The organism is Pectobacterium betavasculorum, assembly GCF_000749845.1.
Taxonomy (GTDB): domain Bacteria; phylum Pseudomonadota; class Gammaproteobacteria; order Enterobacterales; family Enterobacteriaceae; genus Pectobacterium; species Pectobacterium betavasculorum.
This window is the reverse complement of record NZ_JQHM01000004.1, coordinates 57672-115342: the sequence shown is the minus strand read 5'-3', so window position 1 is coordinate 115342 and position 57671 is coordinate 57672. Positions and strand designations below refer to the sequence as shown.

The window sequence follows — 57671 nt, the reverse complement described above, 5'->3', positions numbered from 1 at the left end:
AACAGGATTGACGCAAAGGCAATAATACTCAGCACAATTCTGACGGATTCACTGTCAGCCACTGGTGCGTACAGGAATAAACGCATTACCGCACCGAAAACAGCAATCTTACCGGCCGTTGCCAGAAACGTAGACACTGGCGCAGGCGCGCCCTGATACACATCAGGCGTCCACAGTTGGAACGGAACCAGAGACAGTTTGAAGCCCAGACCGACAATCATCATCCCTAGACCTGCCAGCAACAGCGGCTCATGGATTTGGAGATCGCTCAGGCTCTTACCGAGGCTGGCAAAGCTCATATCGCCCGATTCAGCATAAATCAGCGCCATCCCAAACAGCAGGAAGGAAGACGCCGCTGCCGACAGCAGCATGTATTTAATACTGGCTTCCAGCGAACGTTTCAGGCGGAAGGCATAGCCGACCAGACCAAACAACGGCAGAGAAAGCAATTCAATCCCGATGAACAGCGAAGCCAGATGGTTCGCACTCGACAGCAGGATCCCGCCTAACGCAGCGATAAGAACCAATAGATAGAACTCATCACGGTTGTCTGGGTAGCCTTGCAGCCACGGGTAGGCAAACGTGCTGGTTGCCAGACTGGCAAGCAGAATCAGTCCGGTATAGAACATCGAGAAGCCATCAACACGCAGCAGCGGCGTCACGTCCGTTGGGCCAACCTGACCGACAAAGTACAGTGACAGCAACGCAATATTCAGGCCGATAACCGTCATGGTTGCGTTGACAAAATGGTTGCGTCGCCACGCAATGCACAGCATCACAACCACTACCGTCAATCCGACGATCAACAGCGGCGATAGCGCAATTAGTTGTTGAAGAGTTATTGTCATGGCGAATTACGGCCTTGTTGTTGAAATAATTGAATCTGGAGCAGACGACATAAACCACTGCTGGATATTTGACATCGCGGCACTGGAGGTATCCAGAATCGGTTGCGGGTAAACCCCTAACAACACCAGTAATACCACCAACAGCATCACGATAGACAATTCGCGGATCGACATACTCTTCAATGGTTCATCAGATTTAGGCGTACCGTAATAAGCACGCTGGATCATGATCAGTGAGTAGACCGACGCAAATACCAGACCGAAGGTTGAGATCACCGTAATCATCGGCACAACCTGATAGCTGCCGAACAGAATCATGAATTCGCCGACAAAGTTGCCCGTACCCGGCATCCCCAAGGTCGCCACAGCAAAGAACAGAGACAGCGCAGGCAGGTATTTCAGGCGCGCCCACAGCCCACCCATTTCACGCATGTCACGGGTATGCAGACGTTCGTACAGTTGACCGCACAGAATAAACAGACCCGCAGCAGACAGACCGTGCGCAATCATCTGAATCACTGCGCCCTGATAAGCCAGTTGACTGCCAGAATAGATGGCAATCATCACGAAGCCCATGTGCGACACCGAGGTGTAAGCAATCAGGCGTTTGATATCCGTCTGTTTGAACGCCAGCCAGGCACCGTAGAAGATACCAATCACACCCAACCACATAGCGATCGGTGCAAAGGCATGAGAGGCATTCGGGAATAGCGGCAGACTGAAACGCAGCAGACCATAAGCCGCCGTTTTCAGCAAGATACCCGCGAGGTCAACAGAACCTGCTGTCGGAGCCTGACTGTGTGCATCAGGCAACCAACCGTGCAACGGCACGACCGGCATTTTTACAGCAAACGCGATGAAGAAGCCCAGCATCAGCAAATATTCAACGCCGTATGACATCGGCGTCTTCAGCAGTTCTTCATAGTTGAACGTCCAAACGCCGGTGGCATTGTGATGCACAAAGACCAGCGCCAGAATCGCGATCAACATGATCAGCCCGCTCGACTGGGTATAGATGAAGAACTTGGTCGCCGCCGTAATCCTGGTTTTACCGTCGGAGCCTTTGTGCCCCCACAGCGCAATCAGGAAGTACATCGGTACCAGCATCATTTCCCAGAAGAAGAAGAACAGGAACATGTCGATGGCAAGGAACACGCCGATAACGCCGCCCAGAATCCACAGCAGGTTCAGGTGGAAGAAGCCCTGATAGCGCTGAATTTCATTCCAGGAACAGAGGATTGCCAACACGCCCAGCAAACCAGTCAGCACTACCATCAGCAGCGACAAACCGTCCAGCGCAAGATGGATACCGATGCCGAAGCGCGGGATCCATGGCACATAAAACTCGGATTGCCATTGTGGTACGCCTGTCGGAGCCGTTAGTGAGTAACCGCCTTGCAACCACAGTTGCAGAGACAGTGCGAGTGTCAGCCCCATTGCAATCAACGCTATCCAGCGTGGCACTTTCGTACCAAAACGCTCTAACTGCCAGCACAGCAGACCGCCGATAAAGGGGAGAAGAATTAGCCAAGGTAGTAGCATGGCGTTTTGTGTCCCTAAATTAAAGAAATCTGAAAACTTGCCGTGGCGGGCATCCCTGTCTGCGGAATGCCCTACCTTTTATACGTTACCGGATACTGCCTTACACCAGCAGTAACAAGGCCAGCACCAGTACGGCACCAAAGCCCATAGAAGCAACGTACCAGCGCAACTGACCATTCGCACTGAGTGCCAGCCCACGGTTACCCCAGCGGGTAATCGTAGCCGGAAGGGTCATCAATGCATTTAACGGATCACGCTGCAACAGCTTCGCGATAGCCAGATACGGTTTAACAAAGACATGGTCGTACAACCAGTCGAAGCCCCACGCGTGGAACCACCAGGTCGAGAAGAAACGACCAGGGGCACTCTTCGCGATGCTATTCACCGCCTGACGTTTACCCAGCCACAGCACAGCGGCAAACAGAATACCGGCAATCGCCACCACGCCAGAGGTAATTTCCAGCGTCATCAACTGGCTGTGTTCAAGCTCAGTCGTCGCCGGTAATACACCGTGCAACGGCGGAACAATCATCGCACCGATGAAGGTGGACAAAATCATCAGCACAACCAGCGGTAAGTGGTGAGAAATGCCTTTTCCTGCATGCGCCTTAATTTTCTCTTCACCGTGGAACACGATGAAAATCATACGGAACGTATACAGCGAGGTCATGAAGGCACCAGCCAATCCAGCCACCATCAGATTGATGTGACCATTTGCCCATGCGCCAGCCAGAATCTCGTCTTTACTGAAGAAACCTGCGGTAACCAGCGGCAATGCAGATAGCGCAGCCCCCCCGACCAGGAAGCAGACATAAACCAGTGGAATGGTTTTACGCAGGCCGCCCATCTTGAAGATGTTCTGCTCGTGGTGGCAGGCCAAAATCACCGAACCAGAAGAGAGGAACAGCAACGCTTTAAAGAATGCGTGCGTCATCAGGTGGAAAATCGCGGCATCCCATGCCTGAACGCCCAGCGCCAGGAACATGTAACCAATCTGGCTCATCGTGGAATAGGCCAGCACGCGTTTGATGTCGGTTTGCACCAGAGCAGCAAAACCCGCCAGCACCAGCGTCACAGCACCGACAATACCCACCAGATGCAGAACATCCGGCGCCATCAGGAACAGGCCATTGGTACGCGCAATCAGGTAAACACCTGCGGTAACCATCGTGGCGGCGTGGATCAGAGCAGATACCGGCGTTGGACCGGCCATCGCATCTGCCAGCCAGGTTTGCAACGGTAGCTGTGCTGATTTACCAACCGCACCACCCAGCAACATCAGCGTAGCCCAGGTGATTTCCGGTGAGCCCTCAGCCAGTTTCTGCGGTGCCAATACCATCAGCTCACGGAAGTTGAGCGTGCCCAATTCTTTGTAAAGAATGAACAGAGCAAAGGCCAGAAAGACGTCACCAACGCGCGTAACGATGAAGGCCTTCATTGCTGCCGCGCCGTTCTTCGGATTGGTGTAGTAGAAACCGATCAGCAGATAACTGCACAGCCCTACCCCTTCCCAACCGAGGTACATCAGCAACAGGTTATCAGCCAGTACCAGAACGACCATACTCGCGATAAACAGGTTGGTGTAAGCGAAGAAGCGAGAATATCCCTCTTCCCCACGCATATACCAAGAGGCAAACAGGTGAATAAAGAAACCGACACCAATCACCACGGACAGCATCGTCACAGAAAGACCGTCGAGCATCAGCGTTACGCTAATGTCGAAATTACCAACGGTCATCCATGTCCACAAATGCTGATTAAAGAAGGTGACACCGCCGCTGTGCTGCTGGCCCATAAAATCGACCACAACCCAAGCGGTAACCAGCGCAGCCAGACCAATCGAGCCAACACCGACGGTCGCTGACGTATTTTCTGACCAGCGACCACGAGAAAATGCCAGCAACAGAAAGCCAAGCAGCGGGAAGAGTATTGTTAAATAGAGTAAGTTCATCCGCGCATCTCACTGACTGTATCAATATTCAGGGTCTGACGACGACGATACATCTGTAACAACAATGCCAGACCAATACTGGCCTCGGCTGCTGCCAGTGTAATCGCCAGAATGTACATCACCTGACCATCTGGCTGCTGCCAGTAGCTACCCGCGACCACAAAAGCCAACGCGGCAGCGTTGATCATAATTTCCAGACTGATCAACATAAACAGCAGGTTACGACGAATCAACAGACCAGTCAGCCCCAGAGCAAACAGAATAGCGGCTAAAATCAACCCGTGTTGTAACGGAATCATGCGCGTTCCCCCGTTATTTTTTTCTCAACGTCCTGGTTCGCGCCTTCTTTATTGACAACGTCACCACGTTTATCTTCACGACCAATGTGGAAAGCGACAACCAATCCCGCCAGCAGCAACATTGACGCTAATTCAACGGCCAGAACATAAGGCCCAAACAGGCTGATACCCACCGCTTTCGCCTCAACGGGCGTGCCAGTGATGCCCTGCTCTTTCAGGCTAAGGATGGCGTTGACCACAATCGCCAATAACGCCAGTGAAAGAATACCTGGACCAATCCAGACGCTGGGTTTCAGCCAATTACGCTCTTGTTCTTCTACGGAATTACCGAGGTTGAGCATCATGACCACGAACACGAACAGCACCATGATGGCACCCGCATACACGATGATGCTCAGCGCGCCGGCAAAATTAGCCCCCAGCGAGAAAAAGACGCCCGCAATCGCCATGAGCGAAGTGACCATATACAACAATGCATGCACAGGATTGGTATGCGTAATGACGCGCAGTGTCGCCAATATCGCAATCAAACCTGTGGTATAAAAAGCGAATTCCATGCTAGCTCCTTAGGGCAACAGGCCTTTGACATCAATAGGTTTGGCTTCGTTTTCAGCTTCGCCTTTATCTTTCCCATCGATTGCCATACCAGCCATCCGGTAGAAATTATATTCCGGATATTTACCCGGCCCCGATATCAGCAGATCTTCTTTCTCGTACACCAGATCCTGACGTTTGTATTCGCCCATCTCGAAATCCGGCGTCAACTGGATAGCCGTTGTCGGACACGCTTCTTCACAGAAGCCACAGAAAATGCAGCGCGAGAAGTTGACGCGGAAGAACTCAGGATACCAGCGGCCATCTTTGGTTTCCGCTTTCTGCAATGAGATACAGCCGACCGGACAAGCCACCGCACACAGGTTGCAAGCAACACAGCGTTCTTCACCATCGGGATCGCGCGTCAGCACGATACGACCACGGTAACGTGGCGGCGGATTCACAGGCTCTTCTGGGTACATCCTGGTTTCGCGCTTCTTAAAAGCATTCGATCCCACCATACAGATACTGCGTATCTGGGTGCCGAAACCAACCACTAACTCTTTCAATGTCATGGTTTATTCACCCCTTCTTAAGCGTTGTACAAAATGACGGCGGCGGTCGCCAGCAGATTCAAAAGCGTTATCGGCAGACAGACTTTCCAACCGAAAGCCATCACCTGGTCATAACGTGGACGGGGTAACGAAGCACGAATCAGGATGAACATCATCATGAAAAAGCCTGTTTTCAGCGCAAACCAGACAAACGGTGGCAAGAACGGACCATGCCAGCCACCGAAGAATAAGGTCACTATGAGCGCAGAAACGGTAACGATCCCGATATATTCGCCCACGAAGAACAGACCGAACTTCATACCGGAATATTCAATGTGGTAACCATCGGCCAGTTCCTGTTCAGCTTCAGGCTGGTCAAACGGGTGACGGTGACATACCGCCACGCCTGCGATGGCAAACGTAATAAAGCCGAAGAACTGCGGAATAACGTTCCACAAATGTTCCTGAGAATCGACAATATCACGCATGTTGAACGAGCCCGCCTGCGCGACAACCCCCATCAGTGACAGGCCGATGAAGACTTCGTAGCTCACGGTCTGCGCGGAAGCACGTACCGCTCCCAGCAGCGAGTATTTGTTGTTACTCGCCCAGCCGGCAAACAGCACCGCGTAAACAGCCAGACCCGCCATCATCAGGAAGAACAGGATACCGATGTTCAGATCGGCGACACCCCAGGTTGGCGTGATCGGCACAATCGCGAAGGCAATCAGCATTGATGTAAACGCGATCATTGGTGCCAACGTGAAGATCACCTTATCGGTAAAGTTCGGCACCCAGTCTTCTTTGAAGAACATTTTGATCATGTCAGCGACAAGCTGTAATGAACCGCCCCAACCTACCCGGTTCGGTCCATAACGTCCCTGGAAGAGGCCGAGCAGTCGACGTTCACCCATACTCATGAATGCGCCACAGGTCACCACAACCAGCAGAATCACGATCGCTTTTCCGACGGTGATCAGAATCTCGATTAATTCCGGTGTTAACCAACTCATTGTGCGGCCTCCCGCAGATTTTCAACGGTTGCACCCGCCAGCACCGGTGCAATACCCGGCAAGCCCAGCGGTAAACCAACCTGTCCCTGACTTAATGCCGCACTTAAGCGCAGTGGCAGACGTAGCGTTTGCCCTGCACAGGTCAACTCCAGTAACGTACCGGCGTTTACGCCTAGCGTCGCCGCATCAGTTGGGTTCACCATCACGTAAGGCTCTGGCATACGCTGCTGAATCACGTCAGAACGCTGTGACATTTCATCACTACCAAACAGGTGATAATACGGCGCAACGCGCCATTGACCCGCTTGTGGGACGAAAGCCGCTGGAATGTTGTCGAAGTACGCCAGCGAACCTTCTCCGGCTTCGATCATACGCACACCCGGATCGCCATGACGCAAATGTCCGCCCACTTCATCCTGGAATTTATTCCAGGCTTGCGGTGAGTTCCAGCCTGGCGCCCAGGCAAACGGAATTTGCTGACGGTTGGCTGTTGGACTGTTGTTCCCTTCCATTGAGAAGGCAAACATGGTGTCTTTATCGACTGGCTGACGCGGTTCATGCACGCTGATATTGGCACGCATCGCCGTACGGCCGCTGGAGCGAATCGGTGAGCGCGACAGCTTCTGCCCACGGATACGGAACGAAGCATCCGGTGCGGCATCTTTAATCGCGGCAAACTGCGGCAGGGCAGCGACACACGCGTCAATCACGTTATCCAGTTGCGTCCAGTCAACCTGACGGCTGTTATAGGTGATATACAGCGAGTGCAGCCAGCGCCAGCTTTCCAACATTACAATTTTGTCGTTGTAGTACGTTGGATCATAAACCTGGAAGAAACGCTGAGCGCGACCTTCCTGATTCACCAGCGTACCGTCGCTTTCAGCAAAGCTAGCGGCAGACAGAATGATGTTGGCCTTGTCCATGATGCGAGTACGCTGATGATCGACCACAATCAGGTTCTCAGCTTTTTCCAGTGCAGCGTCAACGCGAGCGATTGGGGCATGACGGTAGAGATCGTTCTCCAGAACCACCACGCTATCAGCGTCGCCGTTTTCCAACTGCACCAACGCGTCATCCAGCGAACCGCCACCCATGATTGACAACCCGATGCTGTTTGCAGCAGATGCAACAAAGGTAATGCCGACGTCAGATCCGCGACTCTTCAGCGCTTTGGCAACGTTTGCCGCAGCGGAGATCACGTCTTCGCTGCCCGCATTGGTGCCGGAAATGATGAGCGGTTTTCTCGCACCGGCCAGCGCCTGTACGATGATATCAACTTTCTGATCCAGACCCGCAGCCAGATCGGTGACTGCCGGGGCGTTGCTATCTAACCCGTGTGCAATCGCGAAACCAAGACGCGCCTGATCGGCAACGGGGGCACGGTAGTTCCATGCAGCAATGTCGTCCAGACGGGTGTTGTCTACGTTGGTGACAAACAGCGGGTGCTTGGCATGCTGGCCAATGTTCATGATCGCCGCAATCTGCCAGTCAGCCACTTTCTGTGCTGCTGCCATTTCGCGAGCTTTGCCTTTAACGGCCTGACGAACGGCCAGCGCGATACGTGCACCGGTCTGTGTTAAGTCTTCACCCAGAATCAGAACCGCATCGTAGCCTTCGATCTCACGTAGCGCTGGCGTTCTTACACCACTTTCGCGCAGTACTTTCAAGATCAGTTGCAGACGATTTTGTTCTTCCTGCGCGATACCGGTATAGAAGTTTTCTGCCCCCACCAGCTCACGCAACGCAAAGTTGCTTTCAATGCTGGCACGCGGTGAACCGATACCGATGGTTTTCTTCGCTTGACGCAGAACATCTGCTGCACCTTGCAGTGCCTGATCGGCATTCAGTGCGATCCAGTCATCACCACGACGTTGCAATGGTTGGTTTGGACGGTCTTTCTGGTTGACATAGCCGTAACCAAAACGGCCGCGGTCACACAGGAAATAGTGATTTACGCTACCGTTAAAACGGTTTTCGATACGGCGTAGTTCACCATAGCGTTCGCCGGGACTGGTATTACAGCCGATGCTGCACTGTTGGCAGACGCTCGGTGCGAACTGCATATCCCATTTACGGTTATAGCGCTCGGAGTGCGTTTTGTCGGTGAAGACACCGGTAGGACACACTTCAACCAGGTTACCGGAGAACTCGCTTTCCAGCGTGCCATCTTCCGGGCGACCGAAGTAGACGTTGTCGTGTGCGCCATAAACGCCGAGATCTTTGCCATCCGCATAGTCTTTGTAGTAACGCACGCAGCGATAGCATGCGATACAGCGGTTCATCTCATGAGAAATGAACGGCCCGAGATCCTGATTGCGGTGAGTACGCTTGGTGAAGCGGTAGCGACGGAAGTTCTGCCCCGTCATAACCGTCATATCCTGCAAATGACAGTTACCACCTTCCTCACACACCGGACAATCGTGCGGGTGGTTGGTCATTAGAAACTCAACTATCGTCTTACGGAATAGTTTCGCTTCTTCATCTTCAATTGCGATGAACGTTCCTTCGGTTGCTGGTGTCATACAAGACATCACCAGACGACCGCGAGTATCTTCCGCGTTTTGATACTGTTTTACCGCACAGAGGCGGCAGGATCCGACGCTCCCGAGCGCGGGGTGCCAGCAAAAGTAAGGAATATCAAGTCCCAGAGTCAGGCAAGCTTCCAGAAGGTTGTCCGCTCCGTTTACTTCATACTCTTTGCCGTCTACATGAATAGTAGCCATAGTCAGCATGCTTCCATAATGGCCCGTGTTGCCACAGGCGCTAATCAAAAATTCTGTATACCCTCATCTTTCAAACCGCAAATGCGTTGGCTACCTGCGCCTTGAAATCTATTGGGTTTATAAGGGTGGCTTATTTGCGCCACCCTGCGGATACATTCACTGCATCTCGCACGTGTTAGGCACTGGTTTACCAGCGCTCTTTCAACAGGTTAGGCTGAATACCGCCAATCGTTTTGAGGTTGCCTAAATACTGTTTAGAGATACCCGCTTCGAATTCTTCCCGGAAATACTTGATAGCACTTTGCAGCGGCTCGACCGCACCCGGCGCATGCGCACAGAAGGTGTTACCCGGCCCGAGGAAACGGCAAAGCTGTTCCAGCGTTTCGATATCGCCAGGCTGGCCTTCGCCATTTTCCAGCGCGCGCAGAATCTTCACGCTCCACGGCAAACCATCACGACACGGTGTACACCAGCCACAGGATTCACGGGCAAAGAACTCTTCAAGATTACGCGTCAACGAGACCATATTGATTTCGTGATCGACAGCCATCGCCAGCGCGGTACCCATACGGCTACCTGCTTTTGCAATATGCTCAAAATCCATCGGTAGATCGAGATGGCTTTCCGTCAGGAAATCCGTACCCGCACCGCCCGGCTGCCAGGCTTTCAGTTTCAGACCATCACGCATGCCGCCCGCGTAGTCTTCCAGAATCTCACGCGCCGTGGTGCCGAAAGGCAGTTCCCACAGGCCCGGATTCTTGACGCGGCCAGAGAAGCCCATCAGTTTCGTGCCAGCATCTTTACTTTTACCGACAGACAGCCCCTGATACCACGCTGCACCATGCTCGATAATCGCCGGTACGTTACACAACGTTTCGACATTATTGACACAAGTCGGTTTGCCCCAAACACCCGCAGACGCCGGGAACGGCGGCTTGGAGCGTGGGTTGGCACGACGGCCTTCCAGCGAGTTAATCAGTGCAGTTTCCTCACCGCAGATGTAACGCCCAGCACCGGTATGCACGAACAGCTCGAAATCAAATCCGCTGCCCAGAATATTTTTGCCCAGCAAGCCAGCCGCTTTTGCTTCTTCAATTGCGCGACGCAAGTGAACAGCAGCTTCGATGTACTCACCACGCAGGAAGATGTAACCGCGGTAGGCTTTCAGCGCAAAGGCGCTGATTAGCATGCCTTCAACCAGCAGATGAGGCTCTTGCTCCATCAACAGGCGGTCTTTATAAGTACCTGGCTCCATCTCATCTGCGTTACATAGCAGATAGCGGATGTTCATGCTTTCGTCTTTCGGCATCAGGCTCCACTTCAAGCCTGTTGAAAAGCCTGCACCGCCACGTCCTTTCAGACCTGCGTCTTTAACCAGTGAGACCACTTCATCCTGCGCCATGCCCGTTAACGCTTTTTGCGCGGCGACATAACCATTTTTACTGCGATACTCATCCAGCCATACCGGCTGTTTGTCTGCGCGTAAACGCCAGGTCAGAGGATGCTGCTCAGCAGTCAGAACAATGTCTTTACTCATTGATACTGCTCCAATAACGATTCAATACCTTCCGGCGTCACATGGCTGTGGGTATCGTCATCAATCATCATTGACGGCCCCTTGTCACAGTTACCCAGGCAGCAGGTCGGCAACAGCGTGAAACGTCCATCGAACGTTGTCTGTCCCGGCTTGATGCTGAGCTTACGCTCAAGCGCAGCCTGAACGCCCTGATAGCCATTGATGTGGCACACGACGCTGTCGCAATAGCGAATAATATGACGCCCGACCGGCTGGCGATAAATCTGGCTGTAGAACGTTGCCACGCCTTCCACGTCACTGGCAGGGATCCCCAGCAGATCGGCAATCGCGTTGATAGCACCATCCGGCACCCAGCCGCGTGCTTTTTGCACAATTTTCAGTGCTTCGATTGATGCGGCGCGTGCATCTTCGTAGTGATGTTTTTCGTGCTCAATAGCGTCACGTTCGGCGTCACTCAATACAAAAGCATTGTCTTTTGTCAGCGAATCGGCAACAGGTTGTCCCTGGGCGTCAATATGATCGTGATTGTTGTGATCATGCATAGTTAGCGGTCCACATCTGACATTACGAAATCAATACTGCCGAGGTAAACGATCAGGTCGGATACCAGACATCCACGAATTACAGAAGGAATCTGTTGCAGATGCGCATAGCTCGGCGTGCGAATACGGGTGCGGTAGCTCATCGTGCCGCCGTCACTGGTCAGGTAATAGCTGTTAATACCTTTTGTCGCCTCGACCATCTGGAATGATTCATTGGCAGGCATAACCGGTCCCCAGGAAACCTGAAGGAAGTGGTTGATCAGCGTATCAATATGCTGCAACGTGCGCTCTTTTGGCGGCGGCGTCGTCAGCGGGTGATCCGCTTTGAACGGCCCTTCCGGCATGTTCTTGAGGCACTGATCCAGAATGCGCAAGCTCTGACGCAGCTCTTCAACTTTCAGCATAACGCGGCTGTAGCAATCGCTGATTCCGTCGCCTACTGGCACTTCAAAGTCAAAGTTTTCATAGCCGGAATACGGACGCCATTTACGCACGTCGAAACCGATACCTGTGGCACGCAGACCTGCACCCGTTACGCCCCATTCCAATGCTTCTTTCGCATTGTAAGCAGCGACGCCCTGAGTACGGCCTTTCAGAATGGTGTTCTGCAACGCGGATTTGACATACGTGTCCAGACGAGCCGGCATCCAGTCGAGGAATTCACGCAGCAAGCGCTCCCAGCCTCGTGGCAGATCGTGTGCTACACCGCCAATACGGAACCAGGCTGGGTGCATACGGAAACCGGTAATGGCTTCAACCAAATCGTAAATTTTCTGGCGGTCAGTAAACGCAAAGAACACCGGAGTCATTGCCCCGACGTCCTGAATATAGGTACTGATATACAGAAGATGGCTATTAATGCGGAACAGCTCAGACAACATCACGCGAATCGTTTTAACGCGATCCGGCACCTCAATACCCGCCAGTTTTTCCACGGCCAGTACATACGGCATTTCGTTAACGCAGCCGCCAAGGTATTCAATACGGTCGGTATAAGGAATGTAGCTATGCCAAGACTGACGCTCGCCCATTTTCTCCGCGCCGCGATGGTGGTAACCCACATCAGGCACGCAGTCGACGATCTCTTCGCCATCCAATTGCAGGATAATACGGAAGGCACCGTGTGAAGACGGGTGGTTCGGACCGAGGTTGAGGAACATGAAGTCCTCATTTTCAGTGCCACGCTTCATTCCCCACTCTTCCGGTTTGAATGTCAGGGATTCCATTTCCAGATCTTCTTTCTGCTTAGTCAGCTCGAAAGGATCGAATTCAGTCGCACGCGCCGGATAATCTTTACGCAACGGGTGCCCTTCCCACGTCTTCGGCATCATAATGCGCGTCAGATTTGGATGACCATCGAAGGCCATGCCGAACATCTCCCACGTTTCCCGCTCATACCAGTTGGCATTCGGAAACAGTTTGGTCACGGTCGGCAAATGCATATCATTCTCGGCCAACGCGACTTTTAGCATGATGTCGCGGTTACGCTCGATGGAAATTAAGTGGTAAAAAACGGAGTAGTCGGCGGCAGGCAAACCTTCACGGTGGGTACGCAGACGCTCATCCATCCCGTGCAGGTCAAACAGCATGACATAAGGCTTTGGCTGTTTTTTCAGGAATGCAACAACATCAAGTAATTGCTCACGTTTAACCCACACAACGGGAATACCTGTGCGAGTTGCCTGTACAGTAAATGCATCTGGTCCAAAACGGTTACACAGTTCGCCAACGACCGGATCGTTAAGATGATCGCGGGTTTGCCAGCCTGGCTGAGCGAGATCGTGTGTCGTTAAATCTGTCATAAATATGTCACCACATTAAATGTGCTATTTCTGTATCTGATAATGACCGCACACTATTATCGGGGTATTACACGGCCACCGGATTTATCAGCTACAGGTCAAATCTCATCAGGCGAGCGCAGGTTGGTCACAGCGATTCGCTCGCCGCGTTTGCGCTCACGCTCAGATTGCATGTTGGCGCGGTAAACGCCCTGCTCACCTACCACCCATGACAGAGGACGGCGTTCTTTACCGATAGATTCTTTCAGCAGCAGCAGTGCTTGCATGTAGGCTTCAGGGCGCGGAGGGCAGCCCGGAATATACACGTCAACAGGCAGGAATTTATCTACACCCTGAACAACGGAGTAGATGTCGTACATACCGCCGGAATTGGCACACGCGCCCATGGAGATAACCCATTTAGGCTCAAGCATTTGCTCGTACAGACGCTGAATGACGGGAGCCATTTTGGTAAAACAGGTACCCGCAACCACCATAAAGTCAGCCTGACGTGGCGACGCACGCAAAACCTCAGCACCAAAACGCGCAACGTCATGGACGGCGGTAAATGATGTCACCATTTCTACGTAGCAACAGGAAAGGCCGAAGTTATACGGCCACAGGGAATTCTGACGACCCCAGTTCACCGTATCGTGTAATGCATGTTCCAGTTTGCCCATATAGACACTGCGGTGAACATGTTGCTCCAGAGGGTCGGAAACGATCTCCTGACGTTGCAGGGGATAACGGTCATTCTCACCGTCCGGCTCTATGCGGGTGAGCGTATAGTCCATCTTAAAATGCCTCGCTGTTACTGCGGATGAGTGTTGGTAGTGTTGATGATGTCTGATTTAACGACTTGTCTCTTGGAACGTACCGGGGTCCAGTCAAGTGCCCCAACGCGTACCAGATAAATCAAACCAGCCAACAGCACCAAAATGAAAATGGTTGCTTCGATGAAGCCAATCCAGCCGCTTTCTTTGATAGACACAGCCCAAGCGTAGAGATACAGGGCTTCAACGTCGAAGATAACGAAGAACATAGCGACAAGATAAAATTTAGCAGACAGGCGTAGACGCGCTGAACCCACGGAGTCGATCCCGGATTCATAAGGTACGTTTTTGGCCCTGGCTCTAGCTCTCCCGCCCAGCAAAAATCCACCGGTCAGCATGAAGACGCAAAGGCCTATGGCAATGATAAGGAATAGCGCAAACGCCCAATGATGGGCGAGGATTTCAGTAGTTGTTGACATTCTCTTTGCTTACTCATCAAAAGTGGCGGGTAACATCTCTGCTCTGTTATCGGCAGTTAATGCGCCACATCGATTAAAAGGAAGGATTAATAACCATAAAAAAGCACGGAAACGTATCAGGTAACCCTTGCTTGGTATGGTTGAGCCCCTAAATTTGTAACCTTTTTTCAACCTTACTAAAAATAACAGTACATTACTTTACATGCACGCTGTTTTGTTAACATTTTGTGTTCTCACCCGTAGCTAAATCGAATCAGTACTTTCATCGGTTAACCAAAGAACAACCACACAGAAAGCAAGTTTGCTGTGTCACTATACCATTTTCACAGAAAATGCCTGTTCCCCCATGGGGTTATTAGGGGTATTTTTTGATCCAGCACACATTTTTACCAATTTAGTTATTAAAAAAATCAAGATGATGCTGGACAAGAGGAATACCATTCCTCACAACACAAGTTTAAAAAAAATGAACTATCATTTTATAAAGAGAGTCGATTAATCTCGCCACACCTAGCCTATTGATGCGAAATGAAAAACACAAAATGGGGGCAAATTGAGGGAATCAGGTCACTAAAACGCTGTCGACGCTGGTTTAACACGTTAGCCATAAATCATCATCATTCGGGGTGCATCCCTACCCTCCCCGAATGATCGTTAACTACCCATTACGATTAGATAGCATCCTTCAGCGATGGATCGGAAGACAGCTTTCCATTCGCGCTATTTGCTAGCACGCTGACAGGCGTAATGTGAGGGGGCTTCCCTGATTCAATCACATTAAAAATTGCCGTCGCCAATTCATTCTCCTGATTTGGGTTCTGACAGAGGAAATAACGTGTTTCAGGCAATCCCGGCAACCCTTCTTCCTCACCCAGCACTCGTAGTTCTGGACTCATCATTTCAACTGAACGCACGGTAATGCCCATTCCGGCTTTCACCGCAGCTCGCACAGCAGATAGCGTTGAAGCCACATAGGCGATTCTCCAGGGGATACCTGCGGCCGTTAGCTGCTGCGTAGCCAGCGTACGGAAAGGGCTCGGTTCATCCAATACAACCAAAGGGACGGGCTCTTGAGATCTAAACTGATAATCCGCGGCGCAGTACCATAACGTCGGAGAACTACGCAACAACACATGAGGAAACACCACACCGTTCATTGTGGTAATAACCAGATCTATTTTTCCCTGACTCAACATTTCCATCATTTCAGCACTACGTTTTACGCTAACGTTGACGGATAGTTTAGGAAATACGGATGTCACCCGATGTAGGATATAAGGAAGGATGGTGTCTGCGGTATCGTCAGACGCCCCAATGGTCAGCGTACCCTGAATATCGCTGTACATTAATGAAATACAAGCTTCATCATTGAATTGTAGTATTTTTCTGGCATAACCCAGAAACTGGATACCATGTTCGGTCAGCAATTTATTACGCCCGTGCCGGGCAAAAAGCTCCTTTCCGATGAGCTGCTCCAGCCGCTGCATCTGCTGACTGACAGCCGATTGAGTTCGATTGACTGCGGCCGCCGCGGCTGCAAACGTATTTAAATCTGCGACGGCAACAAACGTCCTCAGTAAATCAAGATCGAGATTAAGTACTGGTCGATTTGCACTGGTCATACGATTTTTCACTTATCTATTTTAATTTTAACAAAATATTCCTGGTGTTTTATTACATGTAAAGGTAACGACCGATACATTTAAAGACACTATCGCAGACGCACGATAAGGGCAAAAAAATACTTATATTTCGTTACCCCTATCGCCTTCCATCGGTAAGACATCATGTAATTAAATGGCTCACCAGCCTTAATGTTTAATTCAATAACAACGACACTCTCTTTATTTCACCCTACGAAATAAATACGCCCCACACTTAAATAAGCGGGCTTTCCCTGTCACCCTGTTCTGGCGCTAAAAAAGTGCGGCATGAACAGTCGTCCGCACGCCTACCATATCGCACCATCCAACGAGTACACAACCATATAGTGCAGATGCGTAATCATTTGCAGCAAAAGCGATAATCATTCTTCAAAAGGTACTATAGGAGGAGTACATTAAGCAGGTTATGCTATTCCATTTGGGAATATGCGCTCTCTGCAAAAGGTTCGTACTATTTATGTCTCCGATTGAAAAATCCAAGAAACTGGAGAACGTATGCTATGACATTCGTGGCCCAGTCTTAAAGGAAGCCAAGCGGCTTGAAGAAGAAGGTAATAAAGTTCTTAAACTGAATATTGGCAACCCAGCCCCTTTCGGCTTCGAGGCACCGGACGAAATTCTGGTCGATGTCATCCGTAACCTGCCCACTGCACAGGGCTACTGTGATTCCAAAGGTCTCTATTCCGCCCGTAAAGCCATCGTTCAGCACTATCAGGCGCGCGATATGCGTGATATGACGGTTGAAGACGTCTACATTGGTAACGGTGTTTCTGAACTCATCGTGCAATCCATGCAGGCACTACTCAATCCGGGTGATGAAATGCTGGTTCCCGCGCCGGATTATCCACTCTGGACCGCAGCGGTTTCCCTGTCTAACGGCAATGCCGTTCACTATCTCTGCGATGAGTCCTCCGATTGGTTCCCCGATCTGGATGATATCCGCAAAAAGATCACGTCCAATACTCGCGGTATAGTCATCATCAACCCGAATAATCCGACGGGTGCGGTCTACAGCAAAGAGTTGCTGCTGGATATCGTGGCCATCGCGCGTGAACATAACCTGATCATTTTCGCCGACGAAATTTACGACAAAATTCTTTATGACGATGCGCAGCACCACTCTATTGCTGCGTTAGCGCCGGATCTACTGACCGTCACGTTCAACGGACTTTCCAAGACGTACCGTGTGGCGGGTTTCCGTCAAGGCTGGATGGTCCTGAACGGCCCAAAAAAGCACGCAAAAGGGTACATTGAAGGGCTGGAAATGCTGGCATCCATGCGTTTGTGTGCCAACGTGCCAATGCAACATGCGATTCAGACCGCCTTGGGGGGCTACCAAAGTATCAGCGAATTTATTCAACCCGGTGGACGCCTGTACGAGCAGCGCAATCGCTCCTGGGAATTGATCAATCAGATCCCCGGCGTATCGTGCGTAAAACCACGCGGCGCGCTGTATATGTTCCCGCGCATTGATGCCAAACGCTTTAATATCCACGACGACCAAAAACTGGTGCTGGATCTCCTGTTACAGGAGAAAGTGTTACTGGTTCAGGGAACCGCCTTTAACTGGCCTTACCCGGATCATGTTCGTATCGTCACGTTACCGCGCGTTGATGAGCTGGACATGGCAATTCACAAATTAGGGCGCTTCCTGAGGCATTATCACCAATAACCCCACAATAATCGAGCCTGCCATCGCCGGGTCGTCATGCTCGGCGAAAACCAGACCTTCGTTTGCATAATCTTCGGCAAGTGCTCACAATAGACGCCCACGATATTGATATTTCACCGTGCTGTTGTCTGAGAGATCGCCATGAATCAGAGCCACTTTTTCGCCCACTTATCCCGTCTAAAATTGATCAGTCGCTGGCCGCTGATGCGCAACGTGCGCACAGAAAACGTCTCCGAGCACAGTCTTCAGGTTGCCTTTGTCGCTCACGCACTGGCAGTGATCAAAAACCGCAAATTTGAGGGTAACCTGAACGCTGAACGCATCGCGCTATTGGCGATGTATCATGATGCCAGTGAGGTGCTGACTGGGGACATGCCGACACCTATCAAGTACTACAACGCGCAGATCGCGCACGAGTACAAGAAGATAGAGAAGATTGCACAGCAGAAACTGATCGAGATGCTGCCTGAAGAGTTGCAGCAGGATTATCGGATGCTGCTGGATGACAGCTACACCAGCGAAGAAGAACGCACCATCGTTAAGCAGGCAGACGCACTTTGCGCCTACCTAAAGTGCCTGGAAGAATTATCCGCAGGAAACGCGGAATTCACGCTTGCCAAAGCGCGGTTGGAAAAGACATTACAGCTGCGCCATAGCTCGGAAATGGACTATTTCATTACGGTGTTTGTTCCCAGCTTCAGCCTGTCGCTCGACGAAATCAGTCAAGATTCTCCGTTATAACGAGCATCTGCCATAATGGACTGGAAACATCAGAACGGATACAGCCACGGCACCATCACCACGCTGACAAGCATCACCAGTACGGTAAAGGGGACACCTATGCGCACAAAGTCCCCGAATTTATAGCCGCCCGGCCCCAACACTAATGTATTCACCGGTGACGATACGGGCGTCATAAAGGCGGCAGATGCCGCAACGGCAATGATCATTGCAAAAGGGTAAGGTGACACCCCCATCTGCTTCGCTGCGGCAATCGCAATGGGCGCCATCAACACCGCCGTCGCCGTGTTGGAAATAAACAGGCCAATCACGGCACACAGCACGAATAAGCACACCAGCATCACATGCGGTCCGGCATTTCCGGCAACATCCATTAGCCCTTTAACAATCAGCGCAACACCGCCAGTTTGCTGCAATGCCAGCGCAAACGGCATCATCCCGACGATAAGAATAATGCTCGGCCAGTGAATCGCTCGATAGGCACTTTCCATGTCAATACAGCGGAATTTACCCATCAGCAAACAGGCGATCAGCGCGGCAACTGCATTCGGTATTTCGTCCGTCAGCATCATCGCTACCATCAGCGCCAGGCAAAATAGCGCGTGTGGAGCCTGGCTCACCGCGGGGGCAACGTCATCCACTTCGGCAGGAAGATTAAGCAATAGGAAGTCATTTTTCTGCGTGTGCAACTGCCGGATCATACGCCAGTCGCCCATCACCAACAGAATATCACCGAGTTGGAGCGGCTCATCGGCGAGGATCCCCTCCATCGCTTCGCCTGCGCGGCGGATCCCGACGACGCTCAGACCATAACGACTACGAAAGCCGACGTCGTAAAGCGTTTTCCCTAAGAGCTCGGAATCGGGTATGAGGGAAACTTCTGCCATTCCCACATCACGCGCCTGTTCAGAGAAATACTCACCGCGCAGTACCATCGGTTCAAGCCGCTGCGCGGTGCAAAATTCTCGTAAATCCACCTCAGATGCCGACATATCGATCAGCAAGACATCATTCAAACGGAGTTCGGTATTGCCAGCCACGCTGATCATCACGCGACGAAACTTACGCCAGCGCTCAATCCCGACCACATTCGCTCCAAAACGTTGGCGCAGACGTAGATCATCCAGACGGTGGCCGATAAAGGGCGATCCGGGACGAATAGCCAATCGGCGTGCCCTGCCCGTCAATTGATAATCACGAATCAGATCGCGAAATGTTCTTCTCTTCCACATTTCTTTTGCTGTTGCCGTCTCAGCATCGCCAAGCCAGTAACGCGCAACCATCATATAGGCCACGCCCAACAGCAACACCACCATCCCTATCGGCGTCACGCTGAAGAACCCAAAACCCGCGATGCCCTCACGCATCAGTTCGCTACTCACCACCATATTAGGCGGTGTCGCCACCAGCGTCATCATGCCGCTAATCAACCCAGCAAAACTCAGCGGCATCATCAGCCTTCCGGGGGAAATTTTCATCCGCGCGGAAACACTCAATACCACAGGAATAAAAATCGCGACAACACCAGTGGAACTCATGAAAGCACCCAGTAGCGCAACGGTGACCATCAACAAGATCAGCATCTTTATCTCACTGCTGCCCGCAACGCGAACCAGCCAATCACCGACCTGATAAGCAACACCGGTACGAACCAGCCCTTCACCAATCACAAACAGGGCCGCAATCAATATCACATTAGGATCGCTGAACCCTATCAGCGCTTCAGATAGCGTCAGCGTACCGCTCAGTACAAACGCGATAATGACCAATAGCGCTACGACATCCATGCGTAGTTTATTAGTGGTAAACAACACAATGGCGATCAGCAACAGGGATAAAACCCAGAGAAGTTCGCTATTCAAAACGGTTCCCCTGACGGAAAAATACATGTTGAAAGGTGTGGGTTTCAGCATGCCATAAAAAGGGAAGCCAACGCCCATTCAGCGTGAAGTATGACAGGTATAGTCTGCCATAAAAAAACCTCGCGGATGCGAGGTTTGATCATATTTAGTCACAGTTTTATCATTATGTTATAGACAACCTACTGACGTAAAAGCACCTTAGCGCCGCTTGGTAATTTTTCTATTTCTATCAGCTCCAGCGAATCAAGAATCAGATCAACTTCATCTAACTTCGGCGTATCTGTGGGCGCTTTCACCGCGATGACCTTGCAGCCAGCCGCCAAACCGGATAGCACGCCCGCTGGTGCATCCTCAACGACCACACACTCTTCTGGCTTCAGCCCTAGTTGCTGTGCACCAAGTAAATAGGCATCAGGGTTCGGCTTGCCTTTAGCAACCAGCTCCGCCGTAATAAAGGCACGAGGAGCGGGCAGTTCTCCACGTTGGTGACGTGCGCTGGCAATCGGCACCGTGCCAGATGTCACAATCGCCCAGGGAATATCCAGCGCATCTAAACGTTCCAACAGCGCCTTCGCGCCCGGCATGGCAACAATACCTTGCGTATCAGACGCTTCTGTTTTCTCCAGTGCATCGAACTCTTGTTGAATCGTTTCCTCGCTCTGCCCCTGAAGAAAGTGACGTAAGGACGTGATTGCCTGCTTACCATGAATAAAATCGAGCACGTCCTGTGGTTCAATATCGTGATCTTTTGCCCAGTTACTCCACGCACGTTCTACAGCAGGCAGTGAATCAACCAGCGTACCATCGAGGTCGAACAGAAAACCTTTACACTCCACAGAAGGCCCCTTTTTATTAATCAGGCGTTGATGATCTGTGCGATCTCAACCGCACTCAAGTGATACTGGCGCGGGCAGGACTGCCAGACAGCCAGCATTCTATTGTATTTTTCCCACATTTTAGTCTGCGCGTTAAAACCATGCGTGCCCGCATCAAAGTGAGGATAACGACCTTCAACATGTACCATAAAACGTACAAAGCCAAGGTAGCGCGCTTCCGTTGCGGCATCAAAGCCCAGGAAGGTCAGACGACGCTCATCCAGATCCTGCTTATCTTTCAGATTGGTCCACGACACCTGCAAAGCATGATGCATTTCCATAACGTTAATAATGGTGCGGCAAACTTCTTCAGTCAGCTCACCAAACTCACGGTCCAGTTCGCGCATCTGTAAACCGTAACCACGCTCGATGATCGTTTGTAGCCGACGATAGCGCTCAGCGTTATCTGGATCGAGCATCGTCATCATTTTGTATTGGTTTGAAAGGATCAATCTCTGGGCATTCGTCATTTCCATGTTTCTCTCCTGAACCCTCTTTGTATAAGCCAATGTCGCTAAATAGGTATTAACCGCAGAATCGCATACTGAATCGTGTCACGATAGCGTTAGCCACAGCTTCTTTGATTTGAAATAGGGGAAAGAACAAAATAGCCATTAACCCGCACACAGCCTGACGCCGATCACAAATCATCAAGGAAGGTTTTATCGAGCTGGTTAAATGCACGTTTCAGCACATCTGCCAAGGTTTGGTAAGTCGGCGCTTCTTCCAAAGGAGCTAATGCCTGGCCTGACTCCAATAACTTATGGCGAATTTCATGGAACCACTGCGCTAGGGTCGGCGGCAGAGGAGTAACAGAACGGCGACCGAGCCACCAGAGCCCCTGCAACGGCAGGCTACAGGCAAAAAGCGCGGTAGCAATGGCCGGGCCAAGCTGGCCACCGAGCGCAATCTGCCACGTTAATGTGAACACCGCCAGCGGCGGCATGATGCGAATACCAAACCGCGTTGCTCGCGCTACGCGGTTTTCAGGAAATACGGGTGCCAGTTGCTTTTCTGCTGGCCACGTCTTCATGTAATGCTGCCCACGTTGGAGTAACTGTAGCCAACTTATTCTACTGCCTGGTTTCGTTGCCATAGTCACACCTCAACTTTACAGATAAAAAATAAACTTTTTTCACGAATCAACAACTCAAGTTGATAGGGTTAAAATATATTTTGTGTTTACTCTACGCTATCGGTATCCTAAGCCGGCCTTTTGGCCGCTGTATACCTAAAGTAGTATGACTACACGCAAGGAGTATAATTCCCTTCGCGATATAAGCGCAGCCAACGGCCATAACGCGGTTATCCATCGCTTTAAAGCTGCGGTTTACATTAGGTCGCTGTCACGTTGTTGTAGAGACTAGTTGTAACGATAATTGTTGTAACGATTATCCGATATAACATACGTCATAGTATCGACCCTATTTCACCATTGTGTCTGGTGTATCACACCAAGGTATGATGTTAATCATAAATGCCATCGGTGGCATTCGGTATGCTATGCCCTGTATGACATTTTTTTTAACCATGTATAACAAGTAGGTACTTCCATGTCGAGTAAGTTAGTACTGGTTCTTAACTGCGGTAGTTCATCCCTGAAATTCGCGATCATCGATGCGATTAACGGAGAAGAGTACCTGTCTGGTTTAGCCGAATGTTTCAACCTGCCTGAAGCCCGCATCAAATGGAAAATGGACGGCGGTAAACACGACGCCGAACTGGGTGCCGGTGCAGCTCACAGCGAAGCGCTGAACTTCATCGTTAATACCATTCTGTCTCAGAAGCCAGAGCTGTCTGCTCAGTTGGTTGCTATCGGTCACCGTATCGTTCACGGCGGTGAGAAGTTCACCCAATCCGCGATCATCACTGATGATGTTCTTCAGGGTATCAAAGATTCCGTACCTTTTGCACCCTTGCACAACCCGGCGCACCTGATCGGTATCGACGAAGCACTGAAATCTTTCCCGCACCTGGCTGATAAAAACGTGGCTGTTTTCGACACTGCATTCCACCAGACTATGCCGGAAGAATCCTACCTTTATGCACTGCCGTACAAACTGTATAAAGAAAACCACATCCGTCGCTACGGCTTCCACGGCACCAGCCACTACTTTGTTTCTCGTGAAGCCGCCAAAGTGCTGAACAAGCCAGTAGAAGAGCTGAACGTTATCACTTGCCATCTGGGCAACGGTGGTTCTGTTACTGCAATCCGTAACGGCGAATGCGTTGATACCTCTATGGGTCTGACGCCTCTGGAAGGTCTGGTGATGGGTACGCGCTGCGGCGATATCGACCCAGCTGTGATTTTCCACCTGCACGACGCACTGGGCATGGACATTGACCGCATCAACACCCTGATGACCAAAGAATCTGGTCTGCTGGGTCTGACTGAAGTGACCAGCGACTGCCGCTACGTTGAAGATAACTACGAGACGAAAGCAGATGCTAAACGTGCAATGGACGTTTACTGCCACCGTCTGGCTAAATACATCGGTTCTTACGCTGCACTGATGGAAGGCCGTCTGGATGCCGTCATTTTCACCGGTGGTATCGGTGAAAACGCCGCAATGGTTCGTGAACTGTCGCTGAAAAAACTGGGCCTGCTAGGCTTTGACATCGATCACGAACGTAACCTGGCCGCACGTTTCGGTAAAGGTGGCAACATCGCTAAAGATGGCACCCGTGCGGCGCTGGTTATCCCGACCAATGAAGAATTGGTCATCGCCGAAGACGCTTACCGTCTGACCGCGTAAAACACGTAACGCCCAACACCGTCAGCCAAGGCTGACGGTGTTGTTTTTGACTAACGAGCAACCGTAAAGAGGTTCGGCCGTGTCCCGTATAATCATGTTGATCCCAACTGGCACCAGCGTTGGTCTGACGAGCGTTAGCCTGGGTGTCATCCGCTCCATGGAACAGAAAGGCGTTCGCCTGAGCGTATTTAAACCTATCGCCCAGCCGCGCAGTGGCGACAATACGCCAGATCAAACCACCACCATTATTCGTGCTAATTCCGCCATCAACGCCGCTGAGCCGCTGGCGATGAACCGCGTTGAAGCGCTGCTGAGCTCCAACCAGCAAGACGTACTGATGGAAGAAATCATCGCGCGCTACCACGAAAATACCAAAGATGCTGAAGTTGTTCTGGTTGAAGGTCTGGTTCCGACGCGTAAGCACCAGTTTGCTAACGCACTGAACTACGAAATAGCCAAAACGTTGAACGCAGAAATCGTCTTCGTACTGGCGCTGGGTAACGATTCCCCAGCACAGTTGAAAGACCGCATCGAACTGGCACGTTCCAGCTTCGGCGGTAGCAAAAACAAAAACATCACTGGCGTGATCATCAACAAACTGAATGCACCAGTAGACGACCAGGGCCGTACTCGCCCTGATCTGTCTGAAATTTTTGATGACTCCACGAAAGCCAGCGTTGCCAACATCGATCCTAAGCAGCTGTTCGCTAACAGCCCGCTGCCGGTTCTAGGCTGCATTCCATGGAGCTTCGACCTGATTGCTACCCGTGCCGTCGATATGGCGAAGCACCTGAATGCCCGCATAATCAATGAAGGTGATATTCAGACGCGTCGCGTTAAATCTGTGACTTTCTGCGCACGCAGCATTCCTCATATGCTGGAGCATTTCCGTCCGGGTTCACTGCTGGTAACCTCCGCTGACCGTCCCGATGTTCTGGTTGCCGCCTGTTTGGCTGCGATGAACGGCGTGGAAATCGGTGCCCTGCTGCTGACTGGCGGCTACGAAATGGATCCGAGCATTGCCAAACTGTGCGAACGCGCCTTCCAGACTGGCCTGCCTGTATTTATGGTTGACACCAACACCTGGCAGACTTCGCTCAGCTTGCAAAGCTTCAATCTTGAAGTGCCGGCTGATGACCGTCAGCGTGTCGAGAAAGTGCAGGAATATGTCGCACGCCACATCGACACCCAGTGGATTGATTCACTGAGCGCTGAGTCTGAGCGTTCACGTCGTCTGTCTCCGCCAGCATTCCGCTACCAGTTGACCGAACTGGCGCGCAAAGCGGGCAAACGTATCGTGCTGCCAGAAGGTGATGAACCACGTACTGTTAAAGCAGCATCAATCTGTGCTGAGCGCGGTATTGCGCACTGTGTGCTGATCGGTAACCCGGAAGAGATTCAACGCGTTGCTGCCGCTCAGGGCGTAGAACTGGGCAAAGGTATCGAAATCGTCGACCCGGTTGCCGTACGTGAGCGCTATGTTGCACGTCTGGTTGAACTGCGTAAGAGCAAGGGCATGACCGAAGTGGTTGCGCGCGAACAGCTCGAAGACAACGTGGTTCTGGGTACGCTGATGCTGGAACAAGGTGAAGTTGACGGTCTGGTTTCTGGTGCCGTTCATACCACCGCTAACACCATCCGTCCGCCGCTACAGTTGATCAAGACCGCTCCGGGCAGCTCGCTGGTGTCTTCTGTGTTCTTCATGCTGCTGCCTGAGCAGGTTCTGGTTTACGGCGACTGCGCCATCAACCCAGATCCGACCGCAGAGCAACTGGCTGAAATCGCTATCCAGTCTGCTGACTCCGCTACCGCATTCGGTATCGACCCGCGTGTTGCCATGATCTCCTACTCTACCGGTAACTCCGGTGCAGGTAGCGATGTTGAGAAAGTGCGTGAAGCTACCCGTCTGGCGCAGGAAAAACGTCCTGACCTGATTATCGATGGTCCTCTGCAATACGACGCCGCTATCATGGCAGACGTTGCACAGTCCAAGGCACCAAATTCGCCAGTGGCGGGTAAAGCCACCGTGTTCATTTTCCCTGACCTGAACACCGGCAACACCACGTACAAAGCGGTACAGCGTTCTGCCGACCTGATCTCCATCGGGCCAATGCTGCAAGGCATGCGCAAACCGGTTAACGACCTGTCTCGTGGCGCATTGGTAGACGATATCGTTTACACCGTTGCCCTGACCGCCATTCAGGCTACACAGCTCTAATCTATTCAAAGAGCGTTGATGCCAGCCTTAGGGCTGGCATTTTTATTTGGGACAGAGAAAGAAATAACGCCTCGGTAAGCAAAAGCAGCGGCGAAGCGAGAGGTGATTACTTCTGAGAATCGGCTTCCGATGACTTAACGTTGCTGTCGTTTTCTTCAGGAACATTTTCATCATGAATACTTTCATCATAAACAACAGGCATCACAGAGGCTTCTACTGCCTCGCTCAGCTTACGTGGAATCGGCTTACCATATTCCTGATCGCTATAGCGCGTCAGCCACAGCGACAGGGCTTTCAGTGAATCCGGTGTAAACTCATCGCAGCGTGCGGTGATTTCTTGCGGCGTCAGCCAACTGACCTCATCAACTTCTTCTTCCTGTAGCGCGAACGGCCCGTGGGTGACGCAGCTAAATAACCCGCCCCACACTCGGCAATTTTCGCCTTCGTAATAGAACAAGCCGTGTTCAGCGAACGGCACGCCAGCAATACCAAGCTCCTCTTCAGCCTCACGACGCGCAGATTCCAGCATCTGTTCGCCGCTTTGCACCACGCCGCCTGCCGTTGCATCCAGCCAACCTGGGTAGAAATCTTTGCTGTTCGTCCGACGCTGCACCAGAATTTTACCCATGCCATCATGCACAACAATGTAAGTGGCGCGATGACGAAGACTCTGAGCACGCATCTGCTGACGACTTGACTGAGCAATTACCTCGTTGTTTTCATTGACGATATCAACCCACTCTGTGCCTGCTGCCTGACTTTGTTCCGCCATCCTCTGAAACCCTTTAGTATTGGCACGTTGCTACGCGCGTCTGTTTTAAATGATCGATCTTTGCTGCGAATATTCCCTGCTACCTTGCCATTATTCAAGGTCAAAAACAGGTTTTTTGCTAAATTAGTGCCTAATCACAACCTGTGCAATAGGCTCAGCGCCATATAGCGGCAGAACCTGCAACTCGCCTTGTTCAAGTAAACCGTAGCTCGCGGGGTATCCCCCTTTAGGTAAGCTCACTGAGCCGGGATTAAAAAAATAATATTCACCGCTCTGCTCAGCAACTGGTATATGGGTATGACCATATACCAGCACATCACCCGCGTGTAACGGCGGTAGATTCTCTGGATGATGAAGATGGCCGTGCGTCAGGAAAAGGCGATTCTGTGGCAATAGCACATGTTGCCACGGCGCCGTTATAGGAAAGGTCAAAAGCATCTGATCAACCTCGCTGTCGCAGTTCCCCCGCACGGCAATGATACGTGATGCATAAGCGTTCAATCTGGCAGCCACTTCCACGGGCTGGTATTTTTCCGGCAGCGGGTTGCGCGGGCCATGGTTGAGAAAATCGCCCAGTAAAATAAGCCAGTCAGCGTGACTTTGCTCAAAGATCGCCAGCACGCGCTCCGTCGCACTAAGAGAACCGTGTATATCGGACGCAAACATCAATTTCATCGCTCATCCCCGCAACGTTTATATCAACCATGTTGTATCCACAACATTCTCATCCGTCATTGGACGTAGTCTATCAAAGTTGGCCGGATGCTTCCGGTAAAGATCGTGCAACGAGATGCGCCATCGCTTATTTTTCACCCGCAGAAGTGGTAGGGTAAGAGCCGTTCCTCAATACGCTATTCTGACAGCACATCGCTCTCTGAGGCGATCCACTGCCATACAGTTCCATGATGCTTTTCTGAATTAAAATGGAGACTTGATTCATGATTGACCTGTATTACGCACCAACCCCTAACGGGCACAAAATCACCCTGTTTCTGGAAGAAGCTAGCCTCCCCTATCAACTCCACCGCGTAAACATCAGTAAAGGTGAGCAGTTCAAGCCGGAGTTTTTGGCTATCTCGCCTAATAATAAAATTCCCGCAATCGTTGACACGCAGCCCGCGGAAGGTGACACGCCAATTAGCCTGTTTGAGTCCGGCGCGATCCTGCTCTATCTGGCGGAAAAACACGGCGTACTCTTAAGTTCGTCGCTACGCGAGCGTACAGCCACGCTGCAATGGCTTTTCTGGCAGGTTGCTGATTTCGGATCGATGCTGGGGCAGAATCATCATTTTAACCACTACGCGCCTCAGCCAGTGCCTTACGCCATTGAACGCTATCAGCAGGAGACGCAGCGCCTGTATCGCGTGCTGGATAAACATCTGCAAGACAGCCCTTGGCTAGCGGGAGAAAATTACAGCATCGCCGATATCGCGACCTACCCGTGGGTGGTTTCTTATGCTCGCCAGCGCGTCGACCTTGATGACTACCCAGCGGTGAAGGCATGGTATACGCGTATCAGTGAGCGTCCGGCAACGCAACGGGCTTACCAGCTCGCCGAGCAATAAAATTCTGGCATCATCTCATTCGGCCTTTGGGTATCTTCTGCTATGGTAATCAACATATCGTTGTTAATGATACTGTTACCAACGAGCAGCTTATCTGTTAACGATACCCCCTGACGCTGCGGTTTAGTCGCAGTAACAGAAGCCACCGAGGGCCGAGCAATGCCACATCACTATTCTGACGCCATTATTCGTATAAAAAATCTGCGGCTGCGCACCTTCATCGGTATCAAAGATGAGGAAATCACGAATAAGCAGGATGTGATCATCAACGTTGTGATTCACTACCCAGCAGAACAGGCGCGCAACAGCGAGAATATCGCCGATGCGTTGAACTACCGCACCATCACCAAAAGCATTATTCGCCACGTGGAAGATAACCGCTTCGCTTTGCTGGAAAAATTAACGCAGGATGTGCTCAACATCGCCAGCGATCACGAATGGATCACCTATGCTGAAGTAGAAGTCGATAAACCGTTTGCCCTGCGATACGCCGATTCGGTTTCTATGACCCTGCGTTATCACAAGGCATAAAGATAGGGAGAGGGGTGCGATGCAACTACTCATTACAGGCGGAACCGGCCTTATTGGCCGCCAGCTTATCCAACGATTACAACTGCTTTCCCATCACGTCACGGTACTGACACGCGATCCGGAGCGCGCTCGAGGTGTTCTCGGCAATCAAGTGGAATATTGGTCCACATTGAGTAATATCACCTCACTGAACGGCTTTGACGGCGTCATCAATCTGGCGGGTGAACCTATCGCCGACAAGCGGTGGACGCCACAGCAAAAGCAGCGTCTGGCAAAGAGCCGCTGGAATATCACCGAACAGCTTGCAACGCTGATTAAAGCCAGCAGCGAGCCGCCAGCCGTTTTTATCTCAGGTTCCGCTGTCGGATACTATGGCGATCAAGGCGAAGCACTGATCACCGAAGATGAATCCCCTGTCGATGAATTCACACACCACCTGTGCGCCCGTTGGGAAGCGCTGGCGCGGTCTGCCGAAAGTGATAAAACTCGTGTCTGCCTGCTGCGTACCGGTATTGTTCTTTCGGCACAGGGTGGCGCACTGGCAAAAATGCTGCCGATTTTCCGCCTCGGGCTCGGTGGCCCAATGGGTTCCGGCAAGCAATATATGCCGTGGATTCATATCGATGACATGGTTAACGGCATTATCTATCTGCTGGACCAGCCAATATTGAGCGGCCCTTTCAATATGGTTGCGCCCTACCCGGTTCATAATGAGCAATTTTCCGCCATGCTGGCACACGTATTGGATCGCACCGGCTTTCTACGAGCGCCCGCTTTCGCGATCAAACTACTGATGGGAGAAGCCTCGACGCTAGTGCTAGGTGGACAGCGCGCCATCCCACAGAGATTAGAGGCCGCAGGCTTTGGTTTCCGTTTCTTTGAGCTGGAAGAAGCCCTGCAAGACGTCATCAAGAAACCGGGCTGACCCAGTGCTGAGAGCGGTGATAATGGATAGATCGTAAAGACGCTGCAAGTACGTCCCTGTAAGCTCGAGCCGCGCCATCCTTGGCGCGGACGCTTTACTCTTCTATTCCATTATCACCGTTTTATTTGAGAGAAACGTCTGAGGCTGATAATCATCAGCCCCCAAAACCTACTTCAACGCGCCTGACAGAAATTGCTGCAAACGCGCACTTTTCGGACTACCGAAAAGCTGATCCGGCGGCCCTTCTTCTTCGATCACCCCCTGATGCAGAAAGATAACGTGGCTGGAAACATGGCGGGCAAACTCCATCTCATGCGTTACCACCACCATCGTTTTCCCTTCCTCCGCAAGCTGCTGCATGATGCGCAACACCTCACCGACCAGTTCAGGATCGAGCGCCGACGTCGGCTCATCAAATAGCAGTACTTCTGGTTCCATCGCCAACGCACGCGCAATAGATACGCGCTGCTGCTGACCACCGGAAAGATCCGACGGGTATTTCTGTTGGGCAGATTCCGTGATCCCGACCTTGTTCAGATAGAACACCGCCCTATCACGCGCTTCAGCTTTACTGAGCCCTAACACCTGAATCGGCGCTTCCATCACATTCTCCAGCGCGGTCATGAAGCTCCACAGGTTAAAGTGCTGAAATACCATCGTCAGACGCGTCCGCAGCATCTGAAGCTGCTTTTTATCAAATACCTTCAACTGCCCGTCAGTGTCACGCACCATACGGATTTCCTGATCGCTGACATAAATCGCCCCTTCGCAGGGTTTTTCCAGAAAATTAATGCACCGTAATAAGGTACTTTTCCCAGAACCAGACGACCCGATAATCGAAATAACATCACCCGCTTTCGCCTGCAATGAGATCCCTTTGAGTACCTCATGCTGGCCATAGCGTTTACGCAGTTCCGTCACCATCAGTTTGTTATTCGACATGCTTTTGTCCTGCGTTTAATGAGATGAACGGGTATAAAGATGACGTAACCAGTGCCGTTCCGCCTTCCTGAACAGCCCAATTAACACAAATGAGATCGCCAGATAGATGACAGCAGCAATCCCAAACGCATAAAACGGCTGGTAGGTTGCTGCATTAATATCACGGGCGATTTTCAGAATATCCGGCACCGTCACGGTAAAGGCCAGCGCCGTTGAATGTAGCATCAGAATCACTTCGTTACTGTAGGCTGGCAGTGCAATACGCAACGCGCCGGGCAAAATAATGCAGCGATACTGCTTAAAACGGGAAAAGCCGTAGGCTCTGGCCGCTTCAATTTCCCCATGGGGTACTGAGCGGATTGCTCCCGCGAAAATTTCTGTGGTGTATGCACAAGTATTGAGCGCCAGCGCTAAAATGGCGCAGTTCAGCCCGCTGCGAAAAAATGCGTTTAACAGATCGGTGCCGCGTACAATTTCCAGGCTATATACGCCAGAATAGAACACCAGAAGCTGAACGTAGAGCGGCGTACCGCGGAAAATATAGGTAAATAGCCAAACTGGAAGGCTGAACCGACGTCGCGGCGACACGCGAGCAATCGCCAGCGGTAGCGCCATCAGCCCGCCAATGACCACCGAGGAAATAAGCAGCCAAAGCGTCATCGCCAGCCCAGTCAGGCGGTAACCATCGCTCCACAGTAGCGGTTGCCAATATTGTTGCAGGATCTCACTCATAGTTTACTTTTTTGACTCCCTGCGAATAGTGCCTTTCCAACCACCACAACACGCCGTTAGAAACGGTGGTAAAAATCAGGTACATCGCCCCGGCAACCAGCGCGAAATAAAACGGTTCGTGGGCACCCTTGCCGGCCAACTGCGTCGCCTTAATCACATCATTCAGGCCAAGCAATGACACCAACGCTGTCGCTTTCAGAATCACCTGCCAGTTATTACCAATGCCTGGTAACGCGAAGCGCATCATGGAAGGAAACAAAATACGACGGAACACCTTCATGGGAGAGAAACCGAATGCGACAGCCGCTTCGATTTGTCCACGCGGTACGGCGAGATACGCGCCACGAAAAGTTTCCGTGAAATACGCGCCGTAAATAAAGCCCAGCGTAATAACCCCTGCCGTCAAAGGATCGATATCAATCTGCTCCAGACCGATCGATTCCGTCACGCCATTTAAGACAATTTGCAGGCCATAGAAAATCAGCAGCATCAACACCAAATCGGGAATGCCGCGAATCAACGTGGTATAGCAAGAAAAGCACCCTGCCAGCAGGCGATTAGAAGATAGCTTCGCCGATGCGCCAATCAGGCCGATAGTCAACGCCAAAAGTAGCGAACTGACCGCCAACTCCAGCGTCATGATGGCACCATCCAGAATCAGCTGGGAATAGCCATAGAGCATCGATTATATCCGTTGAAATAGCGGTTAATGGCACGGTGTGTTATCGGTCAGGAGCACGACACGGGAGGAACGTTCCCATGTCGTATTGTCCTGCGGATCCGCTACACAATTTACCGTGATAACGAAATTTTACCATGATAACGAAATGTGAATAGTGGTGACGAAATTAACCGCCATAGACGTCAAAATCGAAGTATTTTTTCGCGAAGGTGTCGTAAGTACCGTCTTTACGCATCGCTTCAAAGGCTTTATCCAGCGCCGCTTTCAGTTCGGTATCCGCTTTACGCAGACCCATACCGGTACCGACACCAAAGAACTTGTCGTCTTTTACTGCCGGACCAGCAAACGCATAGTCTTTGCCCATATCGAGTTTCAGGAAACCTTCACTTCCTGCCACTTCGTCCTGAAATGCCGCATCGATACGACCTGCGCTCAGATCGGCGTAAATCAGATCCTGATTTTGGTAAGCGACAACGTCAACACCTTTTGGCTGCCAGTTCGCGTTGGCAAAAGCCTCCTGCGTTGATGCCTGCAATACGCCGACACGCTTACCGCCAAGAGAAGCCAGCGTTGGCTCGATGCTCGCGCCTTTCTTCGCAATCAGGCGTGCATTGGCAGCATACAGCTTCTCTGTGAAGGCAATTTCCTGCTGGCGTTTTTCGGTAATGGACAAAGAAGAGATGATGGCATCAATTTTTTTAGCTTTAAGAGAGGGAATTAACGCATCAAAGTCGCTTTCCACGAACGTACAGTTAGCTTGGATACGCTTGCACAACTCTTTCGCCAGATCGATATCAAACCCAACCAGCTCACCGCTGGCATTTTTGGATTCAAAGGGAGCATAGGTAGGATCGGTGCCGATTTTAATATTTTTAGGAATCTCCGCCATGGCGCTGCCCGCAGCCAGAATGAGTGCCAGCGGCAAAACTTTGATCAGTTTCTTCATATTGCTACCCTTATCATAAGTGATTGATGTCATGTGTCGTCAATGTCGGGAGATATACCGATTTATTGCTTTAAATATGAACGATATGAGTGCTATTTGTTTTCTACGCCGACTATTACAGTTTTCATAAGCAGTATTCATGCCACAATGAACGTAAAGTCGTTGTAAAAACCCCATGAGTAAAATATGCAGAAAATGATGGTTAACCCTTTGATTAGGAAAATTTTTCTGAGATTTTTTTTGGCGCGTAACAATAAGAATAGATAACATTAGCGCGAATACAAAAACCCAAATGCACTATTTAAGTGCTCTTATGTGCGAAATTAGTGCAATGTGATAAAAAAGCACCAAAAAAGGGCAGTAAAGGTTTACTGCCCCATGAGAAAAAATAGCGTGGCTGGGTCTCTATCCCGCTATGACGCACCCTGCCAGCGAGTAAAGAGCTCTTCCGGCAGGTCGATATCAAACTGATCCAGAATACGATTAACCGTCTGATCGACAATATCTTGCACACTTTCTGGGCGATGATAGAACGCAGGCACCGGCGGCATGATTATCGCGCCCAGCTCAACGGCAGTGGTCATCAGCCGTAAATGTCCTAAATGCAATGGCGTTTCACGCACCCCTAACACCAGGGGACGACGTTCCTTCAACACCACATCGGCGGCACGGGTCAACAGATTGTCGCTGTAGCTGTGCACAATGCCGGAAAGGGTTTTTATCGAACAGGGCAAAATCACCATCCCCGCCGTTTTAAACGATCCAGAAGAGACGCTGGCAGCGATATCGCGCGTGTCATGCACCACATCGGCTAATACCTGTACGTCACGCAGGCTAAAATCCGTTTCTAACGCCAACGTCTGCCGGGCGGCCTGACTCATGATCAGATGCGTTTCAATACCTTCCAGCGTGTGTAACACCTGTAGCAGTCGGATGCCATAAATGACACCGCTGGCACCGGAAATCCCTACAATGAGTCGCTTCATTCATACTGCCTCTGGCTGGCCGCGTCAGTAAAAACGCGGAAAAATCATCTGCGCAAACTTTGCCGTATTGATTGGTGATAAGCAAGGACAAGCACCGAAACGGTGTTTTTATATACAGCCGGATTTTTTATATACGACGTGTTTTATATAGAAAAAAGGGAGGGCACTTTCGCGCCCTCCCCCTTCAATACAACCGGCCTTAACGTATGGCTAGCCGTTAACCTTCGTTGTGCAGTTCCAGATCTTCGACTTCATTCTGGCTACGTAGCGCCTTGGCATCGTCGTTGCGCAGCATTTCCAGATAATCCAGATAGCCTTGATCGACGTCTTTGGTCACGTAAATCCCGTTGAACACCGAGCATTCAAACTGAGCGATATCCGGGTTGTCTTCACGTGCCGCATCGATCAGATCGTCGAGATCCTGGAATATCAGCTCATCAGCACCAATAATCTTACAGATCTCATCCACTTCGCGACCGTGAGCGATCAGTTCATTAACGCTCGGCATATCGATGCCGTACACGTTAGGGAAGCGAATTTCCGGTGCCGCAGAGGCCAGATAAACACGCTTGGCTCCTGCTTCACGCGCCATCTCCACAATCTGCTCTGACGTTGTACCACGCACGATGGAGTCATCCACCAGCAGCACATTCTTGTCACGGAACTCAGCACGGTTGGCGTTCAGCTTACGGCGTACCGATTTCTTACGCGCCTGCTGCCCCGGCATGATAAACGTGCGGCCAACATAGCGGTTTTTCACAAATCCCTGACGATACGGTTTGTTGATAATGCGCGCGATTTCCAGCGCGATATCACAAGAGGTTTCAGGAATCGGGATCACGACATCAATATCAAGATCTTCCCACTGACGCGCAATCTTTTCACCGAGCTTCTGGCCCATGCGGACGCGGGCGCTATAGACCGAAATTTTATCGATGAAAGAGTCCGGGCGAGCGAAGTAGACATATTCAAACAGGCACGGGTTACTCTTAGGATTCTCTGCGCACTGACGGGTAAACAGCTGTCCTTTTTCCGTAATGTAGATCGCTTCTCCCGGCGCCACATCGCGTAAAAACTCAAAGCCCAGCGTATCCAGCGCGACGCTTTCAGACGCCACCATATACTCGCTGCGGCCATCTTCCAGATCGCGCTTACCGATAACCAGAGGACGAATCCCGTTAGGATCGCGGAAAGCCACCATGCCATGGCCGATAATCATGCCAACACAGGCATAGGCACCGCGAATTTGCTGGTGCGTCGCGGCAACGGCCGCAAAAATATTATCGGCCTCCAACGGGTAGTGTTGGAAACGGTCCAGTTCTCTGGCGAAAATATTCAACAGAATTTCAGAATCAGACGTGGTGTTAACGTGACGACGCTCCTGCTCGAACAGCTTTTTACGCAGTTCGTGGGCGTTAGTCAGGTTACCGTTGTGAGCCAGCGTGATGCCGAACGGAGAGTTGACATAAAAAGGCTGTGCTTCCGAGGCGCTGGAACTGCCCGCGGTCGGATAACGCACATGACCAAGCCCCATGTTGCCCTGTAAGCGTTGCATGTGCCGCGCTTCAAACACATCTTTCACCAGGCCATTGGCCTTACGCAGGCGAAAACAATTAAAGGCATCGATGGTCACAATACCCGCAGCATCCTGCCCACGGTGTTGCAACACCGTTAACGCGTCATAAATCGACTGGTTGACCGGTGTAAAACCGGCGATACCGACAATACCGCACATGGTGTCTTTTCCTCATCAGCGCTACCGCAGCGGTAAATGCTGCGGCAAGAAACTTGACGTGCTTTGCAGGTAGTCAAAAAACCACCTGATAATATAACTGAACTGCGGGATTAACTGGGACTGCTTCCAGTCATCACTTTGTGAAAAACCGGTGAACGTATCCAGAAAGAATAGCAGTGCGGAAACGATCAGCACCCCGCGCAGCGCACCAAAACAGATGCCCAGAACGCGATCGGTGCCGGATAATCCGGTACGTTCAACCAGTGAACTAATCACATAGTTGACGATAGCTCCCACAATCAACGTTGCAATAAACAGAATGGCAATCGCAATGCCGTTACGCACCAGCTCATCATCAAAACGGGTGAAGTAGACCGCGAGGTAGGCGTAGTAATGACTGGCAACAAAAAAAGCACATCCCCAGGTTACTAACGACAGCGCTTCGCGAACAAATCCCCGGATCAGGCTAACCAGAGCCGAAAATCCGATGATGCCAATAATGACGTAATCAACCCAAACCATGAACTATCCTAATAATGAACGATGCTACCGATAAGCCGCTACGTCATCCTGTTCGCGGCGCATTCTAACAGAAAAAGAAAACGTTTGCGTAGCGTATTTCCGCCGATTTCATCGATAGATAATCAGGCGAAAAAACTGACAGCGCGTCATGCCTGATTCCATTAACTATCGGCATATCAAAACTTACTACAGGCATCTTAAAATGGGAGCGGGGTCGAGAATCACTGGTGTGAACCTCATCCCCGCCGCCTGTTTTTGCTTACTCATGTGACTGATTGCGGACAACCATCACGTTATTATCACGCTCGCGATCTTAACGAACGGAATGCGCTCGCACCTGTCCGCTGAGTCCACTGAGCTGTTGCAGTTCGCCCAACGAAGACTCCAGCTTCTGCTTCGAAGCATCCGGTCCGACATAAATACGGGTGATCTGTCCTGAAACCGGCGTTGATGGCACGGTATACGCGCGATAACCAGAGAGACGAAGCTTGGCGACAATTTCGTTCACCTTATCCGCATTTTTCAGCGCACCAAGCTGCACAATATAGGCCTGTCCGACAGGCGCTTGCTGCGTCGGCTGAGTTTCAGGCTTCACTTCCGGTTTAGGCTCTGGCTTCGGTTTCACTTCTGGCTTCACCTCAGGTTTTGGCTGAGGCTTTGGCGTCACTGGCGCTGGCGTCTGAAGTGGCGGACGCTCGACCACCACCGGCGGTGCCGTCATGGCTGGCGTATTTGTACCCGAACGAGACGATGATGGTGGCGTGGAAGTTTCGGGAGCCTTGGTTTCAGGTAATTTAGTTTCCGGCGCTTCAGATTCCGCACTGTTCTGCATCGCCGCTTCCGCCCCTTCCGGTGGCTGACTCGGCAACGACGGGTTCAGCGCAGGCAGCGATTCCATCTCATTGCTGTCGCCCGGTTTAGGGATCAGCGGAATCGACGCAAATTCGTCTTCGTAGTGCTTCTTTTTACCATCCAGCAGGCCAGGTAAGACGATCACGCCCAGCGCGACCAGAATAACCGTGCCGACCAGGCGGTTCTGAAATTTACTCGCCATTCGCCTTCTCCTCATCCAGCGCTTCCATCACATGCGCTACCGTATGAAAAGATCCACACACAATGACAATATCCTGTTCCGTCGCGTCGGACATCGCCTGCTGCCAAGCGGTCACAACATCGGGGAACGATTGACTGCGCGTTAGGTGCTCGGCAATCTGCTGCGCCGTTGCACCTCGCGGGCCTTCTAGCGGTGCGCAATACCACTCATCAATTAACGGCGTTAAGTGAGCCAGCGTACCCGCGATATCTTTATCCGACAACATACCGACAACAGCCCGCATTTTTCCGGTTTTCGGTAACCCAGCCAGACGGTTTGCCAGATACGCCGCCGCATGAGGGTTATGTGCAACATCAAGAATCAACCGCGGTGATTCCTGCACCACCTGAAAGCGCCCCGGCAATGCCGTGCGCTGTAAACCTTGACGAATCGCTTCTTCACTCACGTTGAGTGAAGAATAGTGTAGTGCAGCCAGCGCTGTAGCGGCATTCGGCAGTGGGACATTAGGGAGTGGCAGGCGCGACAATTCACGCTGCTTATCCTGCCAGCTCCACGTTTCACGCTGAACCGAAAACTCCCAGTCACGACCACGACGACGCAGCAATGCACCTTTCTCAGCGGCAACATCGGCAATCGTTCCTGGCATATGTGGCTCACCAACGACGGCAGGCCTACCCTGCCGGAATATCCCGGCTTTCTCACGACCGATACTCTCCCGATCGCAACCTAGCCAGTCGGTGTGATCGATCGCAATGCTGGTGACCACAGAGACATCCGCATCCACAATATTGGTCGCATCCAGACGCCCGCCTAATCCTACTTCCAGAATGACGACATCCAGATTCGCTTGCTTGAAGAGTTGCAGTGCCGACAGCGTACCGAATTCAAAATAGGTGAGCGATACAGACCCTCTTCCTGCTTCGATATCGGCAAATGCCTGCGTATGCTGCGCGTCGGACAATTCGTTGCCCTGAATACGCACCCGCTCGGTATAGCGAACAAGATGGGGAGAGCTGTACACGCCAACCCGTAGCCCGGCTGCCAACAGAATAGACTCCAGCGTACAGCAGGTGGTTCCTTTGCCGTTCGTCCCCGCGACGGTGAAAATCGTGGCGGCAGGCTGTAGCAGTTGAAGATGTTCAGCAACCTGCTTAACGCGATCCAGACCTAAATCAATGGCCTGAGCGTGCAGGTGCTCAAGATAATGAAGCCACGTGACCAAAGGTGACGTGGCTTGAGGTGTTTGAAGAGTATCCATGAGTCCCGTTCACTAGCTTACGGTTCATTGCGGGCAGAGCGGGCGCATGACTATTCCGTCGAGAACAACGTGGTCGAATGCCACACGCCCTGCCCATCATGTCAATTATGCGTCATCCTGTGATGATTCAGACGGCGCATCGCTGCGGATTTCCACGTCATCATTGCTCGGTTCTGGATGATTCGTCAGTTTGGCAAGGATGGTGGCCAGCTTGTAGCGCATTTCCGGACGACGAACGATCATATCAATCGCCCCTTTCTCAATCAGGAATTCACTGCGCTGGAAGCCCGGCGGCAATTTTTCACGCACGGTTTGTTCGATAACGCGTGGACCGGCAAAACCAATCAGCGCTTTCGGTTCGGCAATATTCAAGTCACCCAGCATCGCCAGACTTGCAGAAACACCGCCCATGGTCGGGTCAGTCAGCACAGAGATATAAGGCAAGCCGCGCTCACGCATTTTTGCCAGTGCCGCACTGGTTTTCGCCATTTGCATCAGCGACATCAGCGCTTCCTGCATACGCGCACCGCCACTGGCGGAGAAGCACACCAGCGGGCAACCGTCTTCCAATGACTGCTCAACGGCACGTACAAAGCGCGCCCCCACAACGGACGCCATTGAACCGCCCATGAAAGCAAACTCAAACGACGCGCACACAACTGGCATGCCGTAAAGCGTGCCTTTCATGACAACCAGCGCGTCTTTCTCATCGGACTGTTTCTGCGCAGAAACCAGACGATCTTTATATTTTTTGGAATCCCGGAATTTCAGGACATCCTTCGGCTCCAGTTCACTTCCCAGCTCGACAGTGTTTTCTTTATCCAGAAAAGCCTGTAGACGGGCTCGTGCGGACAGACGCATATGGTGATCGCACTTCGGGCAAACCCCCAAATTACGTTCCAGCTCAGCACGATAAAGAACCTGACCGCAGCTATCACATTTTGTCCAGACCCCTTCAGGGATGTTCGCTTTACGGGTCGGTGTGATATTGCTTTTGTTAAGAATTCGTTCAATCCAGCTCATTGATAACCTTTCTGCTTGAACCTGGCAAATGCCAGTCCGCTGTTCATGTTATTCCCTGACAACATTGCCAATGAAAAAATGCCTGAGACGCACCATAATCGCGGTACAAAGGCATCGGCACCAAGGATGTTCCCAAGAACAGACCATAAATGCTGCCCATTAAACCATAACGCTCCGGGACTGTGGATAAAAAACTGGTCAAACCGGATGTTAAAATACGTCACTTATTTCACATTGCCGCGCGTGGCTGCTCTACGGTGGCGGGCAATTTCAATAATACCCGGCAGGATAGAGAGAAAAATAATCGCGACAATCAGTAATTTCAGATTTTCCTGTACCACAGGCAAATCGCCAAACAGGTAGCCCGCATAGGTGAACGACAACACCCACAGTAGCGCACCAATGACATTATAGGCTGCAAAATGCCGATAACTCATGTGCCCCATCCCGGCGACAAACGGGGCAAATGTTCTCACAATCGGGACAAAGCGCGCCAGAATTATCGTCTTGCCACCGTGACGTGCGTAAAACGCATGCGTTTTATCCAGATAGCTGCGGCGGAAAATCTTTGAGTTCGGGTTGCTAAACAGCTTCTCACCAAACAGTCGCCCAATCGTGTAGTTCACTGCATCGCCCGTAATCGCGGCAATAATCATCAGGAACACCATCGTATGCACATTCAGATCGTTCGATGGCAGCGCAGCCAGCGCTCCTGCGACAAACAGCAGCGAATCTCCCGGTAAAAACGGCGTCACCACCAACCCTGTCTCACAGAACAGAATCAGGAACAAAATGGCATAAACCCAGACACCATATTGCGCCACCAGTTCTGCCAGATGAACGTCAATGTGCAGAATAAAATCAATAATAAACTGTATAAATTCCATCACAACTTCTTCTCCCAAAGTGTATAGCGATCGTACACGGTCGATATACGCAAGGCAGCCGCACTATCCGTGTTACCTTGCGTATAGCATGCTAAATAGCATCATCCTTACTACGCGTTACACACTACTTTTGGCCCACTGCCATCCGGCAGCGTGTAACACGCAAAAGGCGTACTCATGGCAGCAAAAACGTCAATCCGCTAAAAAGAGCGGCCCCATCGTGGGTTGTGGCAAAGCAAAACGCGCAGGGTAATCTACCGCCACCAAATACAACCCTTCGGCTCGGGCGGTTGCGCCCGCCAACGTACGATCTTTGGCCGTCAGCAGTTCCGCAATCCACGACTCGGGGCGATTGCCACACCCGACGTCCATTAGGCTACCAACGATGTTGCGCACCATATGGTGGACGAACGCATTGGCCTTAATATCTACCACGATATAGTCACCGTGACGTGTAACCTTTAAATGATTTACATTGCGCCACGGCGTGCGCGATTGGCACTGCACCGCACGAAAAGAGGTGAAATCATTCTCCCCCAGCAGACACTGCCCGGCGCGCTCCATCCGTTCAACATCCAGAGGGTGATAAAAGTGCGTCATGCCATGCGAGAGCACTGCGGGGCGATAGCGGTGATTATAGATAACATAGCGGTAGCGACGTGCCGTTGCGCTGAAGCGCGCATGGAAATCCTCATCCACTGCTTTCACCCAGCGCACGGCGATATCTGGCGGTAAGTTCGCATTCACGCCCATCGTCCAGGCTGCGTCTTTTCTGATCGCATGCGTAGTGAAGTGCACAACCTGCCCAGTACCATGAACCCCAGCATCGGTTCGTCCGGCGCAAAACACCTCTATCGGTTCATCCGCGACTTTACTCAGCGCCTTTTCAAGACAGGCCTGCACGCTAGCAACATCGACCTGACGCTGCCAGCCATAATACAGGCTGCCGTCGTACTCAATACCTAGCGCGATTTTCAGCGGGGCGCGTTCGTTCTCCGCAATGGCGGCGGCTTGAATAGCCTCCGCCTGAGTGGTTTCCGACATTACCCGAGATACTCCTGCACCAGACATTCTGCCGTTTCTACTGCCATCAGTGCGCCGCCGAAACGCGCGTTATCGGCAACTGACCAGAATTGTAGCAGCTCAGGAATGCCATAATCATTACGCAGACAGCCGACGCTCAGTTGCCCATTACCGGAAGCGTCACCCACTTGCGTCGGGTAATCCTGCTCATCGCTGACCTCAATATTTCCGGCATTGAGCAGTTCGTCACGCGCTTCTTCCGCAGACAGCGGGCGCAATGATTCGAGATGAACAATCTGTGCGTGACCATAGAATACGGGGGATTGAATGCAGGTCACCGAAACGGGTAATCCTTCATCCTGCAAAACCTTACGCACCTGATCGACCAGACTGCGCTCTTCGCGCACGCTGCCTGCATCATCGGGCAGTAAAGGCAACAGGTTGAACGCCAGCTGTTTCGGGAACAGCCCTTCTTCAGGTGGAATACCATTCAGCAGACGGGCACTTTGCCCGGCCAGATCGTCTATCGCCGCTTTGCCGTATGCGGAAACTGACAGCATATTAACGACATGCAGGCGCGAAAGCCCAGCCGCATCAGTCAGTGGTTTAATCGCCGTCAGCAGTTGGCTGGTCAGGCTGTCCGCCACCGCAATAATATTGCGGTTACGGTAATCCGCCAGCGTATGCGTATTCACGCCAGGCACCACCAGCGGCACATCCGGCTCCAATGCAAACAGGCCGCTGCTGTCGATGACCAGACAGCCTGCATCCCCCGCGGCTTCTGCGTAGCGGGCGCTGACATCTTGCCCAGCAACAAAAAACGCCAGTTGCGCCTGTGACCAGTCAAAATCAGCCACATCGGTAACCAGACAGGATTTGCCGTTAAAACGTATGGTTTCACCCGCGCTACGTTCGCTGGCCAGTGGATACAGTTCACCCACCGGGAATTCGCGTTCCTGTAATAATTCCAGTAACGCCGTGCCTACTGCGCCCGTTGCGCCCAGCAGAGCAATATTCCAGCCGTCAGACATTTGGTTCTCTCCCAAATTTTGAATGAAACACAAATCATGAATGAAACCGACAGACGATAGTGACATCCTCTGTCAGTTCATGAATAAAAAAGAGTCATGCTTGTGCAGAACGCCGTTAGCGTGCGCTCCGCACTGACGCCGTGAATCCCAGCGCGTTCAGACAACCTGCGCTCTCAGCATCGGCGCAGATAACATGGAGTGACGACCATTCGCGTCGTTCCTGATAATGTTTACGCAGGCGATCAAACTCGCCTTCCTGATGTGCGACATGGCGCAACAGCGCATCGTCTCGGCGCACATCATACACCAGATGCACCAGACGTTTTAGCAGTGCCTCATCCAACGGTGCAGTTAATGCCACCTGGGCATAGTCTGGCTCAGGTAACAGCGACGAAAGCGCAATCTGCTGCGGTGTTCCGATAAACTCGCTCCAGGCTTCAAAAACCTGAGTAGTACCGCGTGCTTTTCCTTCCAACGTATAACCGGCGATATGCGCCGTGCCAACGTCCACTCGCGCCAGCAAAGCGGTCGATAACGCCGGTTCTGGCTCCCACACGTCAAGAATCACACTGAGTTTTTTGCCCTGTTGCAGCGCCTCAAGCAATGCAGCATTATCCACCACCGGGCCACGGCAGGCGTTAATCAGGATACGTCCGTCCGCAAATGCGTTCAGTACGGTGGCATCAATCAAATGATGCGTTCGGTACGGTCCGTCGAGATACAGCGGCGTATGCAGCGTCAGAATGTCGGCATCACGCACCAGCGTTTCCAGCGGCAGAAAATCGCCCGCATCGCCACGATCGGCACGCGGTGGATCGCACAACAGCGTTTTTACGCCCCAGGCTTTCAGTCGCGCATCCAGACGCCTGCCGACATTCCCCACGCCGACAATGCCGACAGTTTTATCACGCAGTTGGAAACCATCACGTTCGGCCAGCATCAGCAAAGAAGAAAACACATACTCCACCACCGCAATAGCATTACAGCCAGGGGCGGCAGAAAACGCGATGCCGTTAGCATTCAACCAGGTATCATCGACATGGTCGGTGCCTGCCGTCGCGCTGCCAACAAATTTTACCGCCGAGCCTGACAACAGATCCGCATCCACCTTCGTGACCGAACGCACCATCAGCGCATCTGCGCCTGCCAGCAGTTCCCGCGGCAAAGGGCGTCCCGGTACAGCCTGAACCTCACCCAAACGGCTGAAAAGCTCGCGAGCATAAGGCATATTTTCATCAACCAGAATCTTCATTGTTTTCTCCGGGATCTGTAGCCAGCCAAAAAAAGCGGGGAGATATTTTGCCACCGAATGGGGCAGAAACCCAAGGCAATTACGCTGCGATATCTTTCCTCCATCAGTTCATATCGATGCTGCATCACCATCGATCCTACGATAGGTAGCAATTTACCGCGGCATAACTCTATCCAGGCCGCGTAAAAGGGGATATCGGATTGACGACCCGACAAGGTTGATAGTCGTCACGTGGCTCTGTTATGTTGTTTGCCATTGCCGCACTTGCCCCATTTTTATCTACCAGACTGGCAACCGGTGCATTTTCCGTCTGGTTCGCTATGAGAAACTCACGTTGAACGCCCTATTTCCCATTATCGCCGTCCTGATTTGGTCAGTTAACATCATTGTCAACAAGCTCTCCGCTACCGTCATCGACCCGGCTGCCATTTCGTTTTACCGCTGGCTACTGGCGTTTCTCGTCATGACGCCGTTCATGCTACCAAACCTTCGCCAGCATGCGGCGGCCATTCGCCAACACGCATGGAAACTGCTGGTGCTGGGTCTGCTCGGCATGGTGTTGTATCAAAGCCTGGCCTACTACGCCGCACATACGATCAGCGCCGTGATGATGGGGATAATGGGATCGCTTGTGCCGCTGCTCACCGTCTTGCTCAGCATTCCTCTGCTGCGCGTCGCGCCCACGCTGGGCGTGCTGCTCGGTAGCCTACTGTCTCTGGCAGGGATTGTCTGGCTGATCAGCGGAGGACACCCTGAACAGATTCTGGCACAGGGTATCGGCCCCGGTGAATTCATGATGTTTTGCGCCGCGTTGTCCTATGCAATATATGGCGTGCTGACCAAACGCTGGAGCATCCCTCTACCCAACTGGGTATCGCTCTACGTGCAAATTGCCTTTGGTGTGGTAGCACTGATTCCCAATTTCTTGCTGACCGATAATGTGCAACTCAACGGCGAAAACCTGCCGCTGGTGGTTTTCGCTGGCATCATGGCCTCAATCATTGCACCTTTTTTGTGGATTCAAGGAGTTATGCGTCTGGGAGCTAGCAAGGCCGCCATCTTTATGAACCTGACGCCGATCTTTACGGCGATGATTGCGATTGGCCTTTTGCACGAACCTTTGCACCATTATCATCTGGTTGGCGGGGGCATCACGCTACTCGGCGTTATCCTCGCTCAACGCTTGCGCATCCCACTCGGGCGCACCGCTTAAGATTCGTGTCGTTTTAGATGACGCATGACTATCGGCCGTCACGGGAGATTGTTATGATTCATCTCAATCATGACGGCAGTGAGGATGACCGATATGCAACCTGTAAGTGGCCCGGGTGCCCCGCTGCCCGGCGAACGTTCGGTTACGCCGACTGCTACATCGTCAACTTCTGCATCCTCCTCTAACGCCGCAGGCTCAGCCAACGGCGATCGACCATTAACGCTGGCGCAGCGCACGACATTGGAAAATCTGGTGCTTAAAGTTGCCGCGCTAACAACGGCAAAGGCAGCAGAGGTCTGGACGACGGTAAAACAGGGATTAGGGCTGGCAGAAAATAATGAACTTCAGTCCCGCCACTATCAACCTGCCGAGCAAATACTCCAGACGCGTTTAACACAGGCGCAAGATAATGGTGAGCGTCAGCCGTTGCTCCAACGCCTGACGGATATGCTCTCTCAGGGAAATAATCGTCAGGCAGTCAGTGATTTCATCCGGCAACAGTTCGGCAGCACCACGCTAAGCACGCTCAGTAAAACACAGCTACAACAGGTGGTCACGCTGCTGCAAAATGGGCAAATCCCACAATCAACACCGTCAGCCGCAGCGGCTCAAGCCGCCAATTCGCCCGAACGCCCGCTCTCACCTATTGAACAACGCGGCTTGAATCAGTTAGTCACTCGGTTAGCGGCCATGACTGGAGAACAGCCTGCAAGAGTGCTGAGCAACCTGATGATGATGCAGAATCTTAACGCCGGCGACGCGATCCCGTTAAAGCATCTGCCTATGCTCACGCAGTTCCTGCAAGCGCAGGTTGAGCTACAACAGGCGCAGACGCTGCTTCGCACCACCTCGATGCCGCAGGGAACACCGACCAATACAGGAACGGCAGGCGCCTCGCCAGAACTGCTAACGGCTAACGCGAATCTGGCATCAGCAACAAATCTATCGTCACAGCCACTGACGACACAGAACATGCTGCTTTCCCCGAACCTTGCGCCGTTGCAGGCTCTGTTACAACAGCCTATGACCGTACAGGAACAGCAGTTATTGATGGATTACACGCAGAACCGCTTCAATATCGGCTTGCAAACCCCGTTGACACCGGTGCAAATTAGCGACCTACTGACGTTGCTATTTACGCAACGCATTCAGCGCTCACAGGAAACTGACTGGGCCGCAACCTCGCAGCTACTGCATCCGCTGTTTAACCCTTTGATTGCCTCACTACCGCTCAGTTGGCAATCCCTATTCCATAAGCCGATGTTTCTGGTGATTGTCAGCACCTGCGTGGCCGCATTTCTGCTCTGGGTTTTGCTATAGCACAAAATGAGCCCGCGTAATGCATGTTAAACCTAACCACTCTACGATACGCACCTTAATCACACCATTCAGCTTTCTCAGTCAAAGGATACCAGATGACACTTGAGCCAAACATTGCCGAACTCGTCAATGATTTTATCCTTGCAGGTCGCCCTTCGGTGAAAAATAAAACAATTGCAGAACGTCGGGAAGCGTATATTGCCAGTACCGTGCTAGCAGGAGATGTCCCTTCAGGCGTCAATTGTGAAGAGATAAATTGGCAATCACTTACGCTGCGGATTTACACGCCACCAACAGTACAACCACATGCTTCTGCCGTGATTTACTATCATGGTGGATGTTTCGTCAGCGGTGGGTTCGCCACTCATGATTGCCAATTACGAAATATCGCCTTTTACAGCGGCTGTAAAGTTATTGCCGTACAATACCGTTTAGCCCCTGAGCATCACTACCCAGCGGCACATGATGATGCCTACCATGCGGCCAAAATGATCCATGAACGTGCCGACCTGTTGGATATCAATCCCGACAGTATCATATTGATGGGCGATAGTGCTGGAGGGCATCTGGCGTTAGTAACTGCCATAAGGTTACGCGATCGCGGTGCATTCAAACCTTGCGGGCAGATCCTGATTTATCCAATGCTGGATGCTACAGCCAGTAGCGATAGTTATCGTACCAATGGCAAAGATTATGTGATTACACGGGAAATATTGGTGGGTGGGTATGAATCCTATTTTGACTCCTTGTCTCCCACTCATTACGAAGCCAGCCCGGCAATGCACAACCCATTATCGAATCTGCCACCAACGCTGATTATTACAGCGGAATGTGATCCATTGCGAGATGAAGGAGAAGCCTTGTTCCGTACGTTAACCGACCAAGGTGTCAATACGCAATGTCGGCGCTATTTGGGAGTCATTCACGGTTTTTTCCAGCTTGGTGGCATCAGTCAGGCGGCAAAAGATGCAATGCAGGATGTGACAACAGCAATCAAAAAAATGGGTAGCGCGAGTTGATCCTCTCCGCACACACAAAACCCCGCGGCTTACGCCTACGGGGTCTACATTTATCCGCGAGATAAAACCGATTATTTATCGAGTTTTCTCATGACCAGTGCGGCGTTAGTGCCACCAAATCCGAAGCCGTTAGACATCACGGTCTTCAGTTCACGGTCGGTGGTTTTGGTAATGATATTCATACCTTCGCCACGTTCATCCAATGTATCCACGTTGATACTTGGCGCAATAAAGCCATGTTCTAACATTAACAGGGTATAAATGGCTTCCTGAACGCCAGCGGCACCCAGAGAGTGACCCGTCATCGCTTTGGTCGCAGAAATCGGCGGAACTTTGTCACCGAAGACTTCGCGAATCGCCCACAGTTCTTTCACATCCCCCACTGGCGTGGAAGTACCGTGCGTGTTGATGTAGTCGATAGGCGTGTCAATGTCCTGCATCGCCATCTTCATGCAACGCACTGCGCCTTCACCTGACGGCGCAACCATATCCGCACCGTCAGACGTCGCGCCATAGCCGACGACTTCTGCGTAAATATGCGCACCACGCGCCAGCGCGTGTTCCAATTCCTCAACCACGACCATACCGCCACCGCCTGCAATCACGAAACCATCACGATCGGCATCATAGGTACGGGAGGCTTTTTCTGGCGTATCATTGTATTTGGTAGACAGCGCGCCCATGGCATCAAATTCACAGGCCAGTTCCCAGCACAGCTCTTCACCGCCGCCAGCAAAAACGATGTCCTGTTTGCCCATCTGAATTTGCTCAACCGCGTTACCGATGCAGTGTGCGGAGGTCGCACAGGCAGAGCTGATGGAGTAGTTCACGCCATGAATTTTGAACGGCGTTGCCAGACACGCAGATACCGCAGAACCCATTGATTTGGTCACCACATAAGGGCCAACAGCTTTCAGACCACGCGGGCTACGCATGGCGTCAGCACCGAACACCTGATAGCGCGCAGAACCACCGGAACCAGCAATCAGGCCAACACGCGGGTTATTCTGATAAACCTCATCAGACAGCCCAGAATCTTGAATTGCCTGCTCCATAGATAAGTAAGCATAAATCGATGCATCACTCATAAAACGCACAACCTTGCGATCGATGAGGCCAGTGGTGTCCAGTTTGACATTCCCCCAGACGTGACTACGCATACCGGAATCTTTCAGCTCTTGAGAGAAAGTAATACCCGAGCGGCCTTCCCGCAATGATGCCAGAACTTCCTGCTGGTTATTACCAATGCTTGATACGATCCCCAGGCCAGTAATCACTGCACGTTTCATTTAATACCTCTTCTTCCACTTATAGAGTTTGGGATTTCGCTTCGCACTTTAGCGTACAGTTGTAAGCTGAACAAGTCCGATCAGCCGAACTATCGCGAAATTATTGCTAAATTTGCACCACGATATTCAGCTCGTTAAAATCTCGCCATCACTTGAATAATGAGCTTTTGCCGTGGCTAACCTTCCCATCCAACACGCATCGTTAAGTTGGAACGCTCAGGGTACACCTGTATCGCAACAGTTTGATGACGTCTATTTTTCGAATCAGGATGGGTTGGCCGAAACCCGTTATGTGTTTTTACAGGGCAATCAATTTCCTGAACGTTTCACCACGCATCCGCGCCCAGCCTGCGTGATAGCGGAAACTGGCTTTGGCACCGGCCTGAATTTTCTTACGCTGTGGCAAGCCTTTGCTCACTTTCGTCAACAGCAACCACAGGCAACACTGCGACATCTGCATTTCATCAGTTTCGAGAAATATCCCCTGCGTCGGTACGATCTGGCTGCCGCACACGCACAGTGGCCGGAGTTGGCAACATTCGCGGATGAGTTGCGCGAGCAGTGGCCGTCGGCACTGCCAGGTTGTCACCGTTTGGTTCTGGCACAAGGCAGCATCACGCTCGATTTATGGTTCGGTGACGTCAACGTCTTATTACCTGAGCTGGATGATACCCAGAATCATCAGGTTGACGCCTGGTTCCTGGACGGCTTCGCACCCTCTAAAAATCCGGAGATGTGGACAGATAATCTGTTTCAGGCGATGGCTCGCCTGTGTCGTAAAGAAGGGACATTTGCCACCTTTACCGCCGCAGGCTTTGTGCGCCGCGGTCTGCAACAGGCGGGTTTTCACGTTAGTAAAGTCAAAGGATTCGGGCAGAAGCGGGAAATGCTGAGCGGCATGCTTCCCGATGCACTTCCCATAACCTCGCCGACACCGTGGTATTCACGCCCCGCGGCCAGCACGACTGACGATATTGCGATTATTGGCGGCGGCATCGCCAGCGTGCTTACTGCACTGGCTCTGCAACGGCGCAGCGCAAACGTCACGCTCTACTGCGCGGAGGCTCAGCCTGCCACTGGCGCATCCGGCAATCGTCAGGGCGCGCTATATCCTCTGTTGAATAATCGACACGATGCCGTGTCCCGCTTTTTCTCGCTTGCCTTTGACTTTGCGCACCGCAACTACACGGCGCTGGCGCACCAAGGTCTGGAATTTGAACACCAGTGGTGTGGCGTCAGCCAGCTCGCCTGGGATGAAAAAAGCGCACGTAAAATCGAACAGATTCTGCAAGGGGAATGGCCGGAAGAGCTGGTCGTAAGTATGGATGCACGGCAACTGGAAAAACAGAGCGGCCTGAACCCCGGCGTGAACGGTATTACCTATCCCGATGGCGGCTGGCTGTGCCCGGCAGAACTAACAGTTGCTGCACTGAAGCTGGCACAACAGAACGGCCTGTCGGTACAGATGAATACCGCCGTTTCCGCGCTGGAAAAAACGGACAGCGGCTGGGCGCTCACCTTAAGCACTGGTCAACAGGCCAACCATGCCGTTGTGGTGCTGGCGAATGGTCACCACATTACCGACTGGCCACAAACCCGCCATTTGCCCGGCTACGCGGTGCGCGGGCAAGTTAGCCACATCCCTACTAACCCTGTACTGGGACAGTTAAAGCAGGTGTTGTGCTACGACGGCTACCTGACGCCAGTCAGTCCACAGCATCAAACACACTGCATCGGGGCGAGCTATCTACGGGGCGAAGCACACTGTGATTATCGGGAAGAAGAACAACAGGATAACCGTCAACGGTTGCTGAATTGTTTACCCAATGCCAACTGGACAAAAACCGTTGATGTCAGCGATGGACAAGCTCGTCAGGGCGTTCGCTGCGCGTTGCGTGACCATCTGCCGCTGCTTGGGGCCGTGCCGAACTATGAGCAAACGCTGGCAGAGTATGAAGATCGGCTGCATCCACAGCACCGCACCGATGCAGTGCCGAGCGCCCCTTATTGGCAGGATCTGTTTATCATCGGTGCGTTAGGCTCACGCGGGCTCTGCTCTGCCCCACTCGCGGCGGAAATTTTGGCTTCGCAAATGTATGGAGAACCGCTGCCGCTGGATCGTGACACGCTAGCTGCGCTAAACCCGAATCGCTTCTGGATAAGAAAACTGCTGAAAGGTAAACCCATCACTCAGGATTAATGGGCAGAAGATGTGCTGGCTTGGCGAAGCCAGCACTGACAGATTAACGATGAGCACACATGAAAATCAGTGCGTACTGTTTTGCGCCTGTTGGAACAGACGTTCCCACATCCCGTTAACCAGTACCTGATCCGGCGGTGACAGTTCACCGTTTTTGATGGCGTTATTAATGCTGTCGCTAACGCGCACATGCAGAGCTTCAAGCGTGTGTTCCCCGTTCTCTTCCGCTTCTGCCACCGACACTGTCAGATGACCACGCAAATAGCCACCAGCAAAAAGCTCGTCGTCGCTGGCATGTTCTACCATGTCATCAATCAGCGCCAGAATGCGCGTTTCAAATTCTGCGATCATTTCTTATCCTCAAATTTTTGCAGTTCCCGCTCATCACAGATCGGCTGGATACGGGAAACTCGCCGCAGTCAGCGGTGGCGTATTGTAAAACGATTGTAACGCACGAATAAAGCTTGCTGGGCGCGCAGGAATCCCTTCTTCCAGATACTGCATCACTTGCGCATGCACACGTCGTTGGAAATCAATACGGTCTGGCTCACCGTCGCCGTTCAAGTTGTCGCAGCTGACGTTAAACGGAAAGCCCGCTGCAACGCAGAACAACCAGTCGAAGGCCTGAGGTTTGATCTCCACCATCTCGAACTGACTTTGCGTCGCAGTATCGCGGCCATCCGGGCAATACCAGTAGCCGAAGTCGACCTGTAAACGCCGCTGTGCGCCGGCAATGCACCAGTGAGAAATTTCGTGCAGCGCGCTGGCGTAAAAACCGTGTGCAAAAACAATGCGATGATACGAAATCTCATTATCTGCTGGCAGGTAAATAGGCTCATCGTCGCCTTTTACCAGACGAGTGTTGTATTCATCGCCAAAGCAATCATTAAAAATATCAATGAGTTGTTGGTAATGGTGAGTGGTTGTCATGTTATCTGTTGTTATCATATGATTGTTATCATAAAAACTGTCCCAGCCAGGCAGTAATCGCCTGCCCATGGCTGTCATAAATCAGCTTGCCGCTCATGATAGCGGAAACCAGCACCAGCATAGGACGAATCAGCTTTTGCCCTTTCGTCATCACCATTTTGGCACCAAGCCGCGCCCCGAGGATCTGCCCGATCAGCATTACCCCCCCCGACCACCCAGACCACTTTCCCGCTGAGCATGAAAAACAACAGCCCACCGAAGTTAGAGGTAAAGTTCAGGATTTTGGCATTCGCCGTCGCTTTTGCCAGATTGAAACCATACAGAGTGACGAAGGCCAAAGCGTAAAATGACCCAGCACCGGGGCCGAAGAAGCCATCATAAAAGCCGACACAGCCACCTGCCACAATCGCAAACGGGAGCGGCGACAGGCGACGCTGCCGATCTTCATCACCGATTTTGGGCGTCAGTAAAAAGTAGAGGCCGATGCCAATAATGAGAAACGGCAACAGTTGGCGTAAAAAATCGGCGTGGATTTGCTGAATCAGCCAGGCACCAAAGGTCGAACCGATAAACGTCAGCGCAATAGCCAGTTTCTGCTCACCCAGATTCACCGCACGGCGACGAATGAAGTACAGGCTAGCGGAAAAGGATCCACCGACAGCCTGAAGCTTATTCGTTGCCAGCGCCTGCGCGGGGGATAAGCCCGCCGCCAGCAAGGCTGGGATCGTCAATAAACCACCGCCCCCCGCAATTGAATCAATAAACCCTGCCAACGCCCCGACAAAAAATAGCACGGCCAGCATTTCTGGCCCAAGCACTAACCAGTCCATCGTTATCTCACGGCAAAATGTCTATCGAGCAATGCCTGACAAGAAGGGGGCAACGGCGGCGGCGTCGTTTTCTCCGGCGCTTCGCTACTCGGCTGCTTCGGCTGGAACCAGCTGGTTAACTCCGCACCGCATCCGTCACCGATTGGCGGTTCGCTCTGTTCCTGACACTCCAGGCTGTCTGCCGGGCAGCGCAAACGTACGTGCATGTGCGCACGATGCGCAAACCAGGGGCGTACTTTACGCAACCAGTCACGATCGTGACCCGCTTCGGCACACAGCTGTTTTTTAATCGCCGGATTGACGAAGATGCGCGTCACTTCGCTATCCAGAGCGGCAGTCTTAATCAAAGTAGTGACTTCCGGTCGCCAAACGCGTTGGTTGACGTTAAGCCCGCTGGCGTTAACCAAATCGATAGGTTGCGGTTTCAGCAACTGTTGCTCGCTCCAGCGCTGTCTGGGTAATTGCAGCCAGATGTCCACATCCAGCCCGGATTGGTGGCTCGCGTGGCCGCTGCTGAAACGTCCACCGACAGGCATTCCCATGTCCCCCACCAGCACATTGCCTGAAGTGGTACGCTTCACCTCGTTGCTCAGGCGCTGAATGAACGCCAGAAGATCGGGATGACCAAAATAACGGCGCTGATCGACGCGCATCACCTGATAATCCAGAGACTGCAACGGTAACGGCTGGGCACCGATAATACAGCCATTGGAAAAACTCCCAATTGACTGCGGCGTACCCGCGACCGGATGCGCGATCTCCTGCCAGGGCGTTTTCGCCCAGGCGATGTTCGACAACAGCGGCGCACTCAGCACCAACGCGAGAACCCCAATTAACCCTTGTTTCATTATTTTTACCAGCGAGGAACCTGACTGTTCACATCCCCACACTGTGCACGTTGGCGCAGCAGGTGATCCATTAACACAATTGCCATCATCGCTTCGGCAATCGGCACTGCACGAATACCCACACACGGATCGTGACGCCCGCGCGTGACCATTTCAGTCGCTTCACCCTGACGATTGATCGTTTTCCCCGGCACCATAATGCTGGAGGTCGGTTTCAACGCCAGATGCGCGACGATGTTCTGGCCGCTGCTGATTCCACCCAAAATGCCGCCAGCATGATTGCTCTGGAAACCTTGCGGTGTGATTTCGTCACGGTTCTCGCTGCCACGTTTAGTGACAACCGCAAAACCATCGCCAATTTCAACGCCTTTCACCGCGTTGATGCTCATCAACGCGTGAGCCAAGTCGGCATCCAGACGGTCAAAGACCGGTTCGCCTAACCCGACAGGCACCGACTCCGCCACGACGCTGACCTTCGCACCAATGGAGTCGCCCTCTTTTTTCAGCGCTCGCATCAGTTCATCCAAGGCGTCCAGCTTGTCGATATCTGGGCAAAAGAACGGGTTTTGCTCAACCTGCTCCCAATCTTTCAGCTCGCAGGTGACATCGCCAATTTGTGACAGATAACCACGTACCTTCACACCATGTTGCTGTTGCAGGTATTTCTTGGCAATCGCCCCCGCAGCAACGCGCATCGCGGTTTCGCGTGCGGAAGAGCGGCCACCCCCACGGTAATCACGCTGGCCGTATTTTTGCTCGTAGGTGTAATCGGCATGACCGGGGCGAAAGACATCTTTAATCGCACCGTAATCCTGAGAGCGCTGATCGGTGTTTTCAATCAACAGACCAATACTAGTCCCTGTTGTCACGCCTTCAAAAACGCCGGACAGAATCTTGACCTGATCGGGCTCGCGTCGCTGCGTCGTATAGCGGGATGTCCCCGGACGGCGGCGATCCAAATCGTGTTGCAAATCCGCTTCCGTCAGCGGGATGCCCGGCGGCACGCCGTCAACAATACATCCCAGAGCAATACCGTGGGATTCGCCAAATGTAGTGACGCGGAAAAATTGCCCAATACTGTTGCCTGCCATCACAACTCCTTCGCATGTGTTCTGTTTCTGCCTTACCGTCTGGTCAGATGGGTTAGGCTGATGAATATCGTTATGACCGTTTAATCACGGCTGCTGACAAAGGTCGTTGAGTGGTAGTAACGGATAGATCGTAAAGACGCTGCAAGTACATCCCTGTAAGCTCGGATTGCGCAGATATGAATCTCATCCCTGAGATTCACCCTTTCAGGGCCGTCGCAAGCGACGTTCAAAAGCGTTCCTGACGCTTTTGTCCCTGGCGCAAACGCTTTACTCTTCTATTCCGTTACTCCCGCCCTCACTTCGCAAATAGGTTTATCAGCTATCCGAATCACGGTAAGCGCTGAAATGCGCTTTGCAATCAACCAGCTGTGATTGCGTTAGCATAAACACGCCGTCACCGCCGTTATCAAACTCCAGCCAGGTGAACGGAATCTCTGGGTATTGGTCGATCAGATGCACCATGCTGTTACCCACTTCGCAAATCAGCACGCCGTCGTCGCTAAGATAGTCTGGCGCACAGGCCAGAATACGACGAACCAGATCCAGGCCGTCGTTGCCCGCCACCAGCCCCAGTTCCGGCTCAAAACGGAACTCCTGCGGCAGATCGGACATGTCCTCTTCATCCACATACGGTGGATTGGTCACAATCAGATCATAACGAATCGCAGGTAAATCGCGGAACAGGTCAGAGCGAATCGGCGTCACGCGGTATTCTAGCTCATGCTGCTGAATATTTTGTTCGGTCACCGCCAGCGCATCGCTGGAGATATCCACCGCATCGACTTCCGCTTCTGGGAACGCCTGAGCGCAGGCAATAGCAATACAGCCGCTGCCAGTGCACAGATCCAGAATAAGATTTGGCGCTTTTGGCAGTTGCTCATCAAAGTAGTTATTGATCAACTCGCCGATAGGAGAACGCGGCACTAGGACACGTTCGTCAACGTAGAATTCCAGGCCGCAGAACCACGCCTTGTTGGTCAGATAGGCGACCGGGATACGTTCATTGACGCGACGGATCACGCGTTCAACAATGCGCTGCCGTTCGCTAGTGATCAAACGGGACGTGTACATATCTTCAGGAATATCGAGCGGCAGATACAGGCTAGGCAATACCAATTGTATAGCTTCATCCCAGGGATTATCCGTCCCGTGACCATAATAAACGTTGGCTGCGTTAAACCGGCTGACAGCCCAGCGCAACATATCCTGAATGGTATGAAGTTCACTGACGGCCTCATCGACGAAAATTTTGTCCAAGGGTGTCCTCCGCAGACAGTTCTGAATTAGTAAATTGGCGCTTAGTTTGCCATGAAGCCCGCGACAAATCAGCAGATATAACCGACTGAACGCGCCCCGATACAGACTTTTATTTAGCGACAGCGGAGAGACAAGGTAAACTGTTCGAATGTTGACGCAAGATGAATGAAACATGAGTAATAAATATTCGCTGAATGACGACGAATTGCAGCTTTTTCGCACGTCAATCACTGGCACAAAAAAGTTGCGTCAGGATACCTATACCCACAAACCTCTGCGCAGGAAAATAGGCGAATTGCCTGCCAAACGGGCATTGCAGGAACAGGTTGATGCCAGTTTTTATTTTTCGGATGAATTTCAGCCACAGTTAGAAGCCGAAGGCCCGACGCGCTATGTCCGCCCCGGCGCCAGTCATTATGAATTGAAGAAACTCCGGCGTGGGGATTATTCGCCGGAACTGTTTCTGGATTTACACGGCCTGACGCAGCTTCAGGCAAAGCAGGAATTGGGGGCGCTGCTGGCAGCCTGTCGCCGGGAGCACGTTTATTGCGCCTGCGTGATGCACGGACACGGCAAACATATCCTTAAGCAACAAACGCCACTCTGGCTGGCACAACACCCAGATGTGCTGGCTTTTCATCAGGCACCGAAAGAATTTGGGGGAAATGCGGCGCTGCTAGTACTGGTTGCGCTGGAAGCACCTTCGCTTGAGTAACCTTTGTCATACTACTTCAAGCATGCCGTGGCGTGTAACACGCTTCATACCGTATGAATTCCGAGTTTCTCAATTAGCAATCAGGGCTTCGCGCTCAATTGTGCTGGGCTAACTTGCCAGTGCAGAACACCATTGCCAGATTCTGTGTCCACCTTCACGCAGGCGATAGCGGACGTGGCGAACATCGGAGCCGTTTCATTGCGGCATAACTCTGCGACCAGATAGCCCACTAGCGGCAGATGTGAAACAACCAGAACCGCACCAACGCCTTCTCTCGCCAGCGTTTGCAGGTAATAGCTAATAAGCTGAGCATCGCCGCCGGGCGTCAGTTCATTGAGGCAATCCGCTTCTTCAGGCAAAGGGAGGGATTTTTTCACCACGTCGAGCGTTTGCTGGGCGCGTAAATAAGGGCTCACCAGAACGCGCTCAATATCGATATTTTGCTCGTTCAACCAACACGCCATCAGACGAGATTCATCACGACCACCGTCGCTCAATGGCCGCACAGCATCACTCGCTGCATCAAGTACCGCATCACCATGACGCATTATCAACACTTGCATATTACACCGCTATGTTAATGAAATATATGATGTATACCCGTCATACTTCAAGCTGCAAGCAGCGTTCAAATCTGCTCCCGGCAGATTTGTCCCCCAGTCACTTACCTGTGTAAGCTCCTGGGGATTCGCTCAGTTGCCGCGTTACAAGGCCATAACTGAGCCTTGC

Annotated in this window: 53 protein-coding genes and 1 pseudogene (1 of these 54 only partly in view); 12 read left to right on the top strand and 42 right to left on the bottom strand. The window is 52.0% G+C overall.

All coding sequences use genetic code 11. From position 1 onward, the window contains the following. The 14 genes from nuoN to lrhA form a co-directional block, all read right to left on the bottom strand. Positions 1–848, bottom strand: the 5' portion of a protein-coding gene (gene nuoN, locus KP22_RS12635; protein ID WP_039324569.1) for an NADH-quinone oxidoreductase subunit NuoN. 610 nt of this gene lie to the left of the window's left edge; the window shows 848 of its 1458 coding nt (coding positions 1–848); its start codon is at positions 846–848; its stop codon lies off the left edge, out of view. Positions 849–854: 6 nt separating this feature from the next. Further along, positions 855–2390 carry an NADH-quinone oxidoreductase subunit M gene (nuoM, locus tag KP22_RS12630; RefSeq protein ID WP_039324566.1) on the bottom strand — a complete coding sequence of 512 codons (1536 nt, stop codon included), beginning with the start codon at positions 2388–2390 and terminating at the stop codon, positions 855–857. Between the two features lie 100 nt (positions 2391–2490). Beyond that, positions 2491–4341 carry an NADH-quinone oxidoreductase subunit L gene (gene nuoL, locus KP22_RS12625; protein ID WP_039298422.1) on the bottom strand — a complete coding sequence of 617 codons (1851 nt, stop codon included), beginning with the start codon at positions 4339–4341 and terminating at the stop codon, positions 2491–2493. Continuing rightward, complete coding sequence (nuoK, locus tag KP22_RS12620; protein ID WP_039298419.1) at positions 4338–4640, bottom strand: NADH-quinone oxidoreductase subunit NuoK; 303 nt, start codon at positions 4638–4640, stop codon at positions 4338–4340. Before nuoK ends, nuoL begins: the two co-directional genes overlap by 4 nt. Continuing rightward, entirely contained in the window at positions 4637–5197 is a 561-nt protein-coding gene (gene nuoJ, locus KP22_RS12615; protein ID WP_039298418.1) for an NADH-quinone oxidoreductase subunit J, read from the bottom strand. Before nuoJ ends, nuoK begins: the two co-directional genes overlap by 4 nt. A gap of 9 nt (positions 5198–5206) precedes the next feature. Continuing rightward, positions 5207–5749 carry an NADH-quinone oxidoreductase subunit NuoI gene (gene nuoI / locus KP22_RS12610; protein WP_005969838.1) on the bottom strand — a complete coding sequence of 181 codons (543 nt, stop codon included), beginning with the start codon at positions 5747–5749 and terminating at the stop codon, positions 5207–5209. 17 nt (positions 5750–5766) lie between these two features. Beyond that, a complete protein-coding gene (gene nuoH, locus KP22_RS12605) occupies positions 5767–6741 on the bottom strand; it encodes an NADH-quinone oxidoreductase subunit NuoH (RefSeq protein WP_039298415.1) in 975 nt (324 codons plus the stop codon). Next, complete coding sequence (gene nuoG, locus KP22_RS12600) at positions 6738–9464, bottom strand: NADH-quinone oxidoreductase subunit NuoG (RefSeq protein ID WP_039324565.1); 2727 nt, start codon at positions 9462–9464, stop codon at positions 6738–6740. The genes nuoH and nuoG overlap by 4 nt, the downstream gene beginning before the upstream one ends. A gap of 187 nt (positions 9465–9651) precedes the next feature. Continuing rightward, positions 9652–11001, bottom strand: coding sequence for an NADH-quinone oxidoreductase subunit NuoF (gene nuoF, locus KP22_RS12595; protein WP_039324563.1), 1350 nt, complete (start codon positions 10999–11001; stop codon positions 9652–9654). After that, positions 10998–11543 carry an NADH-quinone oxidoreductase subunit NuoE gene (gene nuoE / locus KP22_RS12590; RefSeq protein WP_039298409.1) on the bottom strand — a complete coding sequence of 182 codons (546 nt, stop codon included), beginning with the start codon at positions 11541–11543 and terminating at the stop codon, positions 10998–11000. Before nuoE ends, nuoF begins: the two co-directional genes overlap by 4 nt. 2 nt (positions 11544–11545) lie before the next feature. After that, on the bottom strand, positions 11546–13345 hold the full coding sequence (gene nuoC, locus KP22_RS12585) for an NADH-quinone oxidoreductase subunit C/D (RefSeq protein WP_039324560.1): 1800 nt from the start codon (positions 13343–13345) through the stop codon (positions 11546–11548). Between the two features lie 98 nt (positions 13346–13443). After that, positions 13444–14118, bottom strand: coding sequence for a NuoB/complex I 20 kDa subunit family protein (locus tag KP22_RS12580; protein WP_005969846.1), 675 nt, complete (start codon positions 14116–14118; stop codon positions 13444–13446). A gap of 17 nt (positions 14119–14135) precedes the next feature. Further along, entirely contained in the window at positions 14136–14576 is a 441-nt protein-coding gene (locus tag KP22_RS12575) for an NADH-quinone oxidoreductase subunit A (protein ID WP_039298403.1), read from the bottom strand. Between the two features lie 671 nt (positions 14577–15247). Then, positions 15248–16198 carry a transcriptional regulator LrhA gene (lrhA, locus tag KP22_RS12570; RefSeq protein WP_039300989.1) on the bottom strand — a complete coding sequence of 317 codons (951 nt, stop codon included), beginning with the start codon at positions 16196–16198 and terminating at the stop codon, positions 15248–15250. 499 nt (positions 16199–16697) lie between these two features. Here lrhA and KP22_RS12565 point away from each other — a divergent pair, with 499 nt between their 5' ends. Then, on the top strand, positions 16698–17912 hold the full coding sequence (locus tag KP22_RS12565) for a pyridoxal phosphate-dependent aminotransferase (RefSeq protein ID WP_039298400.1): 1215 nt from the start codon (positions 16698–16700) through the stop codon (positions 17910–17912). A 141-nt stretch (positions 17913–18053) separates the two neighbouring features. After that, positions 18054–18653 (top strand): 5'-deoxynucleotidase, encoded by a 600-nt coding sequence (gene yfbR / locus KP22_RS12560; protein ID WP_039298397.1) that lies wholly within the window; start codon positions 18054–18056, stop codon positions 18651–18653. Between the two features lie 29 nt (positions 18654–18682). Here yfbR and KP22_RS12555 read toward each other — a convergent pair whose 3' ends face one another. The 4 genes from KP22_RS12555 to yfbV all read right to left on the bottom strand — a co-directional run bounded on the left by KP22_RS12555 (position 18683) and on the right by yfbV (position 22486). After that, entirely contained in the window at positions 18683–20542 is a 1860-nt protein-coding gene (locus KP22_RS12555) for an SLC13 family permease (protein WP_209428705.1), read from the bottom strand. 152 nt (positions 20543–20694) lie between these two features. Then, positions 20695–21351, bottom strand: a complete 657-nt coding sequence (locus KP22_RS12550; protein WP_039298394.1) for a sugar phosphatase — start codon at positions 21349–21351, stop codon at positions 20695–20697. A gap of 20 nt (positions 21352–21371) precedes the next feature. Further along, positions 21372–21866: a YfbU family protein gene (locus KP22_RS12545; RefSeq protein WP_005969861.1), complete on the bottom strand. Its 495-nt coding sequence runs from the start codon at positions 21864–21866 to the stop codon at positions 21372–21374. A 164-nt stretch (positions 21867–22030) separates the two neighbouring features. Beyond that, complete coding sequence (yfbV, locus tag KP22_RS12540) at positions 22031–22486, bottom strand: terminus macrodomain insulation protein YfbV (protein WP_039298391.1); 456 nt, start codon at positions 22484–22486, stop codon at positions 22031–22033. Positions 22487–22943: 457 nt separating this feature from the next. Between yfbV and ackA the strand changes: the two genes are divergently transcribed. Both ackA and pta read left to right on the top strand, forming a co-directional pair. After that, positions 22944–24146 (top strand): acetate kinase, encoded by a 1203-nt coding sequence (gene ackA / locus KP22_RS12535; RefSeq protein ID WP_039298388.1) that lies wholly within the window; start codon positions 22944–22946, stop codon positions 24144–24146. Positions 24147–24225: 79 nt separating this feature from the next. Continuing rightward, positions 24226–26364 carry a phosphate acetyltransferase gene (pta, locus tag KP22_RS12530; RefSeq protein ID WP_039298385.1) on the top strand — a complete coding sequence of 713 codons (2139 nt, stop codon included), beginning with the start codon at positions 24226–24228 and terminating at the stop codon, positions 26362–26364. Between the two features lie 106 nt (positions 26365–26470). Here pta and yfcD read toward each other — a convergent pair whose 3' ends face one another. Together yfcD and yfcE are read right to left on the bottom strand one after the other, a co-directional pair. Beyond that, complete coding sequence (gene yfcD / locus KP22_RS12525) at positions 26471–27136, bottom strand: NUDIX hydrolase YfcD (RefSeq protein ID WP_081923353.1); 666 nt, start codon at positions 27134–27136, stop codon at positions 26471–26473. Positions 27137–27259: 123 nt separating this feature from the next. Further along, positions 27260–27811 carry a phosphodiesterase gene (gene yfcE, locus KP22_RS12520; RefSeq protein ID WP_039298382.1) on the bottom strand — a complete coding sequence of 184 codons (552 nt, stop codon included), beginning with the start codon at positions 27809–27811 and terminating at the stop codon, positions 27260–27262. A gap of 263 nt (positions 27812–28074) precedes the next feature. Here yfcE and yfcG point away from each other — a divergent pair, with 263 nt between their 5' ends. The 3 genes from yfcG (at position 28075) to KP22_RS12505 (ending at position 30157) form a co-directional block, all read left to right on the top strand. Further along, positions 28075–28701, top strand: a complete 627-nt coding sequence (gene yfcG, locus KP22_RS12515; RefSeq protein WP_039298379.1) for a GSH-dependent disulfide bond oxidoreductase — start codon at positions 28075–28077, stop codon at positions 28699–28701. 159 nt (positions 28702–28860) lie between these two features. After that, positions 28861–29232, top strand: a complete 372-nt coding sequence (folX, locus tag KP22_RS12510; RefSeq protein ID WP_010278945.1) for a dihydroneopterin triphosphate 2'-epimerase — start codon at positions 28861–28863, stop codon at positions 29230–29232. 19 nt (positions 29233–29251) lie between these two features. Beyond that, positions 29252–30157 carry a TIGR01777 family oxidoreductase gene (locus KP22_RS12505; protein WP_039324558.1) on the top strand — a complete coding sequence of 302 codons (906 nt, stop codon included), beginning with the start codon at positions 29252–29254 and terminating at the stop codon, positions 30155–30157. 168 nt (positions 30158–30325) lie between these two features. Here KP22_RS12505 and hisP read toward each other — a convergent pair whose 3' ends face one another. The 14 genes from hisP to pdxB form a co-directional block, all read right to left on the bottom strand. Beyond that, entirely contained in the window at positions 30326–31099 is a 774-nt protein-coding gene (gene hisP, locus KP22_RS12500; protein ID WP_039298372.1) for a histidine ABC transporter ATP-binding protein HisP, read from the bottom strand. A 15-nt stretch (positions 31100–31114) separates the two neighbouring features. After that, complete coding sequence (locus tag KP22_RS12495) at positions 31115–31831, bottom strand: ABC transporter permease (protein WP_039298370.1); 717 nt, start codon at positions 31829–31831, stop codon at positions 31115–31117. Continuing rightward, positions 31824–32513, bottom strand: coding sequence for a histidine ABC transporter permease HisQ (locus tag KP22_RS12490; protein WP_039298366.1), 690 nt, complete (start codon positions 32511–32513; stop codon positions 31824–31826). The genes KP22_RS12495 and KP22_RS12490 overlap by 8 nt, the downstream gene beginning before the upstream one ends. 166 nt (positions 32514–32679) lie before the next feature. Then, complete coding sequence (locus KP22_RS12485) at positions 32680–33459, bottom strand: lysine/arginine/ornithine ABC transporter substrate-binding protein (RefSeq protein WP_039298363.1); 780 nt, start codon at positions 33457–33459, stop codon at positions 32680–32682. Between the two features lie 413 nt (positions 33460–33872). Next, positions 33873–34445: a UbiX family flavin prenyltransferase gene (locus tag KP22_RS12480; RefSeq protein WP_039298360.1), complete on the bottom strand. Its 573-nt coding sequence runs from the start codon at positions 34443–34445 to the stop codon at positions 33873–33875. Between the two features lie 217 nt (positions 34446–34662). Next, positions 34663–36180, bottom strand: coding sequence for an amidophosphoribosyltransferase (purF, locus tag KP22_RS12475; protein ID WP_039298357.1), 1518 nt, complete (start codon positions 36178–36180; stop codon positions 34663–34665). A gap of 21 nt (positions 36181–36201) precedes the next feature. After that, entirely contained in the window at positions 36202–36702 is a 501-nt protein-coding gene (gene cvpA / locus KP22_RS12470) for a colicin V production protein (protein ID WP_010298532.1), read from the bottom strand. A gap of 313 nt (positions 36703–37015) precedes the next feature. Beyond that, positions 37016–37756, bottom strand: coding sequence for a cell division protein DedD (dedD, locus tag KP22_RS12465; RefSeq protein ID WP_039298353.1), 741 nt, complete (start codon positions 37754–37756; stop codon positions 37016–37018). Next, positions 37746–39014: a bifunctional tetrahydrofolate synthase/dihydrofolate synthase gene (folC, locus tag KP22_RS12460; protein ID WP_039324556.1), complete on the bottom strand. Its 1269-nt coding sequence runs from the start codon at positions 39012–39014 to the stop codon at positions 37746–37748. Before folC ends, dedD begins: the two co-directional genes overlap by 11 nt. Positions 39015–39119: 105 nt before the next feature. Further along, positions 39120–40037 carry an acetyl-CoA carboxylase, carboxyltransferase subunit beta gene (gene accD / locus KP22_RS12455; RefSeq protein WP_039324554.1) on the bottom strand — a complete coding sequence of 306 codons (918 nt, stop codon included), beginning with the start codon at positions 40035–40037 and terminating at the stop codon, positions 39120–39122. Between the two features lie 224 nt (positions 40038–40261). After that, a complete protein-coding gene (locus KP22_RS12445; protein WP_039297044.1) occupies positions 40262–40924 on the bottom strand; it encodes a DedA family protein in 663 nt (220 codons plus the stop codon). 192 nt (positions 40925–41116) lie between these two features. Then, positions 41117–41968 (bottom strand): tRNA pseudouridine(38-40) synthase TruA, encoded by an 852-nt coding sequence (truA, locus tag KP22_RS12440; protein ID WP_081923352.1) that lies wholly within the window; start codon positions 41966–41968, stop codon positions 41117–41119. Continuing rightward, positions 41968–42978: an aspartate-semialdehyde dehydrogenase gene (locus KP22_RS12435; RefSeq protein ID WP_039324630.1), complete on the bottom strand. Its 1011-nt coding sequence runs from the start codon at positions 42976–42978 to the stop codon at positions 41968–41970. Before KP22_RS12435 ends, truA begins: the two co-directional genes overlap by 1 nt. Positions 42979–43093: 115 nt before the next feature. Continuing rightward, the gene (gene pdxB, locus KP22_RS12430) at positions 43094–44230 is read right to left on the bottom strand and encodes a 4-phosphoerythronate dehydrogenase PdxB (RefSeq protein WP_039298338.1); all 1137 of its coding nucleotides are present in this window, start codon (positions 44228–44230) and stop codon (positions 43094–43096) included. Positions 44231–44564: 334 nt separating this feature from the next. Here pdxB and KP22_RS12425 point away from each other — a divergent pair, with 334 nt between their 5' ends. The 3 genes from KP22_RS12425 (at position 44565) to KP22_RS12415 (ending at position 47782) form a co-directional block, all read left to right on the top strand. Then, positions 44565–45443: a DMT family transporter gene (locus KP22_RS12425; protein ID WP_039298336.1), complete on the top strand. Its 879-nt coding sequence runs from the start codon at positions 44565–44567 to the stop codon at positions 45441–45443. Between the two features lie 93 nt (positions 45444–45536). Next, positions 45537–46763 (top strand): flagella biosynthesis regulator Flk, encoded by a 1227-nt coding sequence (flk, locus tag KP22_RS12420; protein WP_039324629.1) that lies wholly within the window; start codon positions 45537–45539, stop codon positions 46761–46763. Between the two features lie 95 nt (positions 46764–46858). Continuing rightward, positions 46859–47782: an alpha/beta hydrolase gene (locus KP22_RS12415; protein ID WP_039298330.1), complete on the top strand. Its 924-nt coding sequence runs from the start codon at positions 46859–46861 to the stop codon at positions 47780–47782. Between the two features lie 71 nt (positions 47783–47853). On the opposite strand, the gene fabB is transcribed toward KP22_RS12415, so the two are convergent. Then, on the bottom strand, positions 47854–49071 hold the full coding sequence (fabB, locus tag KP22_RS12410; RefSeq protein ID WP_039298328.1) for a beta-ketoacyl-ACP synthase I: 1218 nt from the start codon (positions 49069–49071) through the stop codon (positions 47854–47856). A gap of 172 nt (positions 49072–49243) precedes the next feature. On the opposite strand from fabB, the gene mnmC reads away from it, so the two are divergent. Continuing rightward, positions 49244–51271 (top strand): bifunctional tRNA (5-methylaminomethyl-2-thiouridine)(34)-methyltransferase MnmC2/FAD-dependent 5-carboxymethylaminomethyl-2-thiouridine(34) oxidoreductase MnmC1, encoded by a 2028-nt coding sequence (mnmC, locus tag KP22_RS12405; RefSeq protein ID WP_039324552.1) that lies wholly within the window; start codon positions 49244–49246, stop codon positions 51269–51271. Positions 51272–51337: 66 nt separating this feature from the next. Here the strand turns inward: mnmC and KP22_RS12400 are convergent, their stop codons facing one another. From KP22_RS12400 to prmB, 6 genes and pseudogenes are all read right to left on the bottom strand, one after another. Then, positions 51338–51622 carry a YfcL family protein gene (locus KP22_RS12400; protein WP_010285074.1) on the bottom strand — a complete coding sequence of 95 codons (285 nt, stop codon included), beginning with the start codon at positions 51620–51622 and terminating at the stop codon, positions 51338–51340. Positions 51623–51655: 33 nt separating this feature from the next. Then, positions 51656–52201: an elongation factor P hydroxylase gene (locus KP22_RS12395; RefSeq protein ID WP_039300975.1), complete on the bottom strand. Its 546-nt coding sequence runs from the start codon at positions 52199–52201 to the stop codon at positions 51656–51658. A 28-nt stretch (positions 52202–52229) separates the two neighbouring features. Then, a pseudogene (locus KP22_RS12390) lies at positions 52230–53031 on the bottom strand (sulfite exporter TauE/SafE family protein). Between the two features lie 2 nt (positions 53032–53033). Then, complete coding sequence (gene mepA, locus KP22_RS12385) at positions 53034–53879, bottom strand: penicillin-insensitive murein endopeptidase (RefSeq protein ID WP_039324550.1); 846 nt, start codon at positions 53877–53879, stop codon at positions 53034–53036. A gap of 5 nt (positions 53880–53884) precedes the next feature. Next, positions 53885–54970 carry a chorismate synthase gene (gene aroC / locus KP22_RS12380; protein WP_039324548.1) on the bottom strand — a complete coding sequence of 362 codons (1086 nt, stop codon included), beginning with the start codon at positions 54968–54970 and terminating at the stop codon, positions 53885–53887. Between the two features lie 315 nt (positions 54971–55285). After that, on the bottom strand, positions 55286–56227 hold the full coding sequence (prmB, locus tag KP22_RS12375) for a 50S ribosomal protein L3 N(5)-glutamine methyltransferase (RefSeq protein WP_039298319.1): 942 nt from the start codon (positions 56225–56227) through the stop codon (positions 55286–55288). A gap of 172 nt (positions 56228–56399) precedes the next feature. Here prmB and smrB point away from each other — a divergent pair, with 172 nt between their 5' ends. Further along, positions 56400–56942: an endonuclease SmrB gene (gene smrB / locus KP22_RS12370; RefSeq protein WP_039324547.1), complete on the top strand. Its 543-nt coding sequence runs from the start codon at positions 56400–56402 to the stop codon at positions 56940–56942. Positions 56943–57022: 80 nt separating this feature from the next. On the opposite strand, the gene sixA is transcribed toward smrB, so the two are convergent. Continuing rightward, on the bottom strand, positions 57023–57505 hold the full coding sequence (gene sixA, locus KP22_RS12365; protein WP_039324545.1) for a phosphohistidine phosphatase SixA: 483 nt from the start codon (positions 57503–57505) through the stop codon (positions 57023–57025). Positions 57506–57671 lie beyond the last annotated feature (166 nt).

Coding starts and splice junctions, on each gene's coding strand:
- nuoM (WP_039324566.1), bottom strand. CDS start 2,390: ATGCTACTACCTTGGCTAATTCTTCTCCCCTTTATCGGCGGTCTGCTG.
- nuoL (WP_039298422.1), bottom strand. CDS start 4,341: ATGAACTTACTCTATTTAACAATACTCTTCCCGCTGCTTGGCTTTCTG.
- nuoK (WP_039298419.1), bottom strand. CDS start 4,640: ATGATTCCGTTACAACACGGGTTGATTTTAGCCGCTATTCTGTTTGCT.
- nuoJ (WP_039298418.1), bottom strand. CDS start 5,197: ATGGAATTCGCTTTTTATACCACAGGTTTGATTGCGATATTGGCGACA.
- nuoI (WP_005969838.1), bottom strand. CDS start 5,749: ATGACATTGAAAGAGTTAGTGGTTGGTTTCGGCACCCAGATACGCAGT.
- nuoH (WP_039298415.1), bottom strand. CDS start 6,741: ATGAGTTGGTTAACACCGGAATTAATCGAGATTCTGATCACCGTCGGA.
- nuoG (WP_039324565.1), bottom strand. CDS start 9,464: ATGGCTACTATTCATGTAGACGGCAAAGAGTATGAAGTAAACGGAGCG.
- nuoF (WP_039324563.1), bottom strand. CDS start 11,001: ATGAGTAAAGACATTGTTCTGACTGCTGAGCAGCATCCTCTGACCTGG.
- nuoE (WP_039298409.1), bottom strand. CDS start 11,543: ATGCATGATCACAACAATCACGATCATATTGACGCCCAGGGACAACCT.
- nuoC (WP_039324560.1), bottom strand. CDS start 13,345: ATGACAGATTTAACGACACACGATCTCGCTCAGCCAGGCTGGCAAACC.
- KP22_RS12580 (WP_005969846.1), bottom strand. CDS start 14,118: ATGGACTATACGCTCACCCGCATAGAGCCGGACGGTGAGAATGACCGT.
- KP22_RS12575 (WP_039298403.1), bottom strand. CDS start 14,576: ATGTCAACAACTACTGAAATCCTCGCCCATCATTGGGCGTTTGCGCTA.
- lrhA (WP_039300989.1), bottom strand. CDS start 16,198: ATGACCAGTGCAAATCGACCAGTACTTAATCTCGATCTTGATTTACTG.
- KP22_RS12565 (WP_039298400.1), top strand. CDS start 16,698: ATGTCTCCGATTGAAAAATCCAAGAAACTGGAGAACGTATGCTATGAC.
- yfbR (WP_039298397.1), top strand. CDS start 18,054: ATGAATCAGAGCCACTTTTTCGCCCACTTATCCCGTCTAAAATTGATC.
- KP22_RS12555 (WP_209428705.1), bottom strand. CDS start 20,542: ATGTATTTTTCCGTCAGGGGAACCGTTTTGAATAGCGAACTTCTCTGG.
- KP22_RS12545 (WP_005969861.1), bottom strand. CDS start 21,866: ATGGAAATGACGAATGCCCAGAGATTGATCCTTTCAAACCAATACAAA.
- yfbV (WP_039298391.1), bottom strand. CDS start 22,486: ATGGCAACGAAACCAGGCAGTAGAATAAGTTGGCTACAGTTACTCCAA.
- ackA (WP_039298388.1), top strand. CDS start 22,944: ATGTCGAGTAAGTTAGTACTGGTTCTTAACTGCGGTAGTTCATCCCTG.
- yfcD (WP_081923353.1), bottom strand. CDS start 27,136: ATGGCGGAACAAAGTCAGGCAGCAGGCACAGAGTGGGTTGATATCGTC.
- yfcE (WP_039298382.1), bottom strand. CDS start 27,811: ATGAAATTGATGTTTGCGTCCGATATACACGGTTCTCTTAGTGCGACG.
- yfcG (WP_039298379.1), top strand. CDS start 28,075: ATGATTGACCTGTATTACGCACCAACCCCTAACGGGCACAAAATCACC.
- folX (WP_010278945.1), top strand. CDS start 28,861: ATGCCACATCACTATTCTGACGCCATTATTCGTATAAAAAATCTGCGG.
- KP22_RS12505 (WP_039324558.1), top strand. CDS start 29,252: ATGCAACTACTCATTACAGGCGGAACCGGCCTTATTGGCCGCCAGCTT.
- hisP (WP_039298372.1), bottom strand. CDS start 31,099: ATGTCGAATAACAAACTGATGGTGACGGAACTGCGTAAACGCTATGGC.
- KP22_RS12495 (WP_039298370.1), bottom strand. CDS start 31,831: ATGAGTGAGATCCTGCAACAATATTGGCAACCGCTACTGTGGAGCGAT.
- KP22_RS12490 (WP_039298366.1), bottom strand. CDS start 32,513: ATGCTCTATGGCTATTCCCAGCTGATTCTGGATGGTGCCATCATGACG.
- KP22_RS12485 (WP_039298363.1), bottom strand. CDS start 33,459: ATGAAGAAACTGATCAAAGTTTTGCCGCTGGCACTCATTCTGGCTGCG.
- KP22_RS12480 (WP_039298360.1), bottom strand. CDS start 34,445: ATGAAGCGACTCATTGTAGGGATTTCCGGTGCCAGCGGTGTCATTTAT.
- purF (WP_039298357.1), bottom strand. CDS start 36,180: ATGTGCGGTATTGTCGGTATCGCCGGTTTTACACCGGTCAACCAGTCG.
- cvpA (WP_010298532.1), bottom strand. CDS start 36,702: ATGGTTTGGGTTGATTACGTCATTATTGGCATCATCGGATTTTCGGCT.
- dedD (WP_039298353.1), bottom strand. CDS start 37,756: ATGGCGAGTAAATTTCAGAACCGCCTGGTCGGCACGGTTATTCTGGTC.
- folC (WP_039324556.1), bottom strand. CDS start 39,014: ATGGATACTCTTCAAACACCTCAAGCCACGTCACCTTTGGTCACGTGG.
- accD (WP_039324554.1), bottom strand. CDS start 40,037: ATGAGCTGGATTGAACGAATTCTTAACAAAAGCAATATCACACCGACC.
- KP22_RS12445 (WP_039297044.1), bottom strand. CDS start 40,924: ATGGAATTTATACAGTTTATTATTGATTTTATTCTGCACATTGACGTT.
- truA (WP_081923352.1), bottom strand. CDS start 41,968: ATGTCGGAAACCACTCAGGCGGAGGCTATTCAAGCCGCCGCCATTGCG.
- KP22_RS12435 (WP_039324630.1), bottom strand. CDS start 42,978: ATGTCTGACGGCTGGAATATTGCTCTGCTGGGCGCAACGGGCGCAGTA.
- pdxB (WP_039298338.1), bottom strand. CDS start 44,230: ATGAAGATTCTGGTTGATGAAAATATGCCTTATGCTCGCGAGCTTTTC.
- flk (WP_039324629.1), top strand. CDS start 45,537: ATGCAACCTGTAAGTGGCCCGGGTGCCCCGCTGCCCGGCGAACGTTCG.
- KP22_RS12415 (WP_039298330.1), top strand. CDS start 46,859: ATGACACTTGAGCCAAACATTGCCGAACTCGTCAATGATTTTATCCTT.
- fabB (WP_039298328.1), bottom strand. CDS start 49,071: ATGAAACGTGCAGTGATTACTGGCCTGGGGATCGTATCAAGCATTGGT.
- KP22_RS12400 (WP_010285074.1), bottom strand. CDS start 51,622: ATGATCGCAGAATTTGAAACGCGCATTCTGGCGCTGATTGATGACATG.
- KP22_RS12395 (WP_039300975.1), bottom strand. CDS start 52,201: ATGACAACCACTCACCATTACCAACAACTCATTGATATTTTTAATGAT.
- mepA (WP_039324550.1), bottom strand. CDS start 53,879: ATGAAACAAGGGTTAATTGGGGTTCTCGCGTTGGTGCTGAGTGCGCCG.
- aroC (WP_039324548.1), bottom strand. CDS start 54,970: ATGGCAGGCAACAGTATTGGGCAATTTTTCCGCGTCACTACATTTGGC.
- smrB (WP_039324547.1), top strand. CDS start 56,400: ATGAGTAATAAATATTCGCTGAATGACGACGAATTGCAGCTTTTTCGC.
- sixA (WP_039324545.1), bottom strand. CDS start 57,505: ATGCAAGTGTTGATAATGCGTCATGGTGATGCGGTACTTGATGCAGCG.